The organism is Cytobacillus spartinae, from assembly GCF_042865285.1.
Lineage (GTDB): Bacteria > Bacillota > Bacilli > Bacillales > Cytobacillaceae > Robertmurraya_A > Robertmurraya_A spartinae.
Window position 1 is genome coordinate 1 of record NZ_JBIACK010000004.1, and the last position, 57671, is coordinate 57671.

The window sequence follows — 57671 nt, forward strand, 5'->3', positions numbered from 1 at the left end:
ACGACTGTAAACTCACTTTTTCTTCGTTTCCCTCTTTTTTGAGGAATGATTCCTCACTTACTTGAACCACGGTATTCATGAAACGAAGGTAGGCATCTGTTTTCGCAAGGAGGGAGGCTTTTAATTCCTGGTAACGCCGAACCCCAGCATCGGTGAACGAGTAGAGACGCTTTCGCTTCGTATTCGGATTCTCATGCCGCTCCCACTCACTTCTCAAAAACCCTTCCCGCTCCCACTGGTGGAGGAGTGGATAGAGGTGCCCTTGAGCAATCCCAACGAACCCGCCGGATTCTCGCTTGATTTTCTCATGAAGGTCAAACCCGCTTCGTCTTGCCGGGGCATGATATAGAGCGGTCGTGATCAAGAGCAAATACAATTCTTTTTTCGTCGTAAATACAGTGAGTAGACTACGGGTACGTTCCGTTTGAGCCATCTGTATCACTCCTTACGTTTCTGGATTTGTTCTATCCTTTAGAACCAACCTAGTAAAAATGCGAAAGAATCGGCGCAAAATCGTGAAAATCGGACATGACAAGGGATTATCGTTCGCCAGCCCTCTTTTTCCGGCTTTTTCCGGCGATTTTCTTCTTTTTTTAGTAGGTATAAGGGAAAGGAAAATAGATTCTCAGGTTCGCTCATCGAATGGTTCCGAAATCTCTACAAGAATTATTTGGATTTATTGTACCACACTGTAAGCCCATAGAGAGGCTCGTCTTCTTCATAGTCCGAATTTCTTGTGAAAAATTCGGATAATCTGAAATCAAGTAGTGGATTTTCTGGATCAAGTCCGAAATCCTTAAAACAGAATTCAGATAAAAGAACCCCGTCTCTTCTGAAAGAAATAGGGTCCAAATCCGCTTGAATTCTCGTACATTCTACGTTTTTTACCACGTCTTGAAGAAAATCCAAAAGGGGAGAATGACAAACAGCCATAGATTCCACGAAACAATACCCGTCAAAGGGAGAAGGGAGAAACCAAACGCTCTTCGCCACTTTCGTTTTTCATCCAAGGTTTCCGCTTTTCGCCACTGACGGTAGAGGGCTAAAGAAGAGGAGAGCATGACAAACGTGGTCATGGGGTTTCCTCCTTCACATCCCATACTTTGCCCCACGTTCCTTCAAAGACAGGCTCTCCAAATCGCTTCGTGATCGCTTCTTCTTCAAATGGGCGAGTGCCGTCAGGATTGTGCGGAAGAAGTAGCACATCTGGGTGAGAGAGGGAAATCTCTTCTAGCAGAATCGGAAGATGCCCTTTCGTGATGTAGTAAGAACGCTCAAGAGCGGTAAAGTTTCGGGAACCTTTTCTGCTTTCATCTTGTTGGAACGGATCCCAGCGACCATCCGCTAACACCGAACCTCCCTGCTGCAGAATGTAGCTCGACACATTAAAGTCGGCTAACACTTTAGGCTGGTGGTAGTGTTGATTCACATAGGCCATCTCTTCGACTGGATAGTTAGGGTTCGCTTCTGCTTTTTCAGGCAAAATACCGGCTCCTGCATAGGCAACAACCCCTAGTGTAAACAACAAGAGAAAACGAGAGAATGATAGAGAAAAACGTAGCAAGTTCGTATTCGGAACCAACCCCCAGAAGAAGGGCAAAAACAAAAACAAGAAATGAGCCTGTTTGAATCCTGAAACGGCTAACGTTCCAATCCCTAGAGCAAGGAAGAGGGAAAGAGGATTTCTCTTCATGAGAAACACACAGAACAAAAACAGCAAAAAGACTAGAAGGAGAGTGGGATGTGATGTGTAAACAAGTGGTTTCCATTCCTCGTTCCATTCTGCTACTCGTGGATCTCCTCCAACAAGAAGAATGTAAAGAATGTTTTCGAGACCACCCGGATTGAACAAAGCCACCCCAAATTGAGAAATGGAAAGAATCACAAAAGAAAGGGGGAGTCTTTTTTCCTGATACACATAGGCTGCGACAACAATGCCCCACAAAACGAAAAGGACAGGCCACACTCCTCCATGAACATTGGCTAAAACAAAGGAACTTCCTACTAGGATGAGAGCTCTCCACATCCTCGGTTTCTTGGTAAACCGCACCATCCAGACAAATGCCCACACGATGAGAGGCGCGGATACGATTTGAGGGCGGATCGAGAAAAACATCATCATCATCGGCAATAGAAGAAGGAGAAGAATGAACACATCCATTCCGGTTAAATCTTTGGTTTCTCTCCCTTCTTGTAAAAGACGGACCATGGCATAGACGGTAAAAAACAAACAAAGAGAGGAGGCTAGGTGAACCAAATTCCATCCTCCCTTTTGGTATAGCCAAGCAAGGGCCCATTGAAACCAAATCTCATGAGTCACATAGGGAAGAGAAGGATCAAAACTGTTAATGGCGTAAGTGGGAATTTGGCGATGGTCCAACATCCACTCTCCAATTCCCAAATGAAAGTACATATCTGAATTGAATATGGCGTAAGCAGGAGTCAGTCGACCAAAGAGCAGAAGGATGATCACCATGGCAAACGAGTAAAACAACCAGGATGGTAGAGTTAGATTGGATTGAGGAAGTCTCATGAAACTAGGCTCCTTTCTTCAGGTAGGCAAAGTAACTTAAGCCGTAAGAGTGGGTTTTCTTTTGAAGCAATGAAGATTCTTCTCTTTTAAACAACTGATACAAGCGTTCATTCAACCACGGAGCAGGGGTTTTTTGTTCATCGAGCGGAACTCCCATCTTTTTTAAAAGTCGAGACATGACAGCAAGCGGGAACGTATGGGTTTGAAAACACGTGCCGTACTCGAGAGTCCATCCGGTTTCCTGAAACAAGGAGAGTAGTTCGTCTTTTCGGTAACGGCGTTCATGATGAAGGGCTTCGTCGTGACTTGTCCAGAGCCACGGATGAAGAGGCACGGTAAGGAGCAAATGCCCATCTGGTTTGGCAACGGATTGTAAGTGAATCAACGATTCTCGGTCTTCTTTCACGTGTTCTAACACATCTAAGAGCAACACGGTATCCACTGGAACAAGGGAAGGAACGTGAGGAAGGCATCCTTCGATGACCTCAATGCCTTTTTGTTGGCAAAGAAGAAGGGATTCTGTATGAAAATCCATGCCATAGCGGTTCACACCGCTCTCTTTTAACGTATCTAAGAAAAAGCCAGTGCCGCACCCGACATCGAGAACAGAGTGCGAAGGGGATAACACCCCTTGAGCCGAGAGGAAAGAAAGAATCATTTCCTGTCTAGCTCGGTGCCACCAGTGGGAGGTTTCTTGTTCATTCATATGATGATAGATGTTGGGATTCAAGAGCGAGTCGCTCCTTTCGAATGAGTTGTTTTCGTAAACGAATGAGGGTCGTAAGCATACGAAGGCCATCTTGGATGGGGTGAACGGTCGAACCTGGTTGATCTCGCCAAATGCACGGCAGTTCGAGTACCGGTTCTTGAAGGCGTCGTGCTTTAAGGAGAAGTTCTACATCCATCGCAAACCCTTGTTCTTGTAAGGGTTCAAACAGAATTGGCACGAGGGTATGGTGAAAGACCTTGCAGCCACATTGCGTATCGGGATAGGGAAGGTGGGTGATGAGGCGGGTAGCATAGCGGAACAAGAGTCCGGTGAGTTGACGGAAGAAAGGTTGTTTGGGGATGAGTTGAGACTGCGGATGAGCCCGGGAGGCGATGATGATGGAAGGCAGAGGGGTTTGAGAGAAGACTTGGGTGAAGAAGGAAAAGTCAGTCGCCCCATCGGCGTCACAGAAGGCTCTCCATTCGCCATTTGCCTGTTTCATGCCATGTGCCACGGTTCCACCCTTGCCAAGTCGTTGCTCATTCTCGATGACGGTCATCCATTCATGGGTGTTGGCTAATGAACGTGCTACATCCAAGGTCTCATCAGGGGAAGGTTCAATGACGAGGATGACTTCAAGGGAGTGAGGGAAGGTTTCTTTCCAAGAGAGTAGGGACTTTATGGTAGAAGGAAGTCGTTCGGCTTCTCGGTAACAGGGGATGATGAGGGATAGAAATGGGGAGGGCATGGTACCTCCTCCTTTCAAGGGAAATGAAATACGAAGGGTTGTGCCTTTATTATACGATGTTTTAATAGGTGTTTTCAATGAATAGAGGAATGAAATAACAGGAGAAGAAATCTCCTTTACGCATAGCAATCCATGAATTGCCCTAAATGACTTTCAGGATGGTGATAGATTCGTTTTTGTTTAGGAGAAGTATATTTAGGGGGTGGAGCGGATTTTCGCTTTTTACGGGGTTGTTGGTGAGCAGAAGATCCAAACTCTTTTGTGACAGGTGTTGATTTCATGGGCATAGCCTCCTTATTTATCGTGGAAAAGTCGAATACATCTTTATCGTATCGAAGATTGAAGAGGGTTTTCAAGGAAATTAGGAATAAATCAAGAATAAGTGAATAAAAAAATAACCACAGGGAGAAAATGAGAGTAAAACGTGAAGGGAAGAACACCTATGCAAATTCAATCCACCCTCGCCAAAGCCTGGAGCAAGGCACTCACGCTTACAACTCTTTCTCCCAGAGAGCGGCTTCAAGAAGCAGGTATCTCAATTATTTTTCATACAAAAGAGATTCAGTGGAAAAAAGAAGGGTTTTTGGTGTATCTGGAAGTGATCTTAACCGAAATCAAGTCAGGGGATCGGTGGGAGGTGATCCAAGGCGGAATGGGGGCGACGCTGCCAGAAGCCTACCAAGAAGCCGTACATCTCTTTTTTGACTTACATCTTCCGACTGGAACTGCTCCAGTGGTAGGAGTTGAACCAGAACGCGAAACGCAAGAACCAGAGCCAAAGAAATGGATGACCGAGCCTCAGCGCAAGTGGCTCTTAAAACTCATTGACGAATTTGAGCGGATGGGGGTTCCGCCTCTGTTCTTGAAAGAAAAAATCACGGATGAAGTTGGCATCTTTGCTTCGTATGAAGAATTGACACAGACTCAAGCCAGTAAAGCGATTGACGCGTTAAAAGCATGGAAACACGGAGGAAATAAAGACCTAGTGGAAGCCTCCGTCAAATATCGGTTTCAGAAGTTGGAGGCATCCGCTCCCACGCATTAGAAAAACGCCTTTTAGGAAGGCGTTTTTTCTTGTTTCTGTGGATGTGACGTTACTTGGTCCATGATGACCTTCAGAATGCTTCTCGCCACTTGTTCGCTTCCCCAATTTAAGAACTGTACAGGAATCCGGAAGACATGCCACCCATTCGATTGTAAGTAGCGGTTCCGCCTTTCATCCCACTCTTGTTGAATAGGGTTGTCATGGTGAGGACCATCGACTTCTATTGCAAACTTAAGTCCTCCACACCACAAGGCAATATCAATGTAGAAACGCTCATCCGGGCATTCCAGTACCGGTCCAATCATACCTTTTCCTTTGTATTCGTACATCACGATCCGGCGAATCGCTTGAAACAATCGTCGCTGAGACATAGAGGGCTCAGGTACAAAATCACACCAATGTTTAGAGTGAGTCGGGAATGGGTAGACGGGTGGTTTCCCTTGAATCGCTGCTTCTTTCAAAATAGCTCACTCCTTTTCATAGAAAAACCGAATATACTTTTGGTGTTCCCTGATTCTCGTGCTTTATGCGCGTAAAGCAAAAAAATTCCCCCAAAAGAGATCATTGGGGGATTTCCGAATGCAAAGTGCCTGAACTTCCCATGTGATAGGTTGTCCAGCAAAATCATTTCTATTCAAGAAAGTAATTCTTAACCTCAAACGATTTTAATATCAATTGATCCAGTTCTTCACTTGTTTGAACCGTGAGGGGGTGGGTAAGACCAAGTACAAGCCCCAACTGGATTAAAGAACGTCTTTTTTGTTCAATGATTTGTTTTAAAGATTCAGGAGCGGATAGGACGGTGGACATACATATTCTCCTTATCATAGGCAAATAGAATGAGTTTGAGTCCTATTATAGTATGGAATTGAATAGGTAAACTAGGGAAATAATGACAAATCCGTGAAAGGTGATAACCCGAAAGCCCTAAAGGCTTAAGGGGAGAGAGTTACAATCAAGTTCAGATGAGGGCGACTTTGACGATTTCCTTCATGCCTTCACGCTTGATGCCAGAATAGGAGTCATCGTTTTCATCCATGACGGAATCAAACGGAATGACGAGAAGCGGGGTGCGGTAGTTGAACACGATGAACCGAGTAGCCATATCCTCATACGAGCCTTCGTTATCTTCCACGGTATACTGAAGCGTATAGCCATGGTTTGGTAAGATGCCTTCTGCTTGTAAATCCATGAAGAGGCTTGGTACATCAGATACGTCTACGGTAGAGTTTGAATCATCAAATCCTGCCTCATAGTTCGTGAGGAGATAGAGGTTCATCTCATCCAAGACGTTTTCCACTAATTCATCAAACGAATCGGTAAAAGGAACGATTTTTTCAACCAATGGAGCAAACCCTTCCTTTTTCAATCCTTTGTAGTCCCCATCTTCGTTTTGAGAAAAGAGGGTTTCTACAGGCAGAGTTAGGAGAGGATTCGTAGATCCGTTTTCTTTTAAGACAACCTCTTCTGCTACAAACACATCTTCAACAAATGTGCCGACCACACGAACAGATACCTCCTTGGGAAGAATGTTCAGGATCTTCAGAGAGTCAAAAAAGGGAGTAAAGGTTTCTGGAGACACCTCATTGCCTTCATTCCAAACTGCTGAAACGTCTTCATTGCTCCAGCTATCGGCTAGCACGTTCTCTATGTTGTTTAAGATTCCTTCTTGAATACCATTCACCGTTAACATCGTCTTAGTCAAATGTAACTCCTCCTTCAATATCGTGAAAAATGAACATCCAATACCTCTCCAGTATAACATAAAAGGAATTATTAATGAATAAAGGAATAAAACAAAACGTTCAAGTATCTGTCACATCTTTCCTAATTTTTCCCTTCTATTTCTTGAACAGAAGAAAGGGAGAATGATAGAATAAAGGTATACCTAGAAACTAAAAACTGCACCCTCAACCTCCATAGGAGTTTGGGAGAGAGATGCAGAACGAAAGATGAAGATTACTTTAGAACAGTTCAACTAACATACGAGGAAGGACCTCATGAGTTGAAGATGTTCATAGAGGACAGTTCGCAAGAATAATGACGAAAAGTGCAAGACCAAGCCTGTCGGAGGACAGGATACGTCTACCCATCACCCACTTTTATTCATATTGCGGAGTGTTAACTTTATGGCCATCTTGAATTCGTGGGGTTTTTTTATTCCTTTATTCCCAATTTGTTCATAGATTTTTATGAATAGATGGGTTAAAATAGGAACAAGTGTTCTTGTTTTTGCGAAAAATGAGGACAACCCCCGCTCAAGTGGTCATAACTCGATAATCCAGAACGACTGGTGATGGAACCCAACCATTTGTACGAAGAGAGGAGAAAAAACATGAGTCAAATTCAAGCCATTCAACCTAACAACGAATCCATTCACCCTATTTTTTCGGAGATTCCTCCGCTGCCACCGCTCCGCAATGGAAGTGAGGTGGACCTCTGCCGATTGGCTCGTCAAGGGTTGCTACGAAAGGGGAAAAAGGGCTACCAAAAGCGGGAGGAAGGGATGTCGATGTTCGGGGAAGTAGAAGAAGGAGAGTGGTTCTGGATCGAAGAGAGCATCCAATACGTGAAAAAGGGATACGAGGAAACCGCTCAGGAACTCATGGAGGTCAAGCGTGAATGGATAAAAGGTTCTTCGTTCGTTCCATTTTCAAAGATTCTAAAACTGGAACATACCCTACGCCTCTACCTCATTCTATGGGAAGAGGCAGAGCCGTTCTTCTTCCGCTCCCCACGACAATTAGAAGACTGGATAGACGAACACTCAACGCTCGAGTGCTGGTTTGAGAATCTGCTCATGGGAGATGTATTTGACCAGAGCCTTTCGCAAACCATACGTGAAATATGGTAAAGTCAAGACCCCTTTCAAAAATGGAAGGGGTATCTTTCTATTTTCCTAGAATTCCGATATTCATTCATAGTATACTAAACTTACAAACCATAATCCGAATTTCCTTTGGAATTTCGGAGTAGAAAGAAGGGATACCATGCATTCTCTGATTCAATCTGATGTGCAGCACTTTCTTCCCATCATGGAGGCTCACACCGGGATTAAATTCCAGAAAATCAACGTGACGGAATTTGCAGACCTCACGACTCACCCTGAAATTCCTCTGTTTCTTGCCTCTTTGCAACCTTACCCTGCTAACCCTCTTGCCCTTTCTGCTCAAGCCCCTTTTTACGGTACGATTGGTTTTGAAGCCGATCCGCAACTACAATCCTCTATTCTTTCCTATCATCATCACAAAGTCGGCTTAAAAACGGTGTGTAAGGATTTGTTCTTGCATGTGACAGGCATCTTAGCGAAACAACGTCAGCAAATGATGAGTTTTCATATTCTTCCGGTTCTTTCAGGGGAAGCCACCATATTGAGTGAAGGCATTGGGATGTCGTTTTTCTCAGAGCAAGGCGTGTGTACGCTCTTCTTTTTAGATGGATTTCAATGGACTCAAGAAGGAGAGATGACACGTGGCTAAGAAATCGTGGGATTACTTAAACTTGGTGTGTGGCAACTGTGGGTCCCCGCTAACCATTCAAAAAGGCGAATGGGGAACGTTCTATGCCTGCAGCGAATACCCAAAGTGCTACAACCGCTTCACCACCAATCTTTACGAACTCTTGCTTGATAAAGTCTATGACCATGTATTAAAGCATGGCCATGCCAAAAACTTTAAATGGAACGTTCGTAGAAGCCGTCTTCATGCCGTGGTACAAACCGTGAAAGAAACGGACCAACAAGTGACGCTAAGTGTGTTAAACGTGGCTTTTGCGAAAAAGAGAGCCTAACAGAGAATACCCTCGTCTTAAACGACGGGGGTATTGATTTTGGGCAATCCCAGGTTTTCAAAGTATTTCTGATAAGAAGGCGGAACCAGATGAGGGTATTCCTCGCCAAGGTGATGACAATTCCACGCATGCTCTGTCGCTTTCTCCTTTTCTCCAAGAGCATGATACGCGAGTGCGATTTCCATTTCACTCATGATGGAATACCACACGACATTCCCTTTTGAAAAACATTCTCTTCCTTTTTCTAGTTCTTCGATGATTTTTCTTCGGTTCGGTCGTTTCTGGATGTGCTCATCTTGAGAGCGTAATAAATAGTAAAATCCTTTGGCTTGGGCATGTACAGTCTCATTTCGGTGCAAGAGCTCTGCACATTTCTTTTGATAAGATTTGGCGGCAGAATGATTTCCTAGCTCGTAGTAACACATGCTGAGACCTAGACAAATCGCCTGTAAAATTGGGTGATACGTATGATAGTACTTGACGAGTTGAAAGGCTTCTTGGTAGGATTTTAAGGATTCTCGAAATAACGCTCGAGAGGCTTCAGAAGGGCGATGAATCATGGTGTTGTGATCAAAAAGAGAGACAGATCGTTTAATCTCAAATCCTTGTTCAAGCAAGCAATCACCTTGAATATAGTACACTTGCCCTAAATCAAGTCGAGTACCCACCTTCTTTGGAGATGACAAAATACTTCGACAAATGGATAAGGCATTCACAAACTGATGTTGATTTCGCAAAACACGTGCTTCGTAGATAGATAGTTGCAATTGGTGAACGGGGTTTTGAAAGAGTGGGTCTTCTCGGTGTTTCTTCACTTGTTGCAGCGTCAACTGTAACGCATTCTGCTTTAATAGCATTTCTAGTTCATACAGAGCATCTTCTACTTCAAAGCAGCAAGGATCTTCTTCTGATGGAGGTTCTGCCGGGATGTTTCTGTGCTGTTCTCCGTTTAAGGTTTGTAGCTGTTTTAAAATATCCAGATACAAAGAAAGAGCAGGAACGGTTTTTCCTTTCTCAATTTGACTGATCATGGATTGTGTAACCCCGAGTAGATGAGCCATTTTCCCTTGTGTCAGATTCATTTCTTTTCGATACTTCCGTATCATTTCTCCTAAGTCATTCATCCTATTGACACCTTCATCCCAAAATATAAGTATTACTAATATTTTTATTATAATCGAAGAATATTCCTCTATTCATTTAGAAATATGTCGGTTTTATGGCGTTTTTTGTCTATTCCCGCCTTTTCTCCTATTTTCCAAAAAAGTTTAGGTATGGTTTAATATGGAATATACAGATAGATATAAAGGGTTTGTACAGCGTTTGTACAAATTTTGTACGTGCTAGTCGGGAACGGGGTGATGGTGGTCTTTCTTGTATGGCTACTTTGTCCTATTTCCTTTGGGCTAGATGCGATGGAGATTTGCAAAAGAAAAAGAGCATGAGGGAAACAGAAATCTACACACCCAAGTTGAAAGGAGTTGACCCAGTTGAATGCTCAGAACTTTTGTTCCAACAATGTCGTGTTCGAGCGTATGGTCAAGCAAGGTCTAATCTGGAAAGATCAAAAAGGATATTATGCGTTTGAGAAGGAAATTAACTTTTTTGGCGAAGAGGTAAAGGGCGAAAAATACTACCTTGTGGATAGTTATCAAGCGTTTCTATCCATGAAGAACGAATGGAGACATCTTCACGAAACCTTACAAGAAAAAATGAGTCACACCATTCCTTCCCCATGGAGAATTGAATATTTCAAAGGGTTATTGTTAGCCTTATGTGTAGCAGATTACAAGTTAGCCAAACTCGAAGAACTGCATGTGGAGTTGAAACAAGGGCATTTCAAATCTCCTCGTCAGATGGAAGAATGGGTGAGTGATTGTTCCAATTTGGAATCGTTTACAGATAGCATCCATGAATTGGTGTATGATTCTCCATTAAAAGTGTTAAAGAATACGTTACAAAGGATTGATACGATGTTGGCGATGGATTCACTAGGTATCCATCAATGGCTAGGGGCAGCTGAACCAACAGACGTAAAAGACGTAAAGGAAGCACAATAGGGCGAAATATTTCATTTTCATTACATTTTCAATGAAGAACGGTATAAATAGGGCATATCGTGTTGTAATGTGGTAAAATGGGTACAAGCCGGTCCTTCCGGCTTCAAAACCATTTAAAGGAGTGTTGGGATGAAGAAATCGTGGAAATCCCTTGCCTTCAGCGCTCTAGCGTTGTCGTTTGCTTTTGTTACTACTTCGAACGTTCTTGCCTCAGATATGACCTCGACGTCTAACCCTCTCGAAATCGAGTTTCTTCCTGAAATCGGATTTGAATGGAAGAACTTAACACCGTCACAGACTCCCATTTTCCTACCGAGCTCCAGAGTCAATGCCTATGAGTCTCTCATGAAATACAAGTTGTCACTGACTGGTGACACGAAAACCGATGTTCATAAGGCGTACAATGTTCAAAACATGTCGGTCATTACCGCAGAAGACCTTGAACAGTTGTTTGACGGGAAACTAAAAGGGAAAGGGCTTAAAACCATTGAAGTAGGTCAAAAATACAAAATAGACCCAGCCTTTTTAGCCGCCATCATGATGCATGAAAGTGCCAACGGAACCAGTGATGCCATCCATCGTCTGAACAATGTCGGAGGAATCATGTACTACGAGGGAGGTCTTCGTAAGTTTAAAAGCGTGGATGAATCCATTGAGGAACTTGGAGCTCTACTGGATCGATTGTACTTGCCGAATGGGAAAAACACACCGGAAACCATTCAAAAATGGTACTGTCCGGTGGGGGCTTCGAATGACCCAACCGGCCTTAATGTGCATTGGCTAAAAGCCGTGACGTACTACTGGAAAGAAATTCGTTCCTATGCTGTACTAAATGAAACGGACCTTCCTGTCGTAGCTCAAAAAGATTAACCGAGTATGTCATATCCAAGTCTATGAACCTCTAACACTCTGAATTTCTAGGGAAATTCAAGAAAATCTTAGCGGTTTAGGAGAAGAAGAGCCTGATAAAAGCAAGAAAAAAGGACCTCTTTTGGAGGTCCTTTTTTAGTATGGAGTAATCACGGGTGTAGGCTTTTGAAAACCAGGTTTCTTGATGGGTTTAACGGGTTGGGGTTTGGGAATGGTTGGTTTCGGGATATGGATTCCATGAGAAGGAACAATGGTTCCTTTCACCGCTAGGCTTGTGGCTGGAATGCTCACGACCACATAGGGTGTCGTAAGAACTTGCATCACCATGTCATCCTTTTTCGGGCTCGTATGTTTGGCTTGCGCCATGATCACGGCAGGGGAAACCGAATAGATTCGTTCGATGGCGATACTGTGACCACCAGACGTTTGCTCCCCTAATGAAGCCAAGATGTACGTCTTATCTCCAACGGTTTGAGAGAAAATGCCACGTTTCTCTGCCTTTGGTAGCAAACCTTGTTTGATTTCATCTGGCAAGGCTTCCTCCGTTTCCATTAGATAGGGAATGGATTGGAATTTCGATTTCGAGATGGATTTTCCCATCGGGGAGCCGGGAAGTTGAGAAGCGGATGCCGCACTTCCAAATGCGAGCAAGAGAATCAAACTCGCTAGCAACCAAGTGAATCCTTTTTTCATTCAAACACCTCCTACAAAAATGGACACATCGCTTAGATATGTCATAACCAAGTACAAGGGGTGTAATAGGGTTTTATAGCATGTTAAAGTCAGGTTTAGACCAGTTGGAAGGAAAAGACGATGGAAGTGATTCAGTGACAGAAGTAAGAGGATGGAGCGAAAGGAAAATACATAGAGAAAAAACGCACAGATGATGTTGAAGAATTTCTTTTCTGTCTCAAAAATACGGGTATACCCAAGAAACTGAGATAGTGAGAATAGGAGAATCAAGTGATTTCTAATGGCACTTCTCCATTGTACCACAAAATTGCGATGTATACGAGTATTATTTATGAACAACGGAATGTTTAGTCGGGTTTGAATTTCACAAAATAACAATTTTGTGAAGTTGACAGATTCATAGAGAGAAAATGGGCTGTATAACCTCCACTACCTTGGTTGGTTCTTATTTTCCTGCTGAAAATAAGATTGGTAGTTGAAAGGCGTGAAACTTTAGATGTATCCTTTCTCCTTCAAACTCACAAACTTCGTTTGGGTTCCAATGATGATGTGATCCAAAACAGGAATGCCTAGTAGACTGCCTAGTAGTTTAGAGGAACGAAAGTTTTCCATTCCTCTAGTAGACGAACAAAGGAATCTCATAGTATGATAGAGTAACAACCATATTATGGTAGATATGATCCTGAAATCTTCGATTTCGGATTGGAGGAATTTGCACATGTCTATGATTAAAACCCGAGTATCATTCGAGCAGCTCCCTTCTATTCTTCAAGAGGTGGTAAACGAAGAGGTTATCCATCACGCTGGGGTGGTTCGAGAAGCCTTGTTTACAGAAGAAAACGGTCATATTGTGAAAACCTACTCTGTATTTGTGGAGCTAGAACGAGCGTGGAGCATCCATTCTCTACATGTAAGCCCTTATAACGAGCATCAAGAACTTAAAAAAGAAGATGTACAAAGCGTAACGATTCACAAAGAACACATCGAAATCATCAAATCTCTTAGGTAGAACAAGGGTAGTTGGTTTATGAAAAATCTGTGAACATGTCGAAAAATGTCTTGATATTCATGATTTGTTTTGATATTCTACATATACGTTCTGTTATTGCTGAAGTTCTGAATACATAGAATTCAGATAGATGTCTCCTGTTTATGAAGAGTTGTATCTGTATACTCAGACACCTCTCTTTTTAAAAAGAACAGGAGTGAATGACACATGAAAAAACGTAGCATCTTTTCCATTCTATCGGTAGGAGTCTTGGCAGCATGTATCGGGTTCGGTACCTTTGCCCCGAATGAGGCAGAAGCATCTCCCCCACCATGGCCAACCTTCTCATCCACCAACTCTGAAATCGTAGAGTAAGTTCTCGAATTTCAGGTAGGAGACATCACTCAGCAGCCATCCAGAAAAACAATCAAGAGTAACACACGGCGATGGAGAGTGGAAACACTCTCTTTTGTTGTGACAGGAGGTCCTTTTATGCCAAACTTTCAGCAACAGATTGGCCTAATGGTGAAAGAAAAACGAAAAGAAAAGAAAATGACGCAAGCCGATCTTGCACGAGCGGTTGGGGTCACTCAATCGACCATCTCACAAATGGAGAAAAATATACTCACACCAACCATGACAGTGCTGGTAAAGGTGTCTCACGCACTTGGAACCACTCCCTCCTTCTTCCTGACACTTCATGAAGATACAACCGTCTATTACCCGAAAAAATTTGAAGGATTCCTAGAAGAGGTAGAGAGTTATTACAATCGTTATGAGTACGAAAAAATGGGTACACTCATCCAACAAGCAGAAGAGGAAAAATGTTGTATAGATGATCCACACCAGCTCCCGTGGGTACTCATGTGGAAGGCAAAATACCTTCTTCAAACCTATCAATTGGATAAGGCACTCTTCCTGTGCTTTCAGATTTTAGATGAGATGCATATATATCTCTCTAATAAACTAAAGGGAGAGATTCATCGTGTGTTGGGTGATATTTATTACGCTCAATCGGTCGTATTAGAACCGATTCACATGGAAGTCGAGCCACATACCGAATCTTACCGGAATTGCGAAGAAGCCTTGTTTCATTATCGCAAAGGTTATTCCTACCTTCATTTTGAAAACAAAACAAGTGATTCGTATAAAAAAATCTTGTATGGCATCGGTGCTTCTCTTCAGCGTATGGGAGAAGATGAAGGAGCACAAGAATACTACGAGAAGTGTATCCGACGAGGTGCCCAGGATATGAAGAATTACAAAAGTTACGAGGGAAGTATTCACTTAGCGAATGCTCACGTATGGCTTGGGAGAAAGGATTATGGAAAAGCCCTTTTTTTGACGCAAAAAGCCTTAATGGTCTACGAAGAAATTGACGATTTTCGCAACCAAATGACGTGTCACCTCATGTATGCAGAAATCTATGAAGACATGAAGAACATAGAACAGGCTCAACAATCGTATCAGTCTTGCTATGACGTCTACCTAGCTCATCCGGAGCAAAGTCGACTAGACTTTATTCAAACATTAAAAGAAAAGGGATTTGCTTGTTAACCATCGATTTTAAACGATCAAACATCCCTCTTTTTGGAGTGCCGCACCCCTTTGAGGGTGTTTTTTTGTTTGGAATACTTGGTGAATTCTAGTAAGATTAAGATACTAATTCTGAATCGTAGAATGAAGATGAATAGACTTGTATAAAGAAAGGAGTGTCTTCTTTGACTCCAGAAAAAGCCTTGAACGTGTTCTCAACCTGGATGAAAAATCGAGAGTTATCATCTGGAACCCAACAAGAATATCTCTACAATGTTCGTCGTTTTCTTGTCTTTTTAAAGGAGATGTCTTTTGGGGAAGCCACCAAACTAGAGGTCATGGAGTTTCTAACTGAAGAACGAGAAAAGCATCAAAACACAGCCTCCACGAGAAATCGAAAACTGATGGCCATTCGAGCCTTTTACCGCGCGTTGAATGATTTGAACGTCTATACAGGAAACCCAGCCAAAGAAGTGGATGCTGCGAAGACGGTGAAAGAGAAACTGCCGACGTATTTGGACCGTAAGGCATGGCTCGCCTTTTTAGAATCCGTGCCGAATAGCCCCTTTGAAATTCGAGACAAAGGAATGTTTCGGTTGATGGTGGAAGCAGGGCTGCGGGTGTCAGAGGTACAAAAGATGAACACGACCCATCTTGACCGGGAAAACAGTGGAATTCATGTCACGGGAAAAGGCAATAAACAACGGTTTATTCCCATCTCCCCTTCTCTCATGTCGTTTCTACAGCTCGTGATCGACCAACGGATCCCGCCAAAACCAAGTGACCCGTATGCTTTATTTGTGTCTCGAAACGGAACCCGTATTACCAGAAGGCGGATACAACAAATCGCAGAGGGCATTTTTGAGAAACTCCCTGCGATGGAAGGATTGGAGCACTTAGAAGGTCTGGGATTATCGTGTCACAAACTTCGTCATACCTTTGGAACGAACCTTATGCGAAGTGGCGCAGACCTACGTACCGCTCAAGAACTCATGGGACATGAATCTCCTGCCACGACGCAGATTTATACCCACGTAAACAATGAACAAAAGCGAAATGCGATTGATCAACTGCATTCTTTCTTAAATTCCTCTGATGACTAAAGGGATTCGGATGAAAGCAAACAAAAAGCACCGGTCTTTCCAAAATTCTTGGAGAAACGGGTGCTTTTTTATGGATTCTGTCTTGTATGAGGGTGTAGGATATGGTACCCTCCCTTCTTACTACATTTGCTTTAGGCGGATGATTTTTTATCCTTGGATATGACATACTTGGGTAATGGTTTACGGTTCCACAGGAATGTTATAGAGGTTGATAGATTTTCGGAATCGATGGAAACATCTTCTCTATTTTCTTAGCGGTCGCTGCATGAAGGGTGACATAGAGATAGCCATTCCAGTAGCCCACGACGGCCAGCAACTCCTCTTGTTGTTTTAGGTTGTAAAGGGTCTCCCCGAAATGTCCCGTATGACGTTTTTTCGTCATTTTGACGCCTCTCATTCCAATCCCTCCTCTCTTCATTCCATCATTACTTTCGCTTCACCTCGTTGATGAGTTCTTTCAACAGTTGAATACGGGCTTCTTTCCTTGCTGCATCTCTTGTATACGCCCCATCATCCCCTGAGTAGAAATACTCTCGGTGGTCAATCGGGGTACGCTCTTCTCTTTTTAGTACATCCTCTAGTACCGATAGAGGCAACGACGATTGAGATTTCTTTTTTAACTTCTTACGTAACCTTTTCACCTGATTGGATTTTTTCGTGTGATCCTGTTTGATTTTTTCGAAGTGTAGCATAGAAACCCCCTCCTTTATTTGTCTCGGATTCTTAATTCTTTACTAGAATTAAGATTGATTGCTTCTCGTAGGTCCCAGATGTCTTTGCACGAAACCCTAGTCGAGTAATCTTCCCGGTCCGCTTTTGAGCCTCCGTGAAAGTTTTTATCTACAAAATTCTGTACGGTTGCTCGTAACTTCTCGTATTCACGGATGAGTACCATGGCTTCTTCTCCGTTTGCAACGTTTTGTTCACATATGTCGTTTCTCATTCCTTCAATCATTCTCTCTATAGGGGTCATGTCATGTTCCTCCTTTTGATTCTTAATTAGGGTAAAACAATAAAAACCCCGACTTCTTGGCGTACAGTCGGGGGGGCATAAACCAAGACACATCCGTTTTGGGTCTTGGTGGCTCGTCCCTCACAAGGGGAGGTGGGGAAAAGCCTTGAGGAAGTTAGATGACTCAAGTGATCACCACTTTAGTTCGGTTTTGAATCCTACTCTCACAGGGGGTTGCGAGATTCATAGATTCAGAGGAGAAAAGTTGTTCTTTAGGGGGATGAACAACTCTTATACTCTTATTTTATACCGATATTCATTGTTTATCAAGTAGTTCAACCCTTTAAAGGGTAAAGTCCTTCTCTTGTTCACAAAGTTGTCACACTTGTCTGAATATCCCCAGAAACCTAGGAAATCTAGCATTCTCAGAAAAAGACTAGAAGTTCACATAGGACAACACGGCTGATAGATTGTCGTATCCTCCACGTTCATTCGCTCCGTTGATCAAGTGCTCAGAAGCCGTTTTGCAGTTTCCACCTTGAGCAATGAGTCGAGCCATTTCATTCTCATTGAGGTGTTCTGTAATTCCATCTGATACAAGTACCAGTAAATCCTCTTGTTGAACAGACCCCGAGCGAATATCCGGAGTGACAGCGGAAAACACGCCTACAGCATTGGTCACGGTAAAACGTTCTGGATGATGTTTGATTTCATCTTTGTTGATTTTTCGGTCTTTAAAGAGCTGTTGGGCGACCGTTTGATCTTCAGTCATGCCAATGAGTTGTCCTTCTCGCATGAGGAATAGTTTGGTGTTCCCCACATGAGCAAACGTTATTCGTTTCCCTGCGGTGAGTGCTACCATCGTTAACGACGTACACAATCCCTGGTAACGACCTCCCCCTCCTTTTCTGGCTCCTTCAATGACTCGATGAGCCACGTAAAAGGCTTCTCGAAGCAACGGTTCAAGGGGCATATGAGGTTGAAAACGAGCCTCTAAGAAGGTTTTCATTTCATAGATAGCTAGGGTTGAGGCAGCGAGCCCTCCTAAGTGACTTCCTTGTCCATCGGCCACCATTAAAAACAAGGTGTCGTGTAATTCAAAGGCTTCAATCGCATCTTCGTTATAGTCTTGTTTATCTCCTTTATGCGTGAGCGCATAGAAATCAAAACGACTCATATTCCATCCTCCTTTAGGAAAATAGGCGAAAATCGCCATAAAGGAGTCTATCGAGACTCCTAAAGAAGATGAAACGTGTCTGGGAAAATCCCAGCCGCCAAGACAAACAGCAGAACCAGAGCAAGACGAATGACAAATGCCATGACTAACCAAAGAAAGGTCCAGCCCATTACTCTTCGGTATCGAACCTCCCCTGTCGTCGCCCGGTCATAGTACCAAACCGCAATCCCAAATAGAATTGAAAATACTCCTACGATGGGTTTCCATACCAAGAGAGCCGCAAGGAGCCATTTCCATTTAGAGGTATAGAGGTAGAACCCGTTGTCTAAGAAAGGGTCAATGCCCTTTTCCCCTTGTTGAATCGCCTCTTTTACCGCCTCTTTAACTTTTTCCTCCACATCCTTTTCTTTTTTGTTCTCACTCATCTTTCTTCCTCCTTTGATTCTCAATTCCTTACCATCTTTTTTCCCGTGGGAAAATAAGAATCAGGAATTAAGATTGCAGGGATCATTCTTTTGTAGAGGATAGTAGAGTCTTTTTTTCCTCTACGAAAAAAAAGATTGGGTAGGTCAAAAGAATATAACGCACTCCTTTCTTAAAGGAGAGGAGTCACGTATTCGAGAATTTCTTCAAACACTTCATGTTCGGTTTTGCCTGATACTTCTAGGAGAACCGCTTTTTCGGCTTCCTGTGCATACCGTTTCACTTGATTGGTCATGGCGTCTCGGTGTTCGTCTGAGAACCGATCGTAATGGGTTTTTTCGTCTTCTCTTCTCTTTCCCACTCTTCCTGTAAAGAGAAGTTCAAGAGCTGGTGCGGGCGTGTGATGTTTAAGTCCATGGTGGAAAAACCAAAGCAGTTCTTCTGAAATTCCTTGTAATCCTTGAAACAAAAACGTCGTTTCAAAGAACCGGTCGCATACCACCCATGTTCCGCTTTGGATGGCTGGTCGAATGACTTTTTCTAAATGCTCTTCTCGTGCAGCGAGGTAAAGCAGCCATTGAGTTTTCGGTGAGTAGGATTCTTTCATGAGAAGAGAACGTAACTCACACCCAAGGGGGGTTCCTCCTGGCTCAAACGTGTGAATCACGCTCTTTCCTTGTTTTTCTAGCCACTTTGTAAGATGGTTGGTTTGGGTAGTTTTACCTGTTTGATCTAACCCTCCGCAGATGAGGAATTTCCCTGCCTTCATTACTCACACCCCTCTTCGATTAAGAGAGAGAGTTCATCCACATTCCCTTTGATTTCCCTACTCATGTCTTGGAACCGTTTCGCAAGACTTCTCACATTCTCATCTTCCGCCCGAGATTCTAGCACAAGCGTTACGAGTTCCTCCATCATTTCTTGTTGGAGGCGAATCATTTGAAGGGTTTCATACATGATGACTTCTTCGGCAAACTCAAACTCAATGACCTCGACTCTTTCTTCCTCTTCCTGATCCTTTTGTTGTCTCCACTCGTTTAATGAGACGATTCTTAATTCCTTACAGGAATTAACATTAATCGTGCGTTTTTTCTGGGACTTCTTCAAGAGGAGAAATCCTTGTAGGAAAGTTCCGGATAGGTTTTCGTCAGAAGATCAAACAGAGAATCGAAGAAGAGGTTTAAGAGAATGCGAAGTTTGTATTGAGCGAGGATGTCAGGAGTAAGCGTTTTGGCGGCTTTTTGAGGGGTGAGTTGAAGAATGTGTTCCACGAGATGCTGTACACAAATATGTGCTCTCAGCTCCCCGATATTTCCATGGAAGTAATTCGGAGGAAACCGTTTACGAGTGCCATCTAACACTTCTTGATAGACACTTTTCACGCGAGATTCTAACGATTCTTCAGGAAGGTGAGGATACGCTAGTCGAACGAGCCACTGAATGCTACGTTCTTCGTTTTTTTCAGGAAAATCTTCTACGTATTTTAGAAGAATCTGTAATTGGTGCTGTTCGAGGATGTTTATGGTGAGGGTTTCATAGGCTTCTTCTGGAGTCAGGTGAAGAATATGCTCCACCAAGTAGTGCATGAGTTCTTGGATTCGTCGTTTGCGAACGGGTTTTGTAAAAAACAGTGGGGAGAAGTGCTGAATCTCTCCTCGTAGGATCCGTTCGTAGGTTAAAACGCTCTCCGTTCGGTCGAGAGTTTGCAACCAAGTCAACCTCCTTTTTCTAAATGGTATATTTCTATCTCTATTATACTGGATTGTTGTCCAAAAAGCGTCCTGTAGAACGGTTAAATTGGCAAATCTGGGAACGAAAAACTTGGCATCATCGCTTGAAATTCTGATACATGTACCGCGACCATCAATACGCCTACCACCAGAAAGATCATGAATACAGGCGGTTGTTCTTCAGACGTGTAAAAGGAAATCGCTGTCCCTACTAAAAAGCCGAGGACAAAGAACACTGGCGTAAACGAAGCATCTAAGAACGAGTTCGCAATCGACGTAACCACCCCACCTACACCTGTCGCAGCAATTCCGATTAAGACGTACTGAAAGGAGCGAAACATGAGAAGGGCGACAACCAAAAACAAGACTTCTTTGGGGATGAATGAGGTTGCAGCAAGTACGTTCATCGTTTCATTCCTCCTTTCACAATTTCTGAACCCCGTTTAGGCATTCAGATAAGAGGGTTCCCCCTCTCCAATCCCAGAACATCAATCAAACGCCAGTTGTAACTTGTACTCTTCATCCAACACCAAAAAGGCGTCAAAATCTTTGTCGGTCTTGGTAGAGTGAAGCGTCACTTTCTTCGAGGTTTTGCCATTTGTGAAGAGCTGTTTCGCTTCCACTTTCGAGATGGCTTTTTTGCCGAGTTTTTCAAACTGGTTCTTCCAGATCGTGACGGTACACCCGCCGTCTTCTGCTTTCCAATTTCCACACCCGAAGTTTTTTTCGTTTTCAAAGATGTTGCCCCCGCATTTCGGGCATTTGCACAAAATATCTGCCAATGGTATTCCTCCTTATACAAATAGAACCGATTCTGAGTCTTTTTATCTTTTTTCCTTCCAGGAAAAAAGAATCTTCCCTGCAATCTTTTTTCTTTAAAGGAAAAAAGAATAGGGAAAAAAGATTTTTTGAACCGATTCCATAAAAATTTTGATAAGGAGAGGCAAATCTGTACGGCCCATCGTCTCATTGTAGGGTTTGGCCACGTTTGCCTCTATAATTTGAATTCTATAAAGAATTCGGAATCAATCCGAACATTAATAAGAACGTTCGGGATAATAGAGAAGGAAAAATCCTTCTCTTATTTTCCAACAGCGACAATATACACATTGATGCCTTCAATCAAAAGATAGAACAGAAACACACAAAGGAGAATAGCTACCAGCAATGCCTTCCACTGAATCTTTTCTTTTGGAGGTTTTGACATCGTCATTGCCTTAAAAGACCAGTTCGACTTTGTTGTTTTTGTATTCAAGGAAGGCTTCAAACTCTTTTCCTGTTTTCGGTGATTTCAGTTTGACTTTCCTTGATGTTTTACCTTTTGTAAAGAGCGTTTTGGCTTCTGTAGCAGTGATTTTCTTCTTGCCGAGTTTTTCTAAACTGTTTTTCCAAATGGTGTTCTTACAGCCGTTTTTGTAGTTGTTGCAACCGTAAGCCTTTTGGTTCTCGACAATATCGCCCCCACACGAGCATTTCGCAATGGCGCCTGTAGTGGATACACCTTTCTTCGGTATGACAGGTGCAGAAAGTTTTTGAGCATTGGACCCAAAAACACTTGCGACCATGCCTTCTACTTCCGTTTTGAGTTCACTCATGAACTGAGCCCGAGTAAGTTTTCCTTGCTCCACATCGGCTAGTTTTTGTTCCCAGCGAGCGGTCATCTCAGGGCTTGCGAGAGTTTCAACCGGCAAGACTTCTAGCAAACTCATTCCTTTTTCTTGCGTCGGAACCAAGGCTTTTTTGTCTCGCTTGACATACCCACGCTTGATGAGTTCTTCAATGATCGAAGCACGTGTCGCTTCGGTGCCGATTCCCATGCCTTTTAAGGTCGCTTTCAACTCATCTTCTTCGACGAATTGACCCGCATTGGCCATGATTTTTGGCATCTCATGTTCTTGAATACGACTTGGTGGAGTGGTTTTCTTCTTCTCCACTTTCGCTTCTTTCGTTTGAACCGCATCTTTTTCTTTGACAAGCGGAAGCACGTTGCTATTTGGAATCCCTTCTACTTCCCTCCAGCCTGCTTGTTTCAAGGCTTTTCCGGAAGACTTGAAGGCTTCTCCTTCTACGGTGGTCGTGAGTTTCGTAGAATCCCACACACACGGCGGATAGAAGGCTGCCACGAATCGCTTCACGATTAAAGTGTACACATTCTTCTCTTCTTGAGAAAGTTTCGATAGATTCGGTTTCTTTTGAGTCGGGATGATCGCTTCGTGGTCACTGGTTTTGCTGTCATTGACCATGTATTTTGCAATTCCCCACTTATTTTGAATGGCTTTATCGGCAATGGAAGAAAACTCACCCGAAATGGCTTCCAGTCTTGCTTTCGTCGTCGCACCTGTGCCACTTGCTAGATAGCGAGAACTCGAACGAGGGTACGTAATGAGTTTGTGTCCATCGTACAACTTCTGAGCAAGTTCAAGCGTTTTGTTCGGATTATATCCAAAGGCTTTACCAGCCGCTCCCTGTAACTCTGTTAAGTTGAACAGAAGAGGCGGGTTTTCCTTTTCTTCTTTCACGATGCATTCCGTGATGACCCCAGGCTTGCCCTTTACTTTTGCAAGGATCGCTTTGGCGTCACTTTCTTTTGAGAATCGATCTTCTTTGCCTTTTGCCCACTGCCCTTCGTAGTCCCCGTTCGGGTGAGCAAATACGGCTTTTAAGTTCCAGTAGTCTTCCGGCACAAAGTTCTGAATCTCTTGTTCTCGTTTGACAAGGATGGCTAAAGTAGGTGTTTGAACCCTTCCAATAGAAAGAACATTCTTGAACCCACCAAACTTTAACGTCATCGCACGGGTTAAGTTCATCCCCACAATGTAATCACTTTCGGCGCGACACACGGCGGCATCGGCAAGTCCATCATAGAGTTTCCCGTCTTTACGTGACGTGTACGCATCCAGAATTCCTTTTTCCGTCATGTCTTTTAACCACATGCGGGTAAACGGCTTTTTGCATTTCGCCATCTTGTAAATGGTACGGAAGATATGCTCTCCTTCACGCCCGGCATCAGTGGAGCAGATGAGTTCTTTGGTCGTCGGGTCGTTAAAGAGTTTCTTGATGGTATCAAATTGGGATTTCTGTAGTTTATACATCGTGCCACCCGACATTTTGAGTGGAATGGTGTCAAAAAAGAACGGCAATGTATCGGCTTTCCAGTTCTTTAAGTTCGGGTCGACTTCATGCGGTTCTTTTAACGTGAACAAGTGACCAAACGCATAGGTCACGATATGGTTCTTTCCTTGTAAGTAGCCTTGTCTTCTCGCTTCTTTAATGAAACGATCGTATTTTGGATTCGACAAGTGCTTCGTTTCTAGGATTTCTCCGTTTGATAGAGAAACTTCTTTCAAAGCCGCTGCCACGGATACCGCTTGATCTGGTTTTTCACAAAGAATCACTTTCATATGAGAGTTTCCTCCTCTTTCTGATAGATATAGTATACCACAGTTATCGTAATATTGTAAGAATATCGGAATGTTATTTGTAGAAAAAGGACCACTTTCAGCAGAAAGTGGCAGGATGGTTATTTCGTTTGGTCAAACCCATCTGGAAAAGAAGGAAATGGTATGCCGAAAAACGTAAATCCTGGTGTTGGTGCTGGAATTACTTCAGGAGACGTAGACCCCTCTTCTGGAGCAGAAGGTTCAGTGACGTTGCTCCAAAAATCTCCTAGACTGATAGAAGTAAAAGTATTCTTTAGAGAGGTCATGGCTTCTTGGAAAATTGGGGTTTTAAATTGCTCTGGCATGTTTTGTTCGGCAAGAGTCAACATTTTTTCTTGCAGTTCAGAGTTCTTGAAAAAGTCTTGAACCGTCATACCTTCTGGAAGAACGACGCTAGTTCCTTTTTCAAGAGCGACTTGGTCGTTTCCACTCATCAAATCATCCCATAGAGCCCAGTGACTATCTTGAGGAGCGTTCCAATTTGCCCACTCTGCACTTCCCCATTGCTTTTGCATTTCTTCAAAACCGGGAACTGTGGAATCCTTGAAGGCATCTACATCAATCTGACTTTGATCAAATCCTCCTTTGAAGGATTCAAAGTCAATGCCTGCCTCTTCAATTTGTTGCTGCAGTTCTGGAGAGAATTCACCTTTCATGTCTCCAAATTTTTTCTCCCATTCTTCGGGGGTAATGGCAGAGGTTTTGTTCCCTTCTGCAAACACAAAATTCGGAATGGCTAGAAGTAGAACGAGTGCCATCATTCCTATTTTTTTCATATGATTTTCCTCCTTTGATTTAAAAAATGGGAGGTGAGAACCACCTCCTATCTGAAATCTTACAGAATTCAGATTATCTGAAATTCCTAACGAAAATTCAGACTATCTGAGAGTCTAAAAAAGAATTTCAGAACTTCCGAAAACCGGAAATAACAGAAAACGGTCTTAAAAATGACCGTTTCGAGCCATGCTGTAATACCCGCTTCGTGAGACAATGATGTGATTTTTAAACCACATGCCGTTGGCACGAGCAAATTCAAGTACGGCTTCTGTTGCTTCGATGTCGGAGTCGCTTGGGAAGGCGTTCTTCGTTGGATGGTTGTGAACGAGGAGAAAGTATTTCCCGTTCATTTGCTGGTACAAGGATTTCATACTCGGAAATGGAGGAAGGTAACAATAGTCACGCGTTCCAATTCCAATGAGATGATCCGTGTAGTTTCCTTCAGCATCCACGATGAACATCATGAGATGCTCCCGTTTTTGCCGAACGATTTTTTCGACTTCCGGTAATCTCGCCCAATCTTTGGCTTGACCCGGTGCCTTTTTCTTGCCATGAAGTCCAGCTCCATCACTCAACTCATAGAGGAGTAAAAGGCTTTGTGACAAGACAATGGCTTGTTCATAGTTGATTTCGTAGTCCCTTGCCAACTCTTGAATGCTTTTATTCTTAATGTCTGCCCAAAGTGTCACATCAGTCGGAAACCCCTTTAACGGAGATCCCACCATGAGACGAAGTCGGTCAGTGTACGTTAAGGCTTCTGGAAGTGGAGCATCAAGGCTTGGGGAAGGAGACGAGGTGTAAAAAAAGTCTTTAATCTTTTCTAACATGTAAATTCCCCCTTTAATCTCAATACAGTGTCCTGAGACATCGTCGTAAAAAAAGCCCCAAAAAAAGGCTGTGAAGTTACTCTTAGTATGTCATGAATAACGGTATTTTTCAAGAATAGATTGTTTATTACCAGAAAAAAAGAACCAAAGCCAGAAGGCTTTAGTTCTTAAACAAGCGTTTTTCTAAGATTTTGACCAATTTTTTCGGTAGGCCTTCTAAGTTGTTTACGGAGATGAAATTCTTGTAGATCGACGCAATCGCATCTTGTCCATCTCCAATCGCAATCCCGACAGTCGTAATGCCGTATTTCTTTTGAAGGTCTTCGACAACCGCTGCCGCATCTAGTTGTGCTCTAGTCTCCATGAAGTACCCGCTTCCATCATTGTGGAATGGGTCACCGTCACTGATGACGAGAAGCAGTTTGTCTTTTTGCGGTTGTTGAGCCAAATACTCACCCGCATATTTCAAACTCATACCTTCCCGTGTGTTGTGACGAGGATAGATTTTGCACACGTTTTGCTTTTGCTCAGCAATCGGTTTCTCAAAACGAATGTAGTGGTTAATTCGCGTTTGAGGGCGACCATTCACCGCATCATGACCGGTAACCGCAAAAGGAATCTTTAGACTCTGGCACACTTCCGCCATCATGATACAAGCACGAATCGCATGCATGTAGCGACCGTAATCTCTCATGGAGCCACTTTCATCGACTAACACTTCAATCACAAGGTCGGCTTCATCTGACTTGTCGATTTGTTGATAGTAGATTTTTTGGTCTTTGCGGTACAGTTGGTTTTGAGCGATTTTCCCAGATGTTAAGCCGTAATGCTTTTGGTCTAAGTTGTACTTGATCGCATTCTTCAAGTTTTTGGTAAGGTTGCGAGTCACTGGTTTGATGGGTTCAAAGAGCTCTTTGTAACGACTCTTTAACTCATCTTGAGAAAAAATCGGTGAAGCCGTAGGTGAATCCACATTCATGGAACAATGCTTGTGGTTATCGGAATACTTAACGGTTTTTAAGTATTCTTTGATTTTATTCGCACGTTGCTCGGCTTTTTTCGCAGCCTCTTCTTCTTTTTCCACGTCACTCATGATTTCTTCCATCTCCTCAGAGATTTCGTTCATGAGATTCTCCATTTCTTCTTGGAGTTGACGCTCCATTTCTTCAATTTCTTCATCAGAAAGTTCAGGAGAAGAAGAAGGGTCATCCGACTCGCCTTCAGGACGTTTGCCGTTGCTATCATCAGATGATGTGTTTTGGTTGCTTTTCGAAACAGCATCGTTTTGGCTGCCAGACTCACTTGCAGACTCATCATCCTCTGAATCTGAATCTCCAGAAGAACTTCCTTCTGAATCATCATCAGACTCTTCAGATTCTTCATCAGAATCATCGCCAGTACCAGAACCGTTTTCAGATTCCTCTTCATCCGAAGATTCGTCTGAAGAACCATTTCCACTTCCTTCACTCTCTTCATCAGAAGAAGCGTCAGAGCTGGAAGATTCGCCATCTCCGTTCTCACTTCCTTCTCCTTCTTCGTCTCCTTCTTGTTCAGAAGCATCAGAAGAAGAGCCTTCACTAGAAGAAGATTCGCTGTCAGAAGATTCCTGAGCGTCTGATTCTTGTGTGTCGGAGGAAGATGAAGATTCTTGTGAAGATTTATCATCGGATTCGGAAGGGTCTTGAGATGGATCTTGATTTTGAGGATCTTGCTGTTTGTTTTGATTTGGCATTTTCACCGGTTTACGGAACTCTGTTGGGTCCACAGGCATTGGTCTTGCTTGACCTAATGCGTTTGGATCCATAGAACCTTTCATGCTTTCAAATAGGTCAAACATCAGGTTTCCTAAACGGATTTCCTCTTCAATGAATGGTTCACACAATGCATACAACTCTTCTGCACAAACTAAGCGGTCTTTGGTTGTACGAGCGCGTCTGCCTTTTTCCATGATCGGAATGCCTTTTTCAATGATTGAAGCAATTTCAGGATTTTGAGCATTTCCTTTCACGTACCCTACACAACCATGCATGTTCATCGCGACTTGAAACACTTTGATGGCGTTGTTCTTTGCCTCAAATTCTTCAAGCATTGGGTATTGATTCATAGCCGTTTCATTTAAGAAACGAATGTAAGGAGCAGCACCCGGAAACTCGGTGCAAAGGGCTAACTCAATCGCCGCATCCTCCACAATGTTCAGGAAGGATTTTTTCTGTGTGATACGGAAACGGTCTTCAGCACTCAGGCGTGGCCACTCATTCTGCCATTTCTTAAGCGGAGAAAAATCGGTGTACAGGATATGAGCCGCTTCGTGATAGATTTGACCACGAACGCCCATGATTTTTTGAACGAGTGGAAACCCGGCTAAAAATTGGCTACGAGGATCTGCCCAAACCGTTTTTCCATCGGTACACACTTTTCCAATTTCCTTCAAGATGAGTTTATTCGAGTAATCGCCTGTTGTCGCACGAAGGAAACGCTCCGAGCGAGCACGGAAAGCACCAGACAAAAGAATACGGTAATCTTTTTGATTATCGACTTTCTTTTGAGGCTTCGCTATGGTAGCATACAGCACCTCTACTGCTTTGTAGAAAGATTCCAACCCTTCAATCTGAGCCTTCATGAGGTATTCTGATTGAGTAGGTGTAAGAGTTTGTCCCAATAGGAATTCCGCTTTTTGATTGATATTGATATTGATATTCATATTTAATTCCCCCAATTATGATTAAAGTTAGAAAAAGAGGGGCAAGACATTAAGCCTTAACCCCTTGGAATTTCGCGAGGATGATGTCCTCTAAGATTTCTTTTTGCACATCTTCATCCTCGTAGCAACAAGCGACGACAACAGTAGACCTCGCTGCTTCGACGATGTTCAATGTGTTCTTGATGGTTTTACCCCAAGCAACCAAGTTACGAATAGAGATGATGGCTTCATCAATTTCGTCATTCTTGATTTTTGCTTTGATGGCTTGGTATGCCTCAATCATCTTGTCGATGACTTTCGCATTGGAGTACCCAGAATCTTCGACGATGACTTTCTTCATCTCAGCAGGGTCCATATCTTGGAACATTACCACTTGGTCAAAACGGTTGATGAACGCTTTGTTTAAGCGCTGTGTACCGTTGTAACCAGGGTTCATGGCACCAAAGAATCGGAAATTCGGGTGACGTTCGATGACTTCCCCGTTATCCAACACGATTTGACCGACTCCATCTAGTACGTTGTTGAATACCCCCATGACAGCAGGCTTCGCAAAGTTGATTTCATCTGCCAAATAGAACCCACCATTTCGGAAGGCTTTTAAGAATTCTCCATCAATCCAGTTAAACTTGCCTGGAACGGCTGGATCTGGAACAAAACGACCAACAATCGTCGACTCTTCTGCGTTCAAACTATAGTTTTGAATGTACACTGGAGCATTAAGCAACAGGGCTAATTGGCGAGCTAGTGTTGTTTTCCCTGTACCCGCACCCCCTAAGAACATGAGGTTTTGAGCATCTCCATTGCCAATCATTTTCGCCATCCAATCGTACTTAGATTGCATTGGTTTGCCTTGCAATTTTTCTAAGTTCTTTTGGATATTCGCCTCTTCTGCATCCGTGAAGTCACGGTTCCAGTCAAGAGGTTGAAACGAAGGAGAAGCAGAAGAAGGAGAAGAAGTTGGTGCAGCCGATGAAGAAGGTCCAAAAGATGTTGGAACGGTGAAGTTCCCGTCTTTTCCAATCAAAAACGTCAAGTCCTCAACGACTTTACGATCCGGATTGTCTTCATAGGCTTCGACTTCATTGCCGTGGTAGTGGTCTTTACTATCGAAGTAAAGAGCATCTGCAGCAACAAAGAAGTGTTGCTCATCATTCACGGTGCGACTAAAATCAATCGCATTAAAATTCTGAGCAAATTCCCCATTTGGCTCCACTTGGAGTCTCATGAGGCCAATCATTTCGAACAGATGGTAGCAAAAGCCCATCGTCGAACGGCAGTTGTGGTAGAACGTTTTATTGCTTTCATTGTACTCAATCACGGAAACAAGACCAGATGAGTCGGAAAGTTCCGCTAAAAAGCGTTTCTCTCCATTCACGTCAGAGATTCCAAAAGCCGATACATTTTGTTTGATGCAAGCCATCCCTTTCGCAATAGAAAAAGATAGAGCCGTCATGCCTGCGGTGTTACGAGAGGATTTGTATGGTTTTCTTTGACCACCACGAAACACGGTACCTGGAATATCTCCTTGTGAACCTCTGAAAGCCTTTGTTACGTCTAATTGATACGTCATTCTAATTCCCCCTATATCATCGTAATAAGCCCCTCAACTCGTCGAATTCATCCAAATCGTCGCTCTATTCAAAGCGTAAGGAAAAACCAAACGCATTGAGGGCGAAAAAAAGCGGAGTGAAATCCGCTATAAAGAAGAAAGGATTGGGGGAAACCCTTTCCTCTCGTTTTTGGTTAAGCCGCTAATACTTGTTTCGCTGCTTCCACCAGTTGCTTGTCTTTCGGGTTACGCGGAGTGTAACTTGACGTAAACCATTGCAAGTACTGGATGTCAGCATCCTTAATCTGCTCTAACGTTTTCCCTTTGTGTTTGCCAAAAGGAAACGGAATTTGAGCCGGATCTTGGTTGCTTTGAGCAGCAGAAGCGTTTTGACCAGAGGTTTCAGAAATCTCAGCCTCCGAATACACCACACCTTCCAATCCAAGTAGAGCAATCAACAACCGGTCTTCTGCACGTTTGTTGCTCATGATGAACGGGTAGTTACTTGCTAGTCCATCTAGGGAGTAAGGACCCGCTTCTCCAACCGCCGTGACGACATTTCCATTTTCGTCTTTTCCGTATGCACGGTGAGACACGTATGGAACGCCTTCAGTCGTCATGAGCGTGGCTTCTAACTTCACATCCTCGACACGAACACTAAACTTTTCAGCGAGTTTCTTAAGCGGAGCATGTTTAATGACGGGGGTGTCTTCTTCGGTGAAGTAGTGGTCTTCTTTAGGGATTTTGACGGCTTTTCCTTTAATCTTTAGGTTTAGTTCTTGAGTCGCTTCCTTCATATTCAATCTCCTCCAATTATCGTGATATAGAATCGCCAGAAGGCGTTGAAACCGAAAGTGAGTCGATTTTTCTCCGAAATTCGGAGGTCGACTATAAGGGGGGAGAGGGTACAAAAAATATGTACCTCGACCAGAGTATCGAGCGAAAATTAAACTTAGAACAAAACGGTAATGATGACTCCAATAGCCGCGATCGTAAGAGCAAGATCTCGAATCCGACCGGTATTGAGTGCTTTTGAAGGTTGAGGTTGACTCATGGTTTGAGCCACCTTATGACGAAGAAGCATATCCACAGGATCGCCACTAGCGTCAGAAGAACCTTGTTGCGTGAAAAGTTTAAGCAACAGCTCATCCTTCTTCAAATCTCCAGCGATTTTAGAGATCGTGCCTTGATTCTTTACTTCACGTATTTTCAGCACCACACTTGATACTGAAACCACAAGGAAGCAAATGAAAATGAAAGCCATGACAATCATGATTGCCGGAATGATGATGAATGAAGGATGTGGAGCATTTGAAAACAATTGGTTAAGCATTTGTTTTTCCCCTTTCGTAATAACGAATATTAGTTTTAATGTTTAACTCTCCCCATAACATCCGAGGGTTCGGATTCGGTGGGTGAAAAAGGAGAGAGACGAAGGGTTTATTCTAGTCTTAAATCCTTACAATCTTTTTCCTTTAAGGAAGAAAGAATCAGGAATTAAGATAGGTGTATTCACATGCTAACCCCACTCGTGGTGAGAGAGTGGTTTAATTTCATTCATATATTCATATTATATACCCTTATTATTTCATTATCAAGATGTATTATTCATACAAAAAGACTCCTTTCGCTAAGAGAGGAGTCTAGGGTAGAGGATATTGGCGAAGGTAGTGCATGGCAGGGATCTTGGTCGCAAGGAGTCGGTGGTATTCTTCCATCGAAACGTCACCTGGGTCTTTTCCATCTGGAAACACCATGACATATAGGAGAGGAAGGTGTTTTTCGGTGAGGAGTTTAATCGCTCGGTGGGTGGCTTTTTTTCCGGCTTCATCGCCGTCAAATGCAATCACGATAGGTTTTGGATGCTGCCGAAGAAGTTCGGCTTGTTCTATGGATAGATCCGCTCCAAGGGTGGCAATCGCCTCTACTCCATGGGTGTAGGCACTCGCTACATCGGTCACCCCTTCATGAAGAATCCAACAAGGAGACGTTTTTGCGAGATGCATTCCGTACAACACATGGCTCTTCAGGAACGGCTCAGGAGAGTACAGATAGCGAATGGTCTCTTCGTTCACCTCTCCCTCCCATCTTCCGCTATTGCCAATCCATCTTCCTTCTAAATCGTAAATCGGAAACACAGAGCGGTTCCAATACCGCCCTCGTATACCTTTTTTGACGGAAAAGCGCGTGAGGACCTTTTGTGAAAAGCGAAAATGTTCCGTTAAAGGAATGAGACCATGGGTTTCAGAGGAAGGAAGCGTGGGAAGGGTTTGCACGAGGGTTTTTTCTTCCACTTGAACGCATTTGTTCTCCACGACAAAGGGAATGAACATCTTCTTCTTTCCGACTTTAATGCCTTTCCATTTCGCAAGTTCTCGAATGGCACCCTCTTTGGAGATACCTTTTAGTTTGGCATAGAACCAAATGACATTACCAATTCCTTTGCAGCGAGAATGACAAGTAAAGTATCCAGTTCGAATCTTATACTGTAAGTTTCGATGTTCACCGTTATGGAGAGGACATGGTCCACGGTATTCACTTCTCCCCCGCTTCATATCAAGCCCCATCCAATCAAAAAACTCCTCGATGTCAATCGCTTCTAATAACTCTTCTTCCACGCTTTTCACACCTTTCACCTCCTGCACACAAATTAGATAAGAAAGGATTCTCAGGGGGTTTCCCCTTGAGAACCTATTCGGCTTCTTCTGCGTCATTTGCCTCTTTTCCTTGCATACGTGCATACAAGGTTTCCGATTGAATGGCAGACAAAATGATGTGGTCAGATTCAGACACCACTACACTTCGGGTACGTCTTCCACAAGTGGCATCTAACAAGATTCCCGCATCACGAGATTCTTGAATGAGGCGTTTAATGGGAGCGGAATCCGGGTTCAAAATCGAAATGATTTTGGACACTTGTACCAGATTCCCAAATCCAACGTTTACAAAGATCATAGGGATCCTCCTATCAGTAAAAAGGATTCCCCTCTCTTCCTCCAGTCTATGGTCCCATTTTCAGGATGAGAGAGGGAGGGTGGAACTAAAAGGATTACTCGAGTTCCATCTGGAACGTCCACGTTCCGTTTTTCAGATTCGTCACGTTTTCAATCAAGAAGAAGGCTGGTTCTTGGTCTTTCTTGATTTTGAACACAAGTGTTGCCTGGTCTTTCGTTCCTGGAGCAAGCCCAAACCCTAACAATGTTTTCGGGATTTCTCCTTTTCCGAGCTCCGGCATGATGGTGTCGCCATCTTTGGTCACCAGTTTCATCGTGTGGCTCATGATGGTCACCGTATCAAGCGAGTTATTCTCTACTTCATAGGTCACATACGTACCGTCTACTCGCACATCCAAGTCAAGAACCGTGGCTTTTACATCGTACAGCTCATCTTGCGGCACGACATTATGAAGAGCAAGGTCTTCTTGAATGTTTTCTAAGATTTCCTTGTTAGTTTTTGGTTCTTTGGCTTTTTCCTCGACACTCCACTGGCCAAAAAAGGCACCCATGAAGAACACGAGAAGTCCGACTAAGAACGCTAGGAGAAAGGAAGTTTTCTTGGAAGCCGGGCGGTAGGATGGAGAGGCTTGGGAACGGGTGGTTCCTTCTGCTTTTTTAGAAGTAGCGGTTTTGGTAGAAGGTGATTTCTTTTTGGTTGCTGGTTGTTCTTTTGCGGGTTTCTCTTCTACTTCTTCTCCCTCCTCCTCTTCCTCTTCCTCCTCCTCTTCCTCTTCGAACGCCTCTACTTCTTCATGTTTTTCCTTGCTTTTTTCTAAGAAGGTATCGGCTTCTTGGTAGAGTTCCTCTCGCTGTTCCTCTTCCGAAGGATAGGTTTCCACCTCTTCTTCGTCTTCCTTGAGATCGGATTCATCGACAGAGCCTTCTTGCTCCAAATCCTGTTCCTCTTGAAGGATGGATTCGTCAACCGCCTTGTCTTTGCGTACTCGACGCTTTCGCATGTCACATTCACTCCTCTCAACCACCTAATCCGTGAACCCACGTTTAGGTAAAAATTCCCTCTAAAGCCGAAAATGAGATGTAGGCTTACGAGGATAAACATAAGAAAAAGGGAAGAAAGACTCTTCCCTAGACTGGGTAACATTGAGACCACGAAGTACGGGTCGTTTCCCAAAAATCGAGTCCCCACAGTTTTCCAAACATCATGGGAATGCTAATGCGTACTTTTAAACTCACTTTCCCATCCGCATAGAGGGAATCTCCAATACCATCGTTAATGAGTTGTTCTTGAATGGTAATGCCATCGGCTGCCATGGGAGCCATGTTGTCATTAAAGAAGGTATTTAACGCATTCGGAGCATCAGGAGTTGGGAGTACACAGTACGGAGGATTTAATCCATCATTGATGGTCACCCCGGTATTTGCCGCGGCTAAGGTCGAAGCATCCATCACGTTTTGAAGTTCTTGTTGGGCTAAGAACAATCGACCAAAATCAAGGATGAGCCCTGCCATGAAAATGAACACAGGGATGAGAACGGCCCACATCGCTAAACTCATTCCTTTTTCACTTTTCCCAAGAAAGAGCAAACGTTTCATTGGTTTTCCTCCCTCTTATCCATTTTCAATTGCCATTTTAATCTTTCGTTCCACCGTATGGTTGGTTTTAGGGGTTAAAACCCCGTTTGGAATCGGAAAGATTAATTTCACATCATACTTGGTCGTCACTTCAAGAGGTTGTTTTTTCGCCCAAGACGGGGCGTAGGTGGTTACTTGAACTTGAGTCACATCGACAAATGGCATGTTTTCTACAAACTTGGTGGCGGCTTCTTTGGCTTTTGTATCGGCTTGGGTCGCATCCGGCATCGTTACCCCAACACGAGCCCCCTCATAGGCGGCTTGTTGCATGGCTAGATTCGCCATTAAGAGTTGTCCACCAGAGAACATCATCGCTAAGATGATGGCAATGATCGGAAGAATGAGGGCAAACTCTGCCATGACTTGTGCCGTTTCCTTTCGGCTTTTCTTCCATAGATGTTGAATGAGTTTCATTCGATTCACCTCGCTATCAAAATCGTTAACACGTTACCTACAAAAATGGGAATACAATACGGAAGAGTGACGCTCGATTGTTCATCGAGTTGGGGAAGTTTCTTGAGGTACACCACCGAGAAGAAGATGTACTTAAACTGAAAAAGAGCGGAAGATCGTTTTTTGGAAAGAAGCATCGCCAGGATGGAGAGGATTCCACCGACTAGAGCGGTGATGAAGAAAGAAGTAAGCGAGTACGAGGCATTGGTGAAGAACCCAATGAGCATGAGCAGTTTCACATCCCCCGCTCCTAGTCCTCCTGCGATGAAGAATGGCAAGGTTAACAACAAGGCAAGTCCAGCACCTAAGAACCCTGCGATCCAGTCTCCCTCAAACATACGCATATACACGCCGAAAGCCAATCCAATGAGGAGCAATTGATTCGGCACGATTCGCCACTTGAGATCGGTCAACACCGAGATGGCGGAAAACATCAACACAAGATACAAGGAAAAAGTTGAGAGGTGTTCCATGGGAGAGAATCTCCTTTCAAGGTAGGGTAAGATATAGAAGGCTGGAAGTTCCTCTATAAAACATACAAGAGAATAAAGGAGAAGCCCCTCTTCGGGGGCTTCGGGGGGTGGAGACTGTGTCTGAAATCTCCTCTTCAGATTACAGGTTCGCTGCGACTTGGCTGAACTTCGCTGCAATCTTTGGTCCAAGTACTAAAAGAGCTGCAATACCAACAACCGCGATTAACCCTAAGATTAACCCGTACTCTGAGAAGCCTTGACCTTTTTCTTCCTTTGCTAAACGTTTCAGTGTTTGTTTCACCATGATTTCAACTTCCTTTCGGGGGAGATTTTTGGAGAGGGAACAGAAGAAGTTTTGAATAGAGGAATTTTTTTCTCTTCCCTTATTATATATTGAATATCGGAATGATTCAACGTTTTTACCGACATTCTACACAACTTTTTTTAAACACCCACGCCACCCAAGAAAGCAGGGGTTAACAGGATGAGCATGAGTGGAACTAAGATGAAGAACAACAGAATCGGAAGCATTTTCGTTCCTAGTTTCTGCGCACGTTCTTTGTAGTCTTGTTGTTGACGATAGCGGATTCGCTTGACTTGTTCACGTAAAATCCCGGAAAGCGGAGTCCCTTTTTCCTGAGCAATCCCCATCGCAGACACGAGTTCTGACAAATCTTCTACATCCATTCGTTCTGCCATGCGTTCTAAGGCTAGCATGAATTGACCACCATTAAACTGGCTATCAATCGCCGCTTTACGGAACTCATGCCCTGTGGCATCTTTGAACGAATTGGATACTTGGAGAATCGCTGATTGCGGGTCTGCCCCAACATCTAGTAGCACGACCATGAGGTCTAGGAAATCCGGCAAATTCTTTTGAATCTCTTTTTGACGCTTCGTGATCATTTCTTTCAGTTTGATCTCCGGATAGACGAACGCAATCATGACGGCGACGCCTGCTCCTAACATGAACAGAGGGTCTCGGAACAGAACTAACACGAGAATGGTGACGAGAATTCCAATCACGAGACCGGCTACTCGTAAACCCACTAATTCTTGTGGTTTCATCGGTTTCCAATTCCCTCGCTCCATTTTACGAGCTAACTTCTCTACATCAATTCCGAGTGCTCCCACCACCGTATCATACAGTTGGCGGTTTTGTTCAATGTGAGGCTCGACCATTCCATAGAAACGGTGAGTTGTCGCATCATCTTGAGGACGATGTTCGGCTGGTTTTACGACTTCCAACCATTCGTGCCTTTTCATTTTTCTTACGCCCATGAGTCGTTGGGGAATTCCGAATGAGAACAAGAACATGACCACCAATCCTGCAAGGGCACTGAGCGTGTAAGGGTCTTTAATGAATACCATATACGAGAGCAAGGGGGTTTGTTTTTACCACCAACCCCATGCTCGTCACCTCCTTTTCTTCTACTTCGGTTCCGCCATTTTCCGCATCAAGAAGTTACCAGTAAGAATCATCCCAATGGCAATGATCATGATGACAATTCCAATCGGATCATTAACGAAATTTCGGTAGTAACTCGGATTGATGATCATGAAGAATCCAATGACACAAAACGGCATGGCTGTTAACAAGGTGGCTTGAGAACGAACCTGAGCGGTAAGCGTTTTAACTTCACGCTTTTGGTTGTAGGCTTCTGAAATCGTTAGTTGCATAGAGTCTAGCAATTCCGCTAGATTTCCCCCTTTTTGACGCTGAATCTCGACAATCGTACTGAGAAGTTTGACTTCTCCTAAGCCTGTACGGTTGTACATGCGGTAAAAGGCTTCTTCTGCGGTGAAACCATACTCCAAATCCGTGTGAACCAGTTTAAATTCGTTTCGAATCATGTCATGAGCATCACGGCTTTTGGCTACATCGTATACTGCCTGCTTGACACTTCCTCCTGCTCGAATCATCGAACTCATCCGAATTAAGGTGTTGCGGAAGTGACGACTGAATTCTTCTAACATCTTCTTTCGACGAGAGTTGACGAACGAACGAGGGACAAGAGTTGCCGCAAACCCTGCTCCAATGGCGAGGTAGATACTACCCAACATGAAGAAGATGAAGGAACCCGCAAGAACCGCTAACATGAGCGTAATGACCATGTAACGTGCAAGCGTTAAGCCCATGCCTGATTGTTGCAACTCATAGGTTTTTCGCTCTGCCCAAGTAGTCGGTTGCTCATCTCTCGTTTTCGCGAGTAACTGCGCCATTCCATCTACATCCGGAGCGGTCATGGCATCCAAGTAATCCTTTTGACGCTGTTTTCGTAACCGGTCTAGTTCAAGTCCTACAAGAACGGACACAATGACAATCAAGAACCATACGAGGACGGGATTTTGAATCATGGGTTCTTACACCTCCATAGGATCAAACATAGATGCTGGCAAGAAAATGCCGTGGCTTTCAAACTTTTCTATGCAAAGCGGTTTGTGACCGGTTGCGACGAATTTCCCTACCACACGCCCATCTTCGTCTTTTCCGGTTTGAACAAATCGGAAGATGTCTTGAAGATACACGACTTCTTTCTCGTAGTTTTTCAAACCCAAAATCTCTGCTGCCTCTTTCCCCATTCCGATGACTTCGGTAATATGGGTGATTTTACGGCTTCCGTCTTGAAGTCGTGAAATTTGAACGATTAAGTGAATTGCTCCTGCAATTGTTTCACGAATCGCTTTTGATGGAAGTTCTAATCCTGCCATCAAACACATCGTTTCCAAACGGTTAATCATTTGTTTTGGGCTGTTGGCGTGGCCTGTGGTTAAGGAACCATCGTGACCCGTGTTCATCGCCTGTAACATGTCCATTGCTTCTCCTCCACGAATCTCCCCTACGACAATACGGTCAGGGCGTTTACGAAGAGCGTAAATCACGAGGTCTCGAATGTGAATCGCACCTTTTCCTTCTACGTTCGCTGGTCGTGCTTCATAGCGTTCCACGTGAGGCTGTTGCAGTTGAAGTTCGGCAGAGTCTTCTACCGTTAAGATACGAGTGGAAGGGTCAATGTAGTTGGAAAGACAGTTGAGGAGAGTCGTTTTACCAGAACCCGTACCGCCGGATACGAAAATGTTCAGCTCGGCATTGATGGCGGCTTCTAAAAACTGCACCATCTCAGGACTGGCAGACCCTCTTCCTACGTAATCTTGCAGGGTAAAGGTTTTCTTTCCGAATTTACGGATGGTGATGTAGGGACCATCTAAAGCAATCGGGTCAATCGAGGCACTCACACGGGAACCGTCTGGAAGACGAGCATCCACGTTGGGAGTCGATTCGTCACAACGTCGACCAAGTGGACCAACAATCTTATCAATGAGAAGTTTTACGGCATTTTTGCTTGGGAACTTGATGTCCGTTAATTGCAATTGTCCGTTTCGCTCAATGTACACTTTGTTTGGACCCACAACCATGATCTCGGTTAACGTCTCATCATCGACAAGCGGTTGAATCGGACCAAACCCTAAGATGTCATTCATCATATCCGTCACGAAGCGTTGTCGCTCAAGCCCTCCAAGTCTTACTTGTTGGTCGTTGAGAATGGCTTCAATGGCACGTCTCATCGTGTCACGGAATTGGTAGTTGTTTCGTTCGGTATGAATGTCTTGCCCGAACATTTTGTTTAACTTTTCTCGAACCGTTTTCGAGAGCTCTTCGATTTCTTCACCAGAAAAGGCTGCATGTTGAGATTCTGCGAATTGCTGTTGCATCTGGTAATCATCACTTGAATTCGCCAAGCGTTGTCCAAGTAACTTTGATTGATTCAAAGGCAATCCCTCCTATCTAATTTTCCCCCATTCGGGGATAACCGAATTTCCCAAAGGAATTTCGGAATAAATCCGTTTCTCGTAGAGAAATCGGAATAAATCCGAAATCTGTTTGAACAGAAATCGGAATAAAGGAGCAAAAGTATGTGGCAATCGGAATTCCAATCCCCACTCCTTTTTCTCCATAAACGGTCGGACACATCCGACCCGATTCTTATTTCCTCTAAGGAAAAAAGATTGAGTCTTATTTCCTCTAAGGAAATAAGATTATAACGAGGAGAGAAAAACCTCTCTCCTATTTTTTGAAGAAACTGAACAATCCTTTTTTTCCTCCGGCTCCACCCGTGTCAGCATGTTTTCTCTTGGTCGAGAACACCGGCACCAATTGGTGAGAGATTTTTCGGATGTTGTTCGTGTATTCTGTGTCTTTTGCCATCACCAGCACGTCCCCAGAGTTGTTAAACTGCTTCACTCGAGGGTCTTCCGGAAGACTTCCTAAGAACGGTAAGCCAAGAGTGGTGACAATGTCATTGATGCTAATGTCACTTCGCTTCGAGACATTGTTCACGACTAAACTTAACTTGTCTTTCGGATACTGAATGGCATGAAGCGTCTCCAGTAAAGACTGAACGTTACGAACCGTTGGTACCTCAGCCGTGGTCACGAGAATCGTTTTTTGGGCTTTCTCAAGTGACAGAAGCGTGTAGTCTTTCGTGTTGTTCCCCGTGTCTAAGATGACCACATCAAAGTAGTTCTTTAAACTGTCAATGATGATCTCTACTACCCCTTCATCCACATTCAACGCTTGGGTTGGAAGAACCGGTGCCGCTAACACCTTTAACCCTGTAGGTTGATGCGTCAGCAAGTATGGCTCAAACTGATCAGGCGAATACAACAAGCGTTTTTCATCCGGATTTCGTTTCATTCGGTCTTTGATGTCATCTGCCCAATTGGAGATATTCGGAACGCTTTTTAAGCGGAACATCGCTGCAATGTTTCCGTAATCCAAATCCATGTCGACTAAACACACTTTCAAGCGGTCATGTTGACCTGGGCTTGTGGGGATTTTCGCTAGTGCTAATGCCGAAGCCATCTCCTTACTCAATGAACTCTTTCCGACTCCTCCTTTTGGTGAATTGACAGCAATCACCATCGTACGAATACGAGCCGCCGAATGCAGAGGGGGTTGATTCATTCCTTGCATGCCTTGGTTCATCCCACCAAATCCTTGCTCTTGGCCATAGCCTTGCGGGGCTTGTGGCGTTGCGTAAGGATTCGGTTGCCCATACCCTTGAGAGGCTCCTGCATATGGGTCTTGCCCATAGCCTTGTGGTTGCCCATATGGATTTCCTTGTGGCGGAACTTGTCCTTGCCCGTAAGGAGGTTGCCCATATCCTTGAGGAGGGGCTTGATTTCCTTGTGGTGGATAGGCGTGACCACCCTGCCCAACGTAAGGATTTCCACCTTGTGGTGCATAGGGATTTCCTTGTCCGTACGCTTGAGGTTGAGGTGGAGTCTGATATGGGGGCATTTGCCCTTGTGGCGGTTGTGAATATGGCGGTTGCATCGGGGTGCCTCCATTCGGATTCGGATTTTCTTGTGCAGGATAGGTTGGGTAAGGGGGTGCAGATGGAACTTGTACTGGGGGAGCTGTCACATATTGAGCAGTTTGAGGGGCATATCCTTGAGGCACTTCTTGTGGGGTTGGTGCAACTTTTTTGATGACTTCAATGACTTCTCCACTCGTAATGGCATTTTTCGTAATGACTTCTCTGGCTCCTGCTTGTTGAAAACGTTGGAACTGGTTTCGGTCTGGTTGATTCACTTGACCAATGATAGCGATATGAGGAAATTGTTTTTGAATGGATTGAATGGCTTGAATGCCGTCGCCATCGGGAAGGTCATAGTTGACTAACATGACATGAGGACTGGTGGCTCGTGCCTTTTCTAAGGCGTCTCCGGCGGTGTTCGCTACCCCGAGTAAACGAATCGTGGGGTCTAAGGCTAACACTTTATGGAGATCTTCGGTCCACTGTAAATCGTCGTCGACCACAAGAACGTGAATCTTATTCAAGTGAGATTCCCTCCTTCATCTTATTTTGGGGCTTGTTGTTCCGTATTCGAGTTGGCTGTTACCGGGGTGTTAGGGTCTACCACTGGAATGTCAGCCGTATCAATCCACTTGCGAACAAATCCAAGCCCTGTTACTCCTTTAGAAGTAATGTCTTGGTATTCACGAGGTACCACCGCTAAATGAAGCGCACCACTTTGAACCGCAAAGGCTAACTCGCTTGCTACATCTGGCTCGACTTCAATCGAAACCCCTTGAAGCATTCCTTTTTCATCCTTGGCTACAGCACGTACGGGAGCATTTTGCTCAATCAGAGCGGTGGCGACTCCAATCGCATCTGTTTCGACTGTTGCATATACGTTCACTCGGTCTACATCAGACAAGTCATTGGAGACCCCGGTGATTTGGTCGGCTTGAACCGTAATCACGACGTTGTTATCCGAGACCACACTCGTTAACACACTTTTTTCCGCTTTCCCGTAAAACTGTGCTTCTACCATTGGGACGCCCGCAATGATTTTCGAGTTGGTGACCTTGTCTTGTAATTTGTCTTTTTCCGTTGCAAGAATCGCACCTGTCGGCAAGTGATCTTCGTTCACCGATTTCGTAATGAATAGGCTTGGATCGACCTTCGTTCGGGCTTCAATGTCTTGCTTGGCTACCATGATGTCCACGGTAGTAGACTTTAGTAATCCATATACACTGGTAGCGACCACCACTCCAAGTGCTAATACTAAGAGCATGGGAAGAGTTAACAGACTGCTTTTTTTCTTGTTCAACTTCATCTCTCCTTTGGAATTCAAGGTCTCTGTTCTCTAGTATATCATCAAGAATATCGGAATTCTAGTGTTAGAACGGAATTTCTTTTGTTTTTTTGCTTATTCTCCTTTTTGGAGCCGTTCTCGCTCAAATTCTAAGGCTTCGAGCTCTTCGAAATGAATTTTTAACACATTCGGATAGTCTTTCAGTTTGGTTTTGAGGATTTTCAGTTGCTCTGGAGTGGCCTCTTCTTTCGTAGTAGGACTCAGAAGCAAGACATCTTCATAGTAAAGGGAAAGAGATTCATAGGAGGAGATGAGGCGTCGATGGAAGGATTCCATCTTATTCGGAACCTCCATGTTTTTCAGTTTGGCAATGTTTCGATTCAGTTCTCCTGCCTCGAGGCTAATGAGGGCTAAGGTGGTGACGTAGGAGTCGCTTTGGGCGAGTTCTTGATGAAAGGTAGCCGTTCCAAGCGTGATGGTTTCCACGGTTCGTTTCGTCTCTTGCCAGTATTCGTCTTCATTGGCACATCCCCCAAGCAGCAACACGCTCACAAGAGCGGGGGCAATCCACCATTTCTTCAATCTTGTTCACCTCCTTCTCTATTTCTATATTCATTCCTCTATTCTTCTATTATACTCCTACTCTTTTTGAAACTTCTACCTTTGAAACGAGTTTCGGTAGGCACTAAACAAAAGAATCGGAGCATACGGATCCTCGTGACCGGTACATCGGAACGTGTATCCTCCATAGTTCAGGTTCTTTTGCAAGGTGAGGAGGTTTACGCCATCGAACATCTCCTCTAGCAAGAATACTCCTTCTTCCACAAACGAAAAATCCTGATCTAAAAAGCCAATCGCCCCCACCATCATCGCCATCGTGTAGAAGAAACGGTCTTTGGAGGCATCATCCTTCATCCACGCAACCATGGTGAGGCATTTTAATTGCTCGGTTTTCACATCTTTGGCAAAATCGAGTCTCACTCCCCCTCCTAAGTGGTGAGACCACACCTTTTGTGGAAGGTCTACTGAAGGAAGAAGCGGGTGAAGGAGTCCAATTTTTTCGGCATGAAATTCATTCATGAGAAAGTTCCAGGCTCGTTGAATGTCTGGGTAGGTGTAAGGCATGTTCGGGAGTTTGAAGCGGGGGTCGATACGTTTTTTCTTTGAGGTACTCAAAAGGGTGTTCCCCTCCTTGACATCAATTTCTGATTGATTCATCAGATAAAGAGAATAGGAATCTCCTATTCTCGAAGAAAGGTTTAATGGGTTTTCACATGAAGAGATTTGACTTTTTGGAAGGCTTTTTCGAGATCTGTGACATATTTCTTGCGGACCAACAGGCTTTTCGCTTCAGCAATGAATCGTTCCATGTTCTCGACAAACAATGGCTGCTTGAAGTTTTGCTCAAACGCGTAAGCATTGGGATGTTTGGCGACCTTAGACACAACTGAGGTCACTTCTGGAAGAATCATGGTGTAGACGGTTTCAAGGGTTTCGTGGAAGCCCCATTTTTCTTTCAACTCTCGGATGCGGTACATGGCTTGTTCCATTCCCCCATTCCAGTTGTTGTCTTGCAAAAGAACCGAAAGATACTGATTCAATTTTTCGAGACAATTCTCTTTACTTCGTTTAAAGGCAAGTCCCTTCGCTTCTTCTACTTGTGTTTGATACTCTTGTGGATCCGATAGACACACCATCAGCTCTTGCAAGAAGGCATCCATTTCCTCATCATAGGCCCAGAAATATTTCCAACGGTGCAACAAGGAATCCATCGTTCTTTTCACTTCCACCTCTCGGTTATTCAAGTCGTGAAGAATGCGCCTTAAAGAAGGAATGAGGGTGGAAGGGTTTCCCTTTCGATCTCTCATTTTGGCATTTAAGGCATTGAGTTCTTTGATATGGTTTTCTTCTACGAAGAGAATCTCATCGAGCCTTAATTCAGGCTTTAAGGAGAGGAGGGTAAACATTCCCGTGAAGGAGGTGTCTCGACCGACTTTGGTAGAAAACTGACTGGTAGGAATATGGAGAATATCTAGCCCGTATTCTGGTTCAAGCCAGCGTAGTGTGTAAAAGTCTTGGTCAAAGTCAACCACCAGCACTCTTCCTTCGAGGGGGGTAGCAGAAAAAATCTTCAGGGGATTTTTGCGAGAGCTGGGGGTGACGAGGGTTGGAGTAGCAGAAGGAATGGCGACTTGTGGTGCTGCAGAGATGGTCATATCTTCTTGTTCGTCTTCCTCTTCTATCACCGCTGTGGCAAATTCTTCGGGTTGAGACGTTGCTCGAACAATGCACTCCACATCATAGTCGGAAAACTTCTTATGCTTCCTTGCTGGAATCTTAAGACCAAGTTCGTTGACAAGAGCTTCCACTTCTTTTTTGGATAGATTTGTTTGACTCATGACTTCTTTTAAGGTGTACAACGTATCCTGCATGAAAAAACACTCCTTTTCAAGTTGAGTTCCATAATGGAGGCTTTGGGAAGTACTCCGATTGGAACCATCCGGATTTTCCGGACATAAAACGGGGAGAACCCCGTTTCTCGCTTACTTCAAGAATTGATTGATGTCATGGATGAAATGAAGAAGAATGGGAGCAAACGCACAAAGAGCCATTAAGCGAGCAACTCTTTTTTTCCCCTGTTTGATGGCATTTGGTAGACCGATCCAAATCATGGTGCCACTGACAAAAACCGAGTAAATAGGCAACCAAATGATTTCTAACCACTCTTGGGGAAGAAGCGAAGGAAAAGGTATACCTAGTAAGATAGCTCCGCTAATGGAAATGAGTACTTTCGATGATTCTTTCATGTTTTTCACTCCTCTTTTTTTTAGGGTTTGGCGTCGTTCTCTTTCCTAGCCTGGATAGAGCAAGGGCTTCTGGGCTAAAGATATGGAGGAAAATCAGAAATGGAATGCTCACGAATGTGATGACCCACTTAATCATGTTTTTCACTTGGATCACCTCCCAAAAGTAGACTCGTATGGAGTCATAAACCGAATTTCTCTACGAGAATTCGGAATAAAGCGGGAAACCCGCCTGTTAAAACCATGTTTCAAGGGGATTGACGAGATAGATGGAGGGTTGAGGATGAGAGGATTGTAAGTTTTGGAGTTCTTGTTCGAGGACTTGCGGAGCGTCTTCGGGTTTGACGGTATAGGGAATACGAATGAGGGGAATCTGGTGCTGGATGGAGTAGTGGTTTTTCTTTTTGTCTCTTCGCCGAATGTCTCGGAAGTTATCTTCTCCACCCATGTAGTTGACCGGCTTAAAATGTTGCTCCCCGTCATACTCAACAAGAATGAGCGGGAAAGAAGGTTGGTCATGGATGGCAACGTCAAACTTCAATGGATGACTCGGGGATTTGTCATAGAGATCAGAAAAAGCATATTGAGGTGTAAACGGAGTGTTACTTTGAGTAAGGAAGTCTCGTAGGGCTTTTTCACCTTTGGATTCCTGGCATTTTGGGCAACGGGAGCCGTTTTTGAAACTGTTTGGAGTAACGTCATACACAGTCCCGCAAGTCATATGTTTGATTGAGGTTTTTTGATCATTGAACGTGTACAATCCTACTGCTTGGTACTCTCCACTTGTTGTTTCATTCACAAGATCTTTCCACTCTTCTGTTGTTAGGATGTGAAGATTACATTTTCGGCAGCCTTTTCCTTGTCGAAACGAATGTGGCGTGATATTGATGGTTTCTCCACAAACGGTATGAAAGAGTTTTACCTTACGATCGTGGCTTTGATAGACTGATATTGCTCGGTATTCACCATTATGAGAAGATTGTACTTCCTTTTCCCATTCCGCTTGAGTGGGTTGGTGCGTCTTGGAACACATGGGGCAAGTTGGTTTTTTAGCACGAAGAAGATGGTTTGGTCGAAGATCCCATTTGTATCCACAGCGATGACGAGTCTTAATCGGAGTATGAGCATCTAGGTAATGGCCTAAAAAGGTGTATTCGTTCTTTCCGAACTTGTTCTCTACTTCTCTTAGAAATTCTTGATGTGTTTTCTTCTTTCTTGAGGCTGATTCTCGATTTTTTTTTGCACACTCTGAGCAACCTGTTCCTTGAAGAAAATTCCGTGGTAAAACCGAGAATTCATGCTGACATGCAAGATGTTTCATGCGGATAGGAGTGTTATTGTTGATGTACTTTCCTAACACTAAATACTTTCCATTCCCCTTGACTTGTGCTTCCAACAAAAACTCTTCATGTGTTTTGGTCTTTTGGGTTAATTGGCAGTAAGGACACCTACGAGGGTTCTTAGAGCGGAGAAAATTGTTTGGAAGAACACTCCAACTATTACCACAAGTTTGATGGATCATAGACACTTTTTCTTTGCTCCCTTGATATAGAGATGTGACTTGATATTCGGTGCCAACAGACTCATAAACTCTTTTTAAAAATTCCTCGTGAGTCATAGATTTTCTAGCCATATTCTCACCCTTCCAGTATTCAAAGAAGACTCATAGAGTCATAAAAGGGCTGGTTAGGGAAGCGGGAATACTCCCGCTAGTGCTAACCCACTTGTTTGGTTGAAACTAAGGTATGGATGGGATTGATCAGGTAAGGGGTGTTTTGAGGAGTTTCAGAGAGAAGGTTGTGAAGTTCTTGTTCTAGCACTTGAGGAACTTCTTCGGGTTTGACGGTATAGGGGATACGAATCAGTGGAATCCCATGCTTGAGGGCGTATTGGTTTTTCTTTTTGTCTTTCCTTCGGCGGTCTTGGTACCCTTCTTCTCCGTTGAAGAATTCAACTTCCTTTGTATGTTGTTCGCCGTCGTATTCGGCTAAAATGATGGGGAAATGAGGTTGGTCGTAGATACCTACATCGAATTTGAGAGGGTGTGAGGGAGATTTATCATAGAGGTCTTGGAATTTATGATCTTTTTGAAAAGGAATGGAAACACTTGTGAGGTAATCTCGAATGGCTTTTTCGCCTTTCCATTCTTGACAATGAGGGCAGCGAACACCTTGTTTGAAGTCGGCGGGTCTAACAGGATAGACGTGCCCACATTTGTGATGGCGAATCTGTACTTTTTGGTGTGTTTTTTTGTAATCACTCACCGCTTCGTATTCGCCGTTGGTAGTAGAATGTACGAACTCTCGCCATTCGTTAGGGCTCATAATCCCTTTCGAGCATTTCGTACAACGATTACCACTACGGAAAGCACTTGGCCTCATCAGAAAGGAAGTTCCACAACTTTTATGATGAAGAATGACAATGGTGAGTGAGTTCTCATAGGGGCTAACCGCTTCATACTCTCCATCTGTAATTGCTCTTACCTCTTCTTCCCATTCTTCAGGGGTGGGTTGGTAACAACCGTTGCATTTTGGACAAGGGTTAGAACAGGAAAGGAAATTGTTTGGTCGAACCGACCATTCGTGCCCACACTTACTATGCTGCACTAGAATCAGAGTTCTATTTGTTTGATAGGGTTCGAGAATTTGATATGTTCCCTTCCCAAATTTTTCTTCCACTTCTTGGAGGAATTGCTCATGGGTTTTCTTTTTATTGGTTTTCTTTTTGTGTTGGTGAGAACACTTGCGACAACGGGTCCCTGCAAGAAAATTGTCTGGTCTTATATCCCGAACATACCCACATACAGTATGTTTCATAGAGACTTTGGTTCTAGCATTTACATACTCTCCTACTACCTCATACTCCCCATTTCCTTGTTTCTCTACTTCTTGAATGAATTGTTCGTGGGATTTCGTGGCGTTCTTTTTCGCACAAATGGGGCAGCGTCTTCCTTGGTTTAGAAAGTTATCTGGAGTAATCCCCCAACTCTCCCCACAAACCTTGTGTTTCATGAGGACCTTTTCCTTTGTAGTCTTTATTTCTCCCATGACCACATACTCGTCTCCAACCGCCTCTTTGACTCGTTGTTTAAATTCTTCTTGTGTTAAACTTAGCCTTCCCAAATGACTTCACACCTTTCAAAGAAAAGAGACTCTGAGAGTCATAACTCGCTTGTTTGAAAGGGTTTATGAAAAGGTGTGTGACCGGAAAAACCGGTAGATAGAGACATCTACCGGAAATGCCGGTACAGATTACAGGCTGAACGGTTGGTTATTTTTGTGGGGTAAACCAATGCGGGTGATCATACACGAAGGTTTGAATGTCAAACCCATCTTCTTCGGTGCTCACGATCCCTTGATGGGAGATTTGTACGAGGATGTTTTTAGTAGAAGAGGAATAGGTTCCCTCACAAGAGAGAATGGCTTGAGGTCCTTCTAAAAAGAGGAAATTCATGAGTTGCTGCAGGAACGGGAGGTTTGAATACGGAGCCTTTTCTAAATCAAGCCTTTCTTTAAAGAGGAGATCCGTGGGAACAAACGAGGATAGCGGGTCGAGAATCTGGGCGTGGAACATGTACTTTGTGAAACAGTGACGACAGGCGTTGATGTGTTTAGAGGATATATCGGGGTCGAGTGTCGCAAGGTTGATGACGGAAAGATTGATCGCTGCCCACGCATTGCCGTAGTCCACTTCTTCTCCTTTTTTTCGTGCAAAGACTTGTACGTTCTTATCATTCAGTTGAGCGAGAAAGGAAAACAGTTTTGCTTTGTCTCCGCTATCCCATGAATCTTTATCGCTGCTTAACATGAGCCAGTGGTGAATCATTTTGAACCCTCCTTGGTTTTGAATAAATGTTTTACCATTTCATTCCTTTATTCTTATTGTATCACGAATATTTTGTGAAATTCTAGGAATGAAACCCATAAAAAAAGAGACAGTCGGAGGTGGTCCTTCTATCTCTTACATCTCTTAACTTTTAAAAGGCTTCTAGTTGCCCAGGTGTGACTTCCTAGAAAGTCCATAATAGCGGGTTGCCCCGCTTATTGGGAAAGAAGATGGTGGATGGAGGAAGCAAGTTCCTCCACCAGAGAAACCGTCACGGCATTTCCCGCTAATTTGTACAACACCGAGTCGCTAAATCCGTAGGATCGCAACAGCGTCACGTAGGAATCTGGGAAGGCTTGAAGGCGAAACACTTCAAGAGGCGTGAGTTTGCGGATTCGTTCGCCATCTAAGATGAGTCCCCCTGGTCTTCTTCCCCCTCCGTTGTTCGCTGTAATCGTAGGCATGACGCCCTCTACCGAATGAACCCGGCATTGCTCTCGGTCTTTTCCTAAGTAGCCTATCTTTTGGATGTCACTTCCCTTGGTGACTTTGGATACGAATTTTTGAGATTGATAGAGAGACAAGTCATACGAGGAAGGCACATCTTCTTCTAAGATGTCTCGAATGCTATACGGCACTTGGTCTTGACGTGGCCACGGAAAGGAGAACGTTTGAAGCCCTTTATAGAGGTATTCTTTCTTTCGTTTTTGGAAAACCGATGATTCGGAGGGGATGGTGTAGGGTTGGGTAGGAGACATACGAGAAGCCGCAATGAAGACGCGTTCTCGGTTTTGAGGAACCCAATGCTTGGAGTTTAAGAGAGAGAAGTCCACAAGATAGCCAATTTCATTGAGGGTAAACAAGATGATCTCTAAGGTTTTACCTCCGTTGTGGGAGAGAAGACCTTTTACATTTTCAAAGAGGAGAATCGGAGGTTGTTTGTCGTACGCGATTCGAGCGGATTCAAAAAAGAGAATGCCTCGTTCGTCAATCGGTTTGGTGGTTCCTTTACACTCCGGGCAGGTGGGGGTTCTGAGATACTCATGGAAGGTAACGAGGTGTTCGTGGTGACATTCGGTGCAGCGATAGTCCATCCCAGCTCTCTTTCCGGCTAGGCTAAACGCGACACACGGGAATCCAGAGAGCAACACGTCATGAGAAGGAACGTCTGAGGAAGGGATTTGGGTCACATCCCCTTTGGGTGCATGGCCATAGAGGATTTCGTATGCGAGTCTTGCTTTCGGGTCAATTTCACTTGCTAGGACCGAGCGAAATCCTTGGCGATTAAAGGCGGTATCAAATCCACCCATGCCACTGAAGAGAGAAACGTAGGTAAACATGAGGATCACATCCCTTAACAAAAACAACCCTCTTGGGTTGATAACCTCGCCTGTCACGTACCGTCACGTATCTTGTTTCACGTGCAATCACGTAAGGGTTAAAGCACAACATCCTCCTCTCTTTCCTTATCTTCTTATTACTACTTGTAGTAAAATCGGCGCACTGGAATCACGTAGCGTCACGTATCCCGCTATTCTTGTCACGTAGCGTCACGTAAGGTTGTAGAGCCACATGCCTCCCCCTCTCTCTCTTTTTTTTATTAAGTATTGTACCAGAATCAGCACAAAGGATGATCACGTACGGTCACGTAAGAGAGAGCCTGAGAAGAACCCCCTTTTTCCCTATAATACTTCGTTATCGTTTTTGTAAGGGTGTAGGTGCGAGGGAGACTCCCCTCCACACCCCTTAAACCCCTATATAGTATCTGTATCCTTTTTGTAAGAACAGAAAAAAGGAGCATAAAGCGGGAGGGAACCCGCTAGTATTTATTCTTCACGAAGAGCAGGGTGCATCCATACTTCCGTGATGGTCTCAAAATCACCGACGTAGAATGACTCCCAATTGATTTTTTCATTGATAGAACGGTCAAGGCTGATTTGGAGAACCTTCCTTGTCTCTACATTTCCATACGCATCAGTCATAGGGAGTTGCCAAATGAGGTCTACCTTTTCAATGGATTCTTTTTTGAACAGTTCTTGAAAGATTTCAGCGGACCCCCTTAACATCTCACCCCTTGCTGCTTCAGTAGTAAATGTCTCGTCTGCATTCATCCATATATTCATATACCCATCGTGCTCATTGATTTCATTTAGTGTTGACAGACCGGTGTTTGTCTTTTTCCCCTTTGTTTGTTCTACCACCTTTTTTGCAAACTCCTCATTGGATAGATTCAAGATCTCTTCTGTTTTAGGCTCATCTGACTCTTCATCTCCCCCAAAGAACAGAGCCGTGCATCCGCCCAGCATCAGAATCAACACGATGAAGGTTAAACACCCTCCAAAAATGGTTTTAGGAGACGGAGCTGGAGACTTGTAAGATTCATAGGCTTCATAGGAATCATCGGGATCCCACGAAGAATGATGTTGGGGGGCAGATTGGAAGTGGTGGGAATTCCATTGATGTTGGGAAGGAGGTTGATTCCATTGGGAATGGGGTTGTCCGTGTGGGGGTTGTGGGTAGCCTGGATTCGGTGGCCATGACGGTTGAGGAGGCACATTTGATTGATACGGGTTTTGAGGTGGTGTTTGACCATACGAGTTTGGTGGATGAGGCGTCGCATAGGGATTCGGTGGTGCAGATGGCATCGGGGGTTGAGGCGTGGCATAGGAATTTGGAGGTTGAGGCATAGGTGGTTGATTAGACCACGGTGGGTGATTCGGTTGATTCACGGGGTTCACTTCCTTTTAAGAGTGGTTTTGCCTGTTGAAACAAGGGTGTATAAGGCGGCATCATGCCGCTGAGACATTGCTAGTTGAAGTAAGAATTTGTGATAGATTTGAGGTTCTTGATGAAAGGGAGTTTTTGAAATTCCTTGATGCTCATGCATTTTTTATGCTTCTTGTTCTTGTGATGAACTTCTACTAGGTATTCTGTTTCGTGGTAATCCACATACTCATCCCGATTGTTTTTCTTCTGATTTACCCCAGTTACCCATCGGTGATGCTCCTTCCTCCTCACTAGAAAAAACCAATCATCATACCTGAAGTAAAAAGCCTTTAAATCAACAAAATCAACTTCCGATGAATTCCAATACTTGCTTGCCATGAATTTCTCATCTTCATAGTTGTCGATGAATTCATTATTCATGTTTATATCTTTAACAGTACTGTATACTTTCTCAATCCCGTTCTTTTGAAGATGTTCTCTTAGTTTAAAAGCCCATTCTTCTTTTGGTACACAGATCTTTAACAACCAGAACCCACTAAACTGTTGGATAGAAAAAAATGAATACACTTCCTTTTTGTAAGTTCGGTGGATTTTCTTTAATATTTTCCAAATCAAGTAGAAACTAATGATGACCAGGGGAGTAATCCACCATGATACCTTGACAATCCAATCAGAAAGAATGCCTGTAAAAACACCGATTACAATTGTTAGGATCAAACCAGCACCCTTGCTCTTTTGGAATAACTCAATCTCTTTTTTAATGCTCATATCAATCACTCCTTGGGAAAATACGGCATACTGCCGATAACAGACGGGGAAAGCCCCGTCTTACACGTTTACGAGCTGGTATTTCGCCAATTCCCGTTCAAGAATCTCTTCGATTTGGTCAAATTGCGTGTACTTGATGCGTAGAAGCGGGATGTTGTTTTGTTGGCAGTAGGCGTTTTTGATGGCGTCTCGGTGTTGAATCTTTTGAAAATAGTCAAGCCCCCCGAAGCGCTTAACTGGTTCTGAGTGTTGAATTCCATCATATTCGATTAAGAATTTGACTTCTTTGTATGTTTCATCTGAAAAAACTGCAAAATCAAATGGAAGTGGTCTTTCATGCTTGCAATCACAAAATGTGAATTCTTTCTTAAAGGGAATATTTTTGGAACTTAGATACTTTCCAACTTCCCTTTCTCCAGCAGATTCATTGCACTTTGGACAGCGATGCCCTCTAAGGAAGTTTTTAGGTGTTGTTTGGAATTTATGCCCACAATCCTCTGTGTGCTTAATCCATACTTTGGTGTGTTTGTTTTGATAGTCTGAACAAGCCTCGTAAGAACCTTGAGATAGTTCTTCCACTTTCTTAGGCCACGAATCTTTGGTAATCTCTACACGAACAATACGTTCAGTTTTACAAGAACATTTCTTACAAGCAGATTTTCTACCTCCGATTCCTCCTAACAATTGTCCAAACACAGTAAGAGGTTGCCACTCATTACATACCTTACAAACTTTACCTTCAACTTCTCTTCCGTTACTATCTAACCCAATAGAAACAAAAGAATGACCTCTTGAGCAATTTGGACAGTTGCTACCTCGAAGAATAGACTTGGGAACTACTTTCCACTCATGACCACATGCGAGGTGTCTCACCAAAATCTTAGTCTTATTATTTTGGTAGATTTCAAGGACCTTAAATTCTCCATTTCTTTTCTTTTGTAATTCAGTAACAAACTGTTCATGGTCTTTGCTTTGAGAAATAGATAGGTTCTCTCTGAAACATTTTTTACACCGGCTGTTACTGTTAAGGAAGTGTGCTGGTTGCACCCCCCAAACATTTCCGCAAACAGTATGCTTCATTTGTACATGTTTTTTGCTTGAGATATAGGGCGTTAGCGGAATGTATTCATTCCCCACCAATGCTTCAACCTCTCGAAGAAATTCCTCATTGGTTTTCTTTATAGGCATCTTCTCACCTTCTCTCATTGTGTATTCCTATATTCATTGTTTATTCCATTATACCACACAAGAACATAAAAAATCCCCCATTAAAGGGGGATTCTTTACGACAAGACTTCCTTGGCCATCCTCGCCACTTCGGCTTTTTTGAGGTAATTTTCCAGCTCCTGGTCGTCTGGTGGGTCGACTTCGAGACGCTCTACTTTCATGTATGTTGCGAATGTGCCGTTTCCGCACACTCTCCTTTTATTTCTAAAAGGATCAGACTATCTCTTCAACCAACTATCATTGGTTGCTCCGCATTTCGGCTCCACTTGGAACCTACGAGCTCATGCTCTAGTCGTTGAACGTTCCCCTCTTCGGGGCTTCGCTGCTGATTGTCCCATCCTTCTTCTTTTCAACCCTTCACGCTTGAGCATTTTTCATCTCTACGTTGTGGGGAAGAAGGCTCTTATAGGAGATTCCAGCAATTAACGGAGTTTTCATTCGAGGATTACTCCTCGACGGGTCAAATTTCTTAACCATTACTGGCTCGGCGTCTTTAAAGTCAAAGGTACGTGACGTTTGGCAAATGCAGTTTTGTTACGAATGTACCGTTTCCGTACACTCTCCTCATGTCTCCATGAGCGCTCAGACTATATCATCAACCTAATGACTTAGGCTGCCTCGCGCTTCGGAGTCACTTGACTCCTACTCTACTTCCTTCTACGAATACTAGATTCGCATGGGTTCGATAGTCGTTACACGTTCCTCTCTATGGAGAGGCTTCGCTCGGTATTGCCCTCGACTTGACGTTAGGGGTTTCACCGAATTCACGAGGTTTGCACTACTTGATTACTCAAATAGGGGTCTACTAATCGCAACCAACCCGTTGGACTACGGGGGAACCATTTCTTTTGGGTTACGAAACAACCGTTTCCGTTGCTTCTCTCACTCTTTCGAATGAGAATCAGACTATATCATACACGCGTAACGTGTCCCCGCACTTCGGAATCACTTGATTCCTACTTCCGTAAAGGAATAGTCGTTGAACCTTCCCCTCTTCGGGGCTTGGCTGCTGATTGCCCATTGTAGCATCCTCTTGATTTTCAAACCTTCACACTTGGGTTTCTTTCATCCCTATGTTGTGGTTCAAGAGGCTTTAGGGTATTCCAGCAATTCACGGGGTTTTAATTGGTCAAAGGGTTCAACCAATGGACGGTCGTCATACCTCTCCTCTCTTCCGATTTGCCTAATACATACAACAATATCCAAAAGTTTACATTAAGGCTCTTTATCCTTAATTCTCCTCGTTTCCAAGGAGTATCGGACTATCTCATCATCTAGGAATTTCCTAGATGTCCCGCACTCGTGGAGTTTTACTGCCCTCGGCTTCACGTTAGGGCTCCATACTCTAGTCTCTGAACCTTCCCACCCTTTCGGATGGGATTGGCTGCTGATTACCATAGGCAAATACCTTTAGGCTTCCAGCAGTTCACGGGATTTACGCTACCCAATCGCTTGAGTAGGGGACAATTTCCTTATCCGGGATTTTTGTACGACCGGCAAACACGAGACCGCAGTTCGCGATGATGGAGGTTGGGAGGAGTGAAATCTTCTGGGTAATCGCCCAGATGAACCTATCATGTTACGAATCTACCGCTTCCGTAAATTCTCTTTCTGTTTCCAGAAAGTACAGACTATATCATGCATCCGTGGATGCCCTTGCACTTCGGAGTGGCTTCACTCCTACTCTACTCCCTTCCGTCAAAGACGTGGTTTCGATAGTCGTTGGACGTTCCTCCTAGTAGATACTACCTTAGAGGCTTCGCTGCTGATTTCCCAATCCTTTCTGTTTTTTGCCCATCACGCTTACCGTTTCCGATTACGTTGTGGGAAGAAAGGCTCTCAGGGGGTTCCAGCAATTCACAAGGTTTAGACGGGTCAATCCATTCAACCCGTTCCCTGCTGCTTGATCGAGGATACGCTCAAACTCGGAAGGACCAGATAGCCCACCGCCACCGTCTCCGTTGGCTGAGTCTTGACCGATGAGTACTTCGTTCTTTTGTGTTGACGGGTATATCGTTTCCATACACCCTCTCCTTTTTCAAGGAGGAACAGACTATATCATCAACCTATCAATCTTGTACTCTAGGTTGCTCCGCGCTTCGAACTCACTTGAGTTCTACTCTACTCCCTTATCCCTAAAGGGTGGTTTCGATAGTCGTTACACCTTCCTGTTTTTTTAAACAGGCTTGGCTCGGGATTGCCATATGCTAAAAAGCACGTAGGTTTCCCCGAATTCACGGAGTTTGCACTATTTGATTACTCAAATAGGGGCCTAACGAGTAAGCCTCTTCAATCACGAGAATCGTTTCGAACTGTTCACGAGGTTTCACAAACCCACCGTTATGCACGCAATACTGATAGATGGCACTGGTCGTTAACCCGAATACGAAGGAACGTGTGGTCGATTCAAGCCCGTAAGACTCGAGAACCACGACATCATCCGCTCCAAGCAACTCATCAATGCTCATCCCACCGGCATTACAGAACATGCTGTGGTTGATGGCTCCGATACGACCGAAACTTTCCATACGGTCCATGACACGAGTGAATGCATCACGAGCATCATTTCCGTACTTCGTTTTCGCCTTCGGGTCATCCATCTCTTTTCGCTTCGCATCCAAATTCAAGTAGATGGTTTCTAAGGTGACGTTCGCACTTCGCTCATTGGCAAGGTCTTTCGCGTTTCCTTGGAAGCACCCCGCTTTCGTGTATTCCTCGTAAAAGGCACGTGTTAAGATTTGCTTCCCGCGTTCTCCAAGTCCATACGAGCGACAGAACACTTCGACGATGGAGTTCATGTAGCGTTCGGTGTATACCCCTTTTGGAATGCGAGCAAGGTTTAGTTTGATCGGGCAAAACGCTGGGTCTGCTAAGGAGTAGAAACGGAATCGCTCCGGCTCCACGAAACGAGCAAGAATTCGCCAGTCTTTCTTCGGGTCCATCGCGACAATCCGCATACGTTTCTTGTAAGGACCACGACGAACATTGTTCGCAAGTTCCGCAATGACACGAGTAGCGGTTACGGTTTTCCCTGAACGAGAACCTCCTTGGAAGAAAGCATGCATGATTTCATCGTTTCGAATACGGAACTGGAAGTCGGTTTCATACCCTTTGTCCACGGAGTAACGTTCCCCCGATAGGATGTTTCCGACGAAGATTTCCCCGTCTTGGCGGTTCGAAGGAACACTTAGGGTTGGCATGTCGTCCACCTCTGCATACAAGCCCCCTTCTGAGATACGTGGAGGGTGACTGAACGCAGCGAGTTCATCGGCTAGAAGAACAGTCGAGTATTTGTAGGACTCAAGTTGACCTGGAACCCCCTCTTTCGTGAGGCATGGTGAAAACGCATTGAGGTGATAGAGGAGATGTTGTTCTTCGTGAGGTGGAAGATCAAGTACCTGAAGAGGTGATACGTACGCTTGGTCATTCATCCAAGCGGCATTGGCAAGCGCACCTGCCGCACGTTTCGCTTTTTCATGCTCGGTGGCAATGTAGAAATCCACATAGAAAGCACCTTGCCCGTTGGTCGCAGCCATCAAGCGTTGACGTTGGAATTGCAGAAGTTCTAAGATGTTTTCGACTTCCACGTCTTTCCACTGGAAGGTTTTGCTCCAAGAAAGCGATGGTCCAATCCCCATGGTTCCAGCACTACCAGCAGAAAGTCCACCAGAGTAGCCTTGACTCATCCCTTTGGAGGTTCCCCATCCATCACTGTGCGATTGACCACGTGAAAGCGATTGGCTTTGCGTCACACTTTGAGAGACGGATTGAGAATGAGATTGAGAGAAGGATTGCCCTTGGGAAAGGCTGTTTCCTTTCGAGATCCCATCACTCGCACTCACTCCTACGGATTGACCAACGGAGTGAGACTTTCCTTGTGACCACGATTCACTGGTTCCGACTGAACGCCCTTTGGAGACGGATTCACTCGTACCCGTCGAGAACGTTTCACTTCCCCCACGACTGGAGGTATGGGAGGTTCCTTTGGAAAGAGTTTCACTGGTTCCGTTCGACACGGTATGAGAAGTACCCTTGGACCATGTTTCACTTGTTCCTTTCGTGTCGGTGTGGGTTGTGGTGTCTGTGATGCTTCCCCCTTTGGAAGAGGTGCTAGTCGTTCCACCACTTTGAGAACCGCCTTTGGATGAGGAGTTTGTGGTTCCTTCAGATGTGCTTTCGGATGTTCCTCCACCGATCGATCCACCTTTTCCTGAACTGGTTCCTTCGGTTTCACTGTGGCTGTAATTGGCGCTTACGCTTCCTTGTCCGACGCCACCTGGAAGACCCGCTCCCATGCTTAATCCGCCCCCAAGGGTATCGCTGTTTCCTTTGTTCGTTCCGAAGTTAGAGTTAATTCCCCAATTCGTGTTATTGCCTTTCGAGGTGGTTTCGGTATTCCCTTGAGACTCACTCCATTGAGAAGACCAGGAGTTGGTTTTTCCATTCGAGTTAGACCAGTTGCTTCCTTCGGCGTGCGACGTTCCATCGGAGCTGCTTTGGTTTTTTCCGAAGGAGTAGGAATTGTTGGTTCCATCGGATACGGTATGGC

The 57671-nt window shown here is 44.1% G+C and carries 64 protein-coding genes and 1 pseudogene (1 of these 65 running past the window's edge); 10 read left to right on the plus strand and 55 right to left on the minus strand.

Annotation, left to right across the window (positions count from 1 at the left end; genetic code table 11):
• The 6 genes from ACFYKX_RS09770 to ACFYKX_RS09795 all read right to left on the minus strand — a co-directional run.
• On the minus strand, positions 1-433 hold a 433-nt coding region (locus tag ACFYKX_RS09770), incomplete at its 3' end, for a PadR family transcriptional regulator (protein ID WP_389360549.1).
• Positions 434-884: 451 nt separating this feature from the next.
• A complete protein-coding gene (locus ACFYKX_RS09775) occupies positions 885-1076 on the minus strand; it encodes a hypothetical protein (protein WP_389360551.1) in 192 nt (63 codons plus the stop codon).
• A complete protein-coding gene (locus ACFYKX_RS09780; RefSeq protein WP_389360553.1) occupies positions 1073-2533 on the minus strand; it encodes a hypothetical protein in 1461 nt (486 codons plus the stop codon). Before ACFYKX_RS09780 ends, ACFYKX_RS09775 begins: the two co-directional genes overlap by 4 nt.
• Before the next feature lie 4 nt (positions 2534-2537).
• Positions 2538-3263 (minus strand): class I SAM-dependent methyltransferase, encoded by a 726-nt coding sequence (locus ACFYKX_RS09785; RefSeq protein ID WP_389360555.1) that lies wholly within the window; start codon positions 3261-3263, stop codon positions 2538-2540.
• Entirely contained in the window at positions 3232-3990 is a 759-nt protein-coding gene (locus tag ACFYKX_RS09790; protein ID WP_389360557.1) for a glycosyltransferase, read from the minus strand. Before ACFYKX_RS09790 ends, ACFYKX_RS09785 begins: the two co-directional genes overlap by 32 nt.
• 116 nt (positions 3991-4106) lie before the next feature.
• Complete coding sequence (locus ACFYKX_RS09795) at positions 4107-4271, minus strand: hypothetical protein (RefSeq protein WP_389360559.1); 165 nt, start codon at positions 4269-4271, stop codon at positions 4107-4109.
• A 161-nt stretch (positions 4272-4432) separates the two neighbouring features.
• On the opposite strand from ACFYKX_RS09795, the gene ACFYKX_RS09800 reads away from it, so the two are divergent.
• Positions 4433-5035: a hypothetical protein gene (locus tag ACFYKX_RS09800; RefSeq protein ID WP_389360561.1), complete on the plus strand. Its 603-nt coding sequence runs from the start codon at positions 4433-4435 to the stop codon at positions 5033-5035.
• Between the two features lie 11 nt (positions 5036-5046).
• On the opposite strand, the gene ACFYKX_RS09805 is transcribed toward ACFYKX_RS09800, so the two are convergent.
• The 3 genes from ACFYKX_RS09805 to ACFYKX_RS09815 all read right to left on the minus strand — a co-directional run bounded on the left by ACFYKX_RS09805 (position 5047) and on the right by ACFYKX_RS09815 (position 6740).
• On the minus strand, positions 5047-5406 hold the full coding sequence (locus tag ACFYKX_RS09805) for an endonuclease domain-containing protein (RefSeq protein WP_389360563.1): 360 nt from the start codon (positions 5404-5406) through the stop codon (positions 5047-5049).
• A gap of 259 nt (positions 5407-5665) precedes the next feature.
• On the minus strand, positions 5666-5845 hold the full coding sequence (locus ACFYKX_RS09810; RefSeq protein WP_389360565.1) for a Spo0E family sporulation regulatory protein-aspartic acid phosphatase: 180 nt from the start codon (positions 5843-5845) through the stop codon (positions 5666-5668).
• A 151-nt stretch (positions 5846-5996) separates the two neighbouring features.
• A complete protein-coding gene (locus ACFYKX_RS09815) occupies positions 5997-6740 on the minus strand; it encodes a hypothetical protein (RefSeq protein ID WP_389360566.1) in 744 nt (247 codons plus the stop codon).
• Between the two features lie 630 nt (positions 6741-7370).
• Here ACFYKX_RS09815 and ACFYKX_RS09820 point away from each other — a divergent pair.
• From ACFYKX_RS09820 to ACFYKX_RS09830, 3 genes are all read left to right on the plus strand, one after another.
• Positions 7371-7889 (plus strand): hypothetical protein, encoded by a 519-nt coding sequence (locus ACFYKX_RS09820; protein ID WP_389360568.1) that lies wholly within the window; start codon positions 7371-7373, stop codon positions 7887-7889.
• A 136-nt stretch (positions 7890-8025) separates the two neighbouring features.
• The gene (locus ACFYKX_RS09825) at positions 8026-8514 is read left to right on the plus strand and encodes a hypothetical protein (RefSeq protein WP_389360570.1); all 489 of its coding nucleotides are present in this window, start codon (positions 8026-8028) and stop codon (positions 8512-8514) included.
• Positions 8507-8824, plus strand: coding sequence for a topoisomerase DNA-binding C4 zinc finger domain-containing protein (locus ACFYKX_RS09830; protein WP_389360572.1), 318 nt, complete (start codon positions 8507-8509; stop codon positions 8822-8824). Before ACFYKX_RS09825 ends, ACFYKX_RS09830 begins: the two co-directional genes overlap by 8 nt.
• Positions 8825-8841: 17 nt before the next feature.
• On the opposite strand, the gene ACFYKX_RS09835 is transcribed toward ACFYKX_RS09830, so the two are convergent.
• A complete protein-coding gene (locus ACFYKX_RS09835; protein WP_389360574.1) occupies positions 8842-9948 on the minus strand; it encodes a helix-turn-helix domain-containing protein in 1107 nt (368 codons plus the stop codon).
• Positions 9949-10314: 366 nt separating this feature from the next.
• Here ACFYKX_RS09835 and ACFYKX_RS09840 point away from each other — a divergent pair, with 366 nt between their 5' ends.
• The gene (locus ACFYKX_RS09840) at positions 10315-10884 is read left to right on the plus strand and encodes a hypothetical protein (protein ID WP_389360576.1); all 570 of its coding nucleotides are present in this window, start codon (positions 10315-10317) and stop codon (positions 10882-10884) included.
• Between the two features lie 129 nt (positions 10885-11013).
• Complete coding sequence (locus ACFYKX_RS09845) at positions 11014-11754, plus strand: glucosaminidase domain-containing protein (protein ID WP_389360578.1); 741 nt, start codon at positions 11014-11016, stop codon at positions 11752-11754.
• Positions 11755-11889: 135 nt separating this feature from the next.
• Here the strand turns inward: ACFYKX_RS09845 and ACFYKX_RS09850 are convergent, their stop codons facing one another.
• Positions 11890-12426 carry a protease complex subunit PrcB family protein gene (locus ACFYKX_RS09850; protein ID WP_389360580.1) on the minus strand — a complete coding sequence of 179 codons (537 nt, stop codon included), beginning with the start codon at positions 12424-12426 and terminating at the stop codon, positions 11890-11892.
• A gap of 513 nt (positions 12427-12939) precedes the next feature.
• Positions 12940-13029, minus strand: a pseudogene (locus ACFYKX_RS09855) (JAB domain-containing protein); the annotation flags it as partial.
• Positions 13030-13165: 136 nt separating this feature from the next.
• Here ACFYKX_RS09855 and ACFYKX_RS09860 point away from each other — a divergent pair.
• From ACFYKX_RS09860 to ACFYKX_RS09875, 4 genes are all read left to right on the plus strand, one after another.
• Positions 13166-13456: a hypothetical protein gene (locus tag ACFYKX_RS09860; protein ID WP_389360582.1), complete on the plus strand. Its 291-nt coding sequence runs from the start codon at positions 13166-13168 to the stop codon at positions 13454-13456.
• A 207-nt stretch (positions 13457-13663) separates the two neighbouring features.
• Positions 13664-13810 carry a hypothetical protein gene (locus ACFYKX_RS09865; protein WP_389360584.1) on the plus strand — a complete coding sequence of 49 codons (147 nt, stop codon included), beginning with the start codon at positions 13664-13666 and terminating at the stop codon, positions 13808-13810.
• A 117-nt stretch (positions 13811-13927) separates the two neighbouring features.
• Entirely contained in the window at positions 13928-14992 is a 1065-nt protein-coding gene (locus ACFYKX_RS09870) for a helix-turn-helix domain-containing protein (RefSeq protein WP_389360586.1), read from the plus strand.
• Between the two features lie 188 nt (positions 14993-15180).
• Positions 15181-16074, plus strand: coding sequence for a tyrosine-type recombinase/integrase (locus ACFYKX_RS09875; protein ID WP_389360588.1), 894 nt, complete (start codon positions 15181-15183; stop codon positions 16072-16074).
• Positions 16075-16273: 199 nt separating this feature from the next.
• Here the strand turns inward: ACFYKX_RS09875 and ACFYKX_RS09880 are convergent, their stop codons facing one another.
• The 43 genes from ACFYKX_RS09880 to ACFYKX_RS10090 form a co-directional block, all read right to left on the minus strand.
• The gene (locus ACFYKX_RS09880; protein WP_389360590.1) at positions 16274-16471 is read right to left on the minus strand and encodes a hypothetical protein; all 198 of its coding nucleotides are present in this window, start codon (positions 16469-16471) and stop codon (positions 16274-16276) included.
• A gap of 28 nt (positions 16472-16499) precedes the next feature.
• The gene (locus ACFYKX_RS09885; protein ID WP_389360592.1) at positions 16500-16766 is read right to left on the minus strand and encodes a hypothetical protein; all 267 of its coding nucleotides are present in this window, start codon (positions 16764-16766) and stop codon (positions 16500-16502) included.
• A 14-nt stretch (positions 16767-16780) separates the two neighbouring features.
• The gene (locus ACFYKX_RS09890) at positions 16781-17047 is read right to left on the minus strand and encodes a hypothetical protein (RefSeq protein WP_389360594.1); all 267 of its coding nucleotides are present in this window, start codon (positions 17045-17047) and stop codon (positions 16781-16783) included.
• A gap of 415 nt (positions 17048-17462) precedes the next feature.
• Complete coding sequence (locus ACFYKX_RS09895) at positions 17463-18203, minus strand: PP2C family protein-serine/threonine phosphatase (RefSeq protein WP_389360596.1); 741 nt, start codon at positions 18201-18203, stop codon at positions 17463-17465.
• A gap of 59 nt (positions 18204-18262) precedes the next feature.
• Positions 18263-18628, minus strand: coding sequence for a hypothetical protein (locus tag ACFYKX_RS09900; protein ID WP_389360598.1), 366 nt, complete (start codon positions 18626-18628; stop codon positions 18263-18265).
• Positions 18629-18798: 170 nt separating this feature from the next.
• The gene (gene tmk, locus ACFYKX_RS09905) at positions 18799-19395 is read right to left on the minus strand and encodes a dTMP kinase (protein WP_389360600.1); all 597 of its coding nucleotides are present in this window, start codon (positions 19393-19395) and stop codon (positions 18799-18801) included.
• Positions 19395-19733, minus strand: coding sequence for a hypothetical protein (locus ACFYKX_RS09910; RefSeq protein WP_389360602.1), 339 nt, complete (start codon positions 19731-19733; stop codon positions 19395-19397). Before ACFYKX_RS09910 ends, tmk begins: the two co-directional genes overlap by 1 nt.
• Complete coding sequence (locus tag ACFYKX_RS09915; RefSeq protein ID WP_389360604.1) at positions 19730-20335, minus strand: DUF4046 domain-containing protein; 606 nt, start codon at positions 20333-20335, stop codon at positions 19730-19732. Before ACFYKX_RS09915 ends, ACFYKX_RS09910 begins: the two co-directional genes overlap by 4 nt.
• Positions 20336-20418: 83 nt before the next feature.
• Positions 20419-20763 carry a hypothetical protein gene (locus ACFYKX_RS09920; protein ID WP_389360606.1) on the minus strand — a complete coding sequence of 115 codons (345 nt, stop codon included), beginning with the start codon at positions 20761-20763 and terminating at the stop codon, positions 20419-20421.
• A gap of 81 nt (positions 20764-20844) precedes the next feature.
• Positions 20845-21138: a topoisomerase C-terminal repeat-containing protein gene (locus ACFYKX_RS09925; RefSeq protein ID WP_389360608.1), complete on the minus strand. Its 294-nt coding sequence runs from the start codon at positions 21136-21138 to the stop codon at positions 20845-20847.
• Between the two features lie 435 nt (positions 21139-21573).
• A complete protein-coding gene (locus tag ACFYKX_RS09930) occupies positions 21574-23757 on the minus strand; it encodes a type IA DNA topoisomerase (protein ID WP_389360610.1) in 2184 nt (727 codons plus the stop codon).
• A gap of 119 nt (positions 23758-23876) precedes the next feature.
• Positions 23877-24572, minus strand: coding sequence for a hypothetical protein (locus ACFYKX_RS09935; protein WP_389360612.1), 696 nt, complete (start codon positions 24570-24572; stop codon positions 23877-23879).
• Positions 24573-24737: 165 nt separating this feature from the next.
• Positions 24738-25400 carry a JAB domain-containing protein gene (locus ACFYKX_RS09940; protein WP_389360614.1) on the minus strand — a complete coding sequence of 221 codons (663 nt, stop codon included), beginning with the start codon at positions 25398-25400 and terminating at the stop codon, positions 24738-24740.
• A gap of 160 nt (positions 25401-25560) precedes the next feature.
• Positions 25561-28101 (minus strand): cobaltochelatase CobT-related protein, encoded by a 2541-nt coding sequence (locus tag ACFYKX_RS09945; protein WP_389360616.1) that lies wholly within the window; start codon positions 28099-28101, stop codon positions 25561-25563.
• A 49-nt stretch (positions 28102-28150) separates the two neighbouring features.
• Positions 28151-29671: an AAA family ATPase gene (locus ACFYKX_RS09950; protein WP_389360618.1), complete on the minus strand. Its 1521-nt coding sequence runs from the start codon at positions 29669-29671 to the stop codon at positions 28151-28153.
• Between the two features lie 173 nt (positions 29672-29844).
• A complete protein-coding gene (locus tag ACFYKX_RS09955; RefSeq protein WP_389360620.1) occupies positions 29845-30447 on the minus strand; it encodes an exodeoxyribonuclease X C-terminal domain-containing protein in 603 nt (200 codons plus the stop codon).
• Between the two features lie 155 nt (positions 30448-30602).
• The gene (locus tag ACFYKX_RS09960) at positions 30603-30983 is read right to left on the minus strand and encodes a hypothetical protein (protein ID WP_389360622.1); all 381 of its coding nucleotides are present in this window, start codon (positions 30981-30983) and stop codon (positions 30603-30605) included.
• A 310-nt stretch (positions 30984-31293) separates the two neighbouring features.
• Entirely contained in the window at positions 31294-32277 is a 984-nt protein-coding gene (locus tag ACFYKX_RS09965) for a toprim domain-containing protein (protein ID WP_389360624.1), read from the minus strand.
• A gap of 64 nt (positions 32278-32341) precedes the next feature.
• Positions 32342-32605, minus strand: a complete 264-nt coding sequence (locus ACFYKX_RS09970) for a DUF370 domain-containing protein (protein WP_389360626.1) — start codon at positions 32603-32605, stop codon at positions 32342-32344.
• A gap of 94 nt (positions 32606-32699) precedes the next feature.
• On the minus strand, positions 32700-33605 hold the full coding sequence (locus ACFYKX_RS09975; RefSeq protein WP_389360628.1) for a hypothetical protein: 906 nt from the start codon (positions 33603-33605) through the stop codon (positions 32700-32702).
• A gap of 127 nt (positions 33606-33732) precedes the next feature.
• Entirely contained in the window at positions 33733-34200 is a 468-nt protein-coding gene (locus ACFYKX_RS09980) for a TadE/TadG family type IV pilus assembly protein (RefSeq protein ID WP_389360630.1), read from the minus strand.
• A gap of 15 nt (positions 34201-34215) precedes the next feature.
• Positions 34216-34653, minus strand: coding sequence for a TadE/TadG family type IV pilus assembly protein (locus tag ACFYKX_RS09985; protein WP_389361190.1), 438 nt, complete (start codon positions 34651-34653; stop codon positions 34216-34218).
• A 5-nt stretch (positions 34654-34658) separates the two neighbouring features.
• On the minus strand, positions 34659-35165 hold the full coding sequence (locus ACFYKX_RS09990; protein ID WP_389360632.1) for an A24 family peptidase: 507 nt from the start codon (positions 35163-35165) through the stop codon (positions 34659-34661).
• Between the two features lie 139 nt (positions 35166-35304).
• Positions 35305-35469 (minus strand): Flp family type IVb pilin, encoded by a 165-nt coding sequence (locus tag ACFYKX_RS09995; protein ID WP_389360634.1) that lies wholly within the window; start codon positions 35467-35469, stop codon positions 35305-35307.
• Positions 35470-35609: 140 nt separating this feature from the next.
• Positions 35610-36476 (minus strand): type II secretion system F family protein, encoded by an 867-nt coding sequence (locus ACFYKX_RS10000; RefSeq protein ID WP_389360636.1) that lies wholly within the window; start codon positions 36474-36476, stop codon positions 35610-35612.
• A 120-nt stretch (positions 36477-36596) separates the two neighbouring features.
• Entirely contained in the window at positions 36597-37523 is a 927-nt protein-coding gene (locus tag ACFYKX_RS10005; protein ID WP_389360638.1) for a type II secretion system F family protein, read from the minus strand.
• Between the two features lie 6 nt (positions 37524-37529).
• Positions 37530-38936: a CpaF family protein gene (locus tag ACFYKX_RS10010; protein ID WP_389360640.1), complete on the minus strand. Its 1407-nt coding sequence runs from the start codon at positions 38934-38936 to the stop codon at positions 37530-37532.
• A gap of 16 nt (positions 38937-38952) precedes the next feature.
• Complete coding sequence (locus ACFYKX_RS10015) at positions 38953-39108, minus strand: hypothetical protein (protein WP_389360642.1); 156 nt, start codon at positions 39106-39108, stop codon at positions 38953-38955.
• A gap of 123 nt (positions 39109-39231) precedes the next feature.
• Positions 39232-41010: a response regulator gene (locus tag ACFYKX_RS10020; protein WP_389360644.1), complete on the minus strand. Its 1779-nt coding sequence runs from the start codon at positions 41008-41010 to the stop codon at positions 39232-39234.
• A gap of 20 nt (positions 41011-41030) precedes the next feature.
• Positions 41031-41786: a Flp pilus assembly protein CpaB gene (gene cpaB / locus ACFYKX_RS10025; protein ID WP_389360646.1), complete on the minus strand. Its 756-nt coding sequence runs from the start codon at positions 41784-41786 to the stop codon at positions 41031-41033.
• 99 nt (positions 41787-41885) lie between these two features.
• The gene (locus tag ACFYKX_RS10030) at positions 41886-42353 is read right to left on the minus strand and encodes a hypothetical protein (protein ID WP_389360648.1); all 468 of its coding nucleotides are present in this window, start codon (positions 42351-42353) and stop codon (positions 41886-41888) included.
• 75 nt (positions 42354-42428) lie between these two features.
• Entirely contained in the window at positions 42429-42947 is a 519-nt protein-coding gene (locus ACFYKX_RS10035; protein WP_389360650.1) for a hypothetical protein, read from the minus strand.
• Between the two features lie 83 nt (positions 42948-43030).
• Positions 43031-44203 carry a hypothetical protein gene (locus ACFYKX_RS10040; RefSeq protein ID WP_389360652.1) on the minus strand — a complete coding sequence of 391 codons (1173 nt, stop codon included), beginning with the start codon at positions 44201-44203 and terminating at the stop codon, positions 43031-43033.
• A 111-nt stretch (positions 44204-44314) separates the two neighbouring features.
• Positions 44315-44578 (minus strand): hypothetical protein, encoded by a 264-nt coding sequence (locus ACFYKX_RS10045; RefSeq protein WP_389360654.1) that lies wholly within the window; start codon positions 44576-44578, stop codon positions 44315-44317.
• A gap of 232 nt (positions 44579-44810) precedes the next feature.
• Entirely contained in the window at positions 44811-46208 is a 1398-nt protein-coding gene (locus ACFYKX_RS10050) for a hypothetical protein (protein WP_389360656.1), read from the minus strand.
• A gap of 82 nt (positions 46209-46290) precedes the next feature.
• Positions 46291-47697 (minus strand): hypothetical protein, encoded by a 1407-nt coding sequence (locus ACFYKX_RS10055; RefSeq protein WP_389360657.1) that lies wholly within the window; start codon positions 47695-47697, stop codon positions 46291-46293.
• A gap of 148 nt (positions 47698-47845) precedes the next feature.
• Positions 47846-48400 (minus strand): hypothetical protein, encoded by a 555-nt coding sequence (locus tag ACFYKX_RS10060; protein ID WP_389360659.1) that lies wholly within the window; start codon positions 48398-48400, stop codon positions 47846-47848.
• A gap of 215 nt (positions 48401-48615) precedes the next feature.
• Positions 48616-49740 (minus strand): DNA cytosine methyltransferase, encoded by a 1125-nt coding sequence (locus ACFYKX_RS10065; RefSeq protein ID WP_389360661.1) that lies wholly within the window; start codon positions 49738-49740, stop codon positions 48616-48618.
• A 486-nt stretch (positions 49741-50226) separates the two neighbouring features.
• Complete coding sequence (locus ACFYKX_RS10070; protein ID WP_389360663.1) at positions 50227-51129, minus strand: hypothetical protein; 903 nt, start codon at positions 51127-51129, stop codon at positions 50227-50229.
• Positions 51130-51208: 79 nt separating this feature from the next.
• Positions 51209-51895, minus strand: a complete 687-nt coding sequence (locus ACFYKX_RS10075) for a hypothetical protein (RefSeq protein ID WP_389360665.1) — start codon at positions 51893-51895, stop codon at positions 51209-51211.
• A gap of 60 nt (positions 51896-51955) precedes the next feature.
• Entirely contained in the window at positions 51956-53083 is a 1128-nt protein-coding gene (locus ACFYKX_RS10080) for a DUF2726 domain-containing protein (RefSeq protein ID WP_389360667.1), read from the minus strand.
• Positions 53084-54938: 1855 nt separating this feature from the next.
• Positions 54939-55145, minus strand: a complete 207-nt coding sequence (locus ACFYKX_RS10085; RefSeq protein ID WP_389360668.1) for a hypothetical protein — start codon at positions 55143-55145, stop codon at positions 54939-54941.
• Between the two features lie 211 nt (positions 55146-55356).
• Positions 55357-57671, minus strand: partial view of a serine-rich protein gene (locus tag ACFYKX_RS10090; RefSeq protein ID WP_389360670.1) — the 3' portion only. Its footprint extends 1198 nt past the window's final position; only the last 2315 of its 3513 coding nucleotides appear in the window; its start codon lies off the right edge, out of view; it ends in the stop codon at positions 55357-55359.

Excerpts from the sequence above, each read along its gene's own strand:
- ACFYKX_RS09975 (WP_389360628.1), bottom strand. The coding sequence starts at position 33,605 with ATGCGAAAGCGTCGAGTACGCAAAGACAAGGCGGTTGACGAATCCATC.
- ACFYKX_RS09935 (WP_389360612.1), bottom strand. The coding sequence starts at position 24,572 with ATGAAAAAAATAGGAATGATGGCACTCGTTCTACTTCTAGCCATTCCG.
- ACFYKX_RS09980 (WP_389360630.1), bottom strand. The coding sequence starts at position 34,200 with ATGAAACGTTTGCTCTTTCTTGGGAAAAGTGAAAAAGGAATGAGTTTA.
- ACFYKX_RS09870 (WP_389360586.1), top strand. The coding sequence starts at position 13,928 with ATGCCAAACTTTCAGCAACAGATTGGCCTAATGGTGAAAGAAAAACGA.
- ACFYKX_RS09930 (WP_389360610.1), bottom strand. The coding sequence starts at position 23,757 with ATGAAAGTGATTCTTTGTGAAAAACCAGATCAAGCGGTATCCGTGGCA.
- ACFYKX_RS09795 (WP_389360559.1), bottom strand. The coding sequence starts at position 4,271 with ATGAAATCAACACCTGTCACAAAAGAGTTTGGATCTTCTGCTCACCAA.
- ACFYKX_RS09940 (WP_389360614.1), bottom strand. The coding sequence starts at position 25,400 with ATGTTAGAAAAGATTAAAGACTTTTTTTACACCTCGTCTCCTTCCCCA.
- ACFYKX_RS10050 (WP_389360656.1), bottom strand. The coding sequence starts at position 46,208 with ATGGCTAGAAAATCTATGACTCACGAGGAATTTTTAAAAAGAGTTTAT.
- ACFYKX_RS09805 (WP_389360563.1), bottom strand. The coding sequence starts at position 5,406 with ATGTCTCAGCGACGATTGTTTCAAGCGATTCGCCGGATCGTGATGTAC.
- ACFYKX_RS09885 (WP_389360592.1), bottom strand. The coding sequence starts at position 16,766 with ATGCTACACTTCGAAAAAATCAAACAGGATCACACGAAAAAATCCAAT.
- ACFYKX_RS09800 (WP_389360561.1), top strand. The coding sequence starts at position 4,433 with ATGCAAATTCAATCCACCCTCGCCAAAGCCTGGAGCAAGGCACTCACG.
- ACFYKX_RS10005 (WP_389360638.1), bottom strand. The coding sequence starts at position 37,523 with ATGATTCAAAATCCCGTCCTCGTATGGTTCTTGATTGTCATTGTGTCC.
- ACFYKX_RS10080 (WP_389360667.1), bottom strand. The coding sequence starts at position 53,083 with ATGCCTATAAAGAAAACCAATGAGGAATTTCTTCGAGAGGTTGAAGCA.
- ACFYKX_RS09865 (WP_389360584.1), top strand. The coding sequence starts at position 13,664 with ATGAAAAAACGTAGCATCTTTTCCATTCTATCGGTAGGAGTCTTGGCA.
- ACFYKX_RS10060 (WP_389360659.1), bottom strand. The coding sequence starts at position 48,400 with ATGATTCACCACTGGCTCATGTTAAGCAGCGATAAAGATTCATGGGAT.
- ACFYKX_RS09880 (WP_389360590.1), bottom strand. The coding sequence starts at position 16,471 with ATGAGAGGCGTCAAAATGACGAAAAAACGTCATACGGGACATTTCGGG.
- ACFYKX_RS09845 (WP_389360578.1), top strand. The coding sequence starts at position 11,014 with ATGAAGAAATCGTGGAAATCCCTTGCCTTCAGCGCTCTAGCGTTGTCG.
- ACFYKX_RS10085 (WP_389360668.1), bottom strand. The coding sequence starts at position 55,145 with ATGGAAACGATATACCCGTCAACACAAAAGAACGAAGTACTCATCGGT.
- ACFYKX_RS10065 (WP_389360661.1), bottom strand. The coding sequence starts at position 49,740 with ATGTTTACCTACGTTTCTCTCTTCAGTGGCATGGGTGGATTTGATACC.
- ACFYKX_RS10045 (WP_389360654.1), bottom strand. The coding sequence starts at position 44,578 with ATGAAAGAATCATCGAAAGTACTCATTTCCATTAGCGGAGCTATCTTA.
- ACFYKX_RS09995 (WP_389360634.1), bottom strand. The coding sequence starts at position 35,469 with ATGGTGAAACAAACACTGAAACGTTTAGCAAAGGAAGAAAAAGGTCAA.
- ACFYKX_RS09920 (WP_389360606.1), bottom strand. The coding sequence starts at position 20,763 with ATGAACGTACTTGCTGCAACCTCATTCATCCCCAAAGAAGTCTTGTTT.
- ACFYKX_RS09900 (WP_389360598.1), bottom strand. The coding sequence starts at position 18,628 with ATGAGTGAGAACAAAAAAGAAAAGGATGTGGAGGAAAAAGTTAAAGAG.
- ACFYKX_RS09970 (WP_389360626.1), bottom strand. The coding sequence starts at position 32,605 with ATGATCTTTGTAAACGTTGGATTTGGGAATCTGGTACAAGTGTCCAAA.
- ACFYKX_RS09780 (WP_389360553.1), bottom strand. The coding sequence starts at position 2,533 with ATGAGACTTCCTCAATCCAATCTAACTCTACCATCCTGGTTGTTTTAC.
- tmk (WP_389360600.1), bottom strand. The coding sequence starts at position 19,395 with ATGAAGGCAGGGAAATTCCTCATCTGCGGAGGGTTAGATCAAACAGGT.
- ACFYKX_RS10040 (WP_389360652.1), bottom strand. The coding sequence starts at position 44,203 with ATGCAGGATACGTTGTACACCTTAAAAGAAGTCATGAGTCAAACAAAT.
- ACFYKX_RS09945 (WP_389360616.1), bottom strand. The coding sequence starts at position 28,101 with ATGAATATCAATATCAATATCAATCAAAAAGCGGAATTCCTATTGGGA.
- ACFYKX_RS09895 (WP_389360596.1), bottom strand. The coding sequence starts at position 18,203 with ATGAGTCGTTTTGATTTCTATGCGCTCACGCATAAAGGAGATAAACAA.
- ACFYKX_RS09985 (WP_389361190.1), bottom strand. The coding sequence starts at position 34,653 with ATGAAACTCATTCAACATCTATGGAAGAAAAGCCGAAAGGAAACGGCA.
- ACFYKX_RS09775 (WP_389360551.1), bottom strand. The coding sequence starts at position 1,076 with ATGACCACGTTTGTCATGCTCTCCTCTTCTTTAGCCCTCTACCGTCAG.
- ACFYKX_RS09860 (WP_389360582.1), top strand. The coding sequence starts at position 13,166 with ATGTCTATGATTAAAACCCGAGTATCATTCGAGCAGCTCCCTTCTATT.
- ACFYKX_RS09820 (WP_389360568.1), top strand. The coding sequence starts at position 7,371 with ATGAGTCAAATTCAAGCCATTCAACCTAACAACGAATCCATTCACCCT.
- ACFYKX_RS09960 (WP_389360622.1), bottom strand. The coding sequence starts at position 30,983 with ATGCTTAACCAATTGTTTTCAAATGCTCCACATCCTTCATTCATCATC.
- ACFYKX_RS09825 (WP_389360570.1), top strand. The coding sequence starts at position 8,026 with ATGCATTCTCTGATTCAATCTGATGTGCAGCACTTTCTTCCCATCATG.
- ACFYKX_RS09950 (WP_389360618.1), bottom strand. The coding sequence starts at position 29,671 with ATGACGTATCAATTAGACGTAACAAAGGCTTTCAGAGGTTCACAAGGA.
- ACFYKX_RS10075 (WP_389360665.1), bottom strand. The coding sequence starts at position 51,895 with ATGAGCATTAAAAAAGAGATTGAGTTATTCCAAAAGAGCAAGGGTGCT.
- ACFYKX_RS09810 (WP_389360565.1), bottom strand. The coding sequence starts at position 5,845 with ATGTCCACCGTCCTATCCGCTCCTGAATCTTTAAAACAAATCATTGAA.
- ACFYKX_RS09955 (WP_389360620.1), bottom strand. The coding sequence starts at position 30,447 with ATGAAGGAAGCGACTCAAGAACTAAACCTAAAGATTAAAGGAAAAGCC.
- ACFYKX_RS09835 (WP_389360574.1), bottom strand. The coding sequence starts at position 9,948 with ATGAATGACTTAGGAGAAATGATACGGAAGTATCGAAAAGAAATGAAT.
- ACFYKX_RS09790 (WP_389360557.1), bottom strand. The coding sequence starts at position 3,990 with ATGCCCTCCCCATTTCTATCCCTCATCATCCCCTGTTACCGAGAAGCC.
- ACFYKX_RS09990 (WP_389360632.1), bottom strand. The coding sequence starts at position 35,165 with ATGGAACACCTCTCAACTTTTTCCTTGTATCTTGTGTTGATGTTTTCC.
- ACFYKX_RS09890 (WP_389360594.1), bottom strand. The coding sequence starts at position 17,047 with ATGACCCCTATAGAGAGAATGATTGAAGGAATGAGAAACGACATATGT.